The organism is Clavibacter sp. CT19, assembly GCF_027858075.1.
Taxonomy (GTDB): Bacteria; Actinomycetota; Actinomycetes; order Actinomycetales; family Microbacteriaceae; genus Clavibacter; species Clavibacter tessellarius_A.
The window spans coordinates 1-44,880 of the sequence record NZ_JAQHYR010000014.1; the positions used below are offsets into that span (position 1 = coordinate 1).

Annotated in this window: 43 protein-coding genes and 3 tRNA genes; 10 read left to right on the forward strand and 36 right to left on the reverse strand. The window is 71.9% G+C overall.

Features of this window, described 5'->3' with window-relative positions:
- Positions 1-58 precede the first annotated feature (58 nt).
- The 5 genes from PED38_RS15185 to PED38_RS15205 form a co-directional block, all read right to left on the reverse strand.
- Complete coding sequence (locus PED38_RS15185; protein ID WP_081235039.1) at positions 59-1,171, reverse strand: substrate-binding domain-containing protein; 1,113 nt, start codon at positions 1,169-1,171, stop codon at positions 59-61.
- Between the two features lie 76 nt (positions 1,172-1,247).
- The gene (gene araA, locus PED38_RS15190) at positions 1,248-2,765 is read right to left on the reverse strand and encodes an L-arabinose isomerase (protein ID WP_270981864.1); all 1,518 of its coding nucleotides are present in this window, start codon (positions 2,763-2,765) and stop codon (positions 1,248-1,250) included.
- The gene (locus PED38_RS15195) at positions 2,762-3,472 is read right to left on the reverse strand and encodes an L-ribulose-5-phosphate 4-epimerase (RefSeq protein WP_063071979.1); all 711 of its coding nucleotides are present in this window, start codon (positions 3,470-3,472) and stop codon (positions 2,762-2,764) included. The genes araA and PED38_RS15195 overlap by 4 nt, the downstream gene beginning before the upstream one ends.
- A complete protein-coding gene (gene araB, locus PED38_RS15200) occupies positions 3,469-5,175 on the reverse strand; it encodes a ribulokinase (protein ID WP_063071978.1) in 1,707 nt (568 codons plus the stop codon). Before araB ends, PED38_RS15195 begins: the two co-directional genes overlap by 4 nt.
- 168 nt (positions 5,176-5,343) lie before the next feature.
- Positions 5,344-6,363, reverse strand: coding sequence for a LacI family DNA-binding transcriptional regulator (locus tag PED38_RS15205; RefSeq protein ID WP_063071977.1), 1,020 nt, complete (start codon positions 6,361-6,363; stop codon positions 5,344-5,346).
- Positions 6,364-6,540: 177 nt separating this feature from the next.
- On the opposite strand from PED38_RS15205, the gene PED38_RS15210 reads away from it, so the two are divergent.
- A complete protein-coding gene (locus PED38_RS15210) occupies positions 6,541-7,293 on the forward strand; it encodes an RNase H family protein (protein ID WP_270981865.1) in 753 nt (250 codons plus the stop codon).
- Between the two features lie 45 nt (positions 7,294-7,338).
- Here PED38_RS15210 and PED38_RS15215 read toward each other — a convergent pair whose 3' ends face one another.
- Together PED38_RS15215 and PED38_RS15220 are read right to left on the reverse strand one after the other, a co-directional pair.
- Complete coding sequence (locus PED38_RS15215) at positions 7,339-8,511, reverse strand: cystathionine gamma-synthase (RefSeq protein WP_063071975.1); 1,173 nt, start codon at positions 8,509-8,511, stop codon at positions 7,339-7,341.
- A gap of 46 nt (positions 8,512-8,557) precedes the next feature.
- On the reverse strand, positions 8,558-9,922 hold the full coding sequence (locus tag PED38_RS15220) for a cystathionine beta-synthase (RefSeq protein WP_063071974.1): 1,365 nt from the start codon (positions 9,920-9,922) through the stop codon (positions 8,558-8,560).
- A 169-nt stretch (positions 9,923-10,091) separates the two neighbouring features.
- Here PED38_RS15220 and PED38_RS15225 point away from each other — a divergent pair, with 169 nt between their 5' ends.
- Positions 10,092-10,835 (forward strand): DUF3105 domain-containing protein, encoded by a 744-nt coding sequence (locus PED38_RS15225; protein ID WP_270981866.1) that lies wholly within the window; start codon positions 10,092-10,094, stop codon positions 10,833-10,835.
- Positions 10,836-10,837: 2 nt separating this feature from the next.
- The gene (locus PED38_RS15230; protein WP_063071972.1) at positions 10,838-11,605 is read left to right on the forward strand and encodes a DUF305 domain-containing protein; all 768 of its coding nucleotides are present in this window, start codon (positions 10,838-10,840) and stop codon (positions 11,603-11,605) included.
- Between the two features lie 13 nt (positions 11,606-11,618).
- On the opposite strand, the gene PED38_RS15235 is transcribed toward PED38_RS15230, so the two are convergent.
- The 4 genes from PED38_RS15235 to PED38_RS15250 form a co-directional block, all read right to left on the reverse strand.
- Positions 11,619-13,499, reverse strand: a complete 1,881-nt coding sequence (locus PED38_RS15235; protein WP_270981883.1) for an ABC transporter ATP-binding protein — start codon at positions 13,497-13,499, stop codon at positions 11,619-11,621.
- 123 nt (positions 13,500-13,622) lie between these two features.
- Positions 13,623-14,612, reverse strand: a complete 990-nt coding sequence (locus tag PED38_RS15240) for a carbohydrate ABC transporter permease (RefSeq protein WP_063071970.1) — start codon at positions 14,610-14,612, stop codon at positions 13,623-13,625.
- Positions 14,609-15,580 carry a carbohydrate ABC transporter permease gene (locus tag PED38_RS15245; protein WP_063071969.1) on the reverse strand — a complete coding sequence of 324 codons (972 nt, stop codon included), beginning with the start codon at positions 15,578-15,580 and terminating at the stop codon, positions 14,609-14,611. Before PED38_RS15245 ends, PED38_RS15240 begins: the two co-directional genes overlap by 4 nt.
- Positions 15,581-15,693: 113 nt before the next feature.
- Positions 15,694-17,055: an ABC transporter substrate-binding protein gene (locus PED38_RS15250; protein ID WP_270981867.1), complete on the reverse strand. Its 1,362-nt coding sequence runs from the start codon at positions 17,053-17,055 to the stop codon at positions 15,694-15,696.
- A gap of 310 nt (positions 17,056-17,365) precedes the next feature.
- On the opposite strand from PED38_RS15250, the gene PED38_RS15255 reads away from it, so the two are divergent.
- Positions 17,366-18,385, forward strand: a complete 1,020-nt coding sequence (locus PED38_RS15255; protein WP_063071967.1) for a LacI family DNA-binding transcriptional regulator — start codon at positions 17,366-17,368, stop codon at positions 18,383-18,385.
- Between the two features lie 40 nt (positions 18,386-18,425).
- Here the strand turns inward: PED38_RS15255 and PED38_RS15260 are convergent, their stop codons facing one another.
- Together PED38_RS15260 and PED38_RS15265 are read right to left on the reverse strand one after the other, a co-directional pair.
- A complete protein-coding gene (locus PED38_RS15260; RefSeq protein WP_063071966.1) occupies positions 18,426-19,658 on the reverse strand; it encodes an MFS transporter in 1,233 nt (410 codons plus the stop codon).
- A 93-nt stretch (positions 19,659-19,751) separates the two neighbouring features.
- Positions 19,752-20,201, reverse strand: coding sequence for a MarR family winged helix-turn-helix transcriptional regulator (locus PED38_RS15265; protein WP_270981868.1), 450 nt, complete (start codon positions 20,199-20,201; stop codon positions 19,752-19,754).
- 258 nt (positions 20,202-20,459) lie between these two features.
- On the opposite strand from PED38_RS15265, the gene PED38_RS15270 reads away from it, so the two are divergent.
- Positions 20,460-20,909, forward strand: coding sequence for a hypothetical protein (locus tag PED38_RS15270; protein WP_063071964.1), 450 nt, complete (start codon positions 20,460-20,462; stop codon positions 20,907-20,909).
- A 107-nt stretch (positions 20,910-21,016) separates the two neighbouring features.
- Here PED38_RS15270 and rplL read toward each other — a convergent pair whose 3' ends face one another.
- The 20 genes from rplL to tilS form a co-directional block, all read right to left on the reverse strand.
- Positions 21,017-21,400, reverse strand: a complete 384-nt coding sequence (gene rplL, locus PED38_RS15275) for a 50S ribosomal protein L7/L12 (RefSeq protein ID WP_063071963.1) — start codon at positions 21,398-21,400, stop codon at positions 21,017-21,019.
- 74 nt (positions 21,401-21,474) lie between these two features.
- Positions 21,475-21,990, reverse strand: a complete 516-nt coding sequence (gene rplJ, locus PED38_RS15280; RefSeq protein ID WP_012037545.1) for a 50S ribosomal protein L10 — start codon at positions 21,988-21,990, stop codon at positions 21,475-21,477.
- 302 nt (positions 21,991-22,292) lie between these two features.
- Complete coding sequence (locus tag PED38_RS15285) at positions 22,293-23,270, reverse strand: aldo/keto reductase (RefSeq protein ID WP_270981870.1); 978 nt, start codon at positions 23,268-23,270, stop codon at positions 22,293-22,295.
- Positions 23,267-24,154, reverse strand: a complete 888-nt coding sequence (locus PED38_RS15290) for an NAD-dependent epimerase/dehydratase family protein (protein ID WP_270981871.1) — start codon at positions 24,152-24,154, stop codon at positions 23,267-23,269. Before PED38_RS15290 ends, PED38_RS15285 begins: the two co-directional genes overlap by 4 nt.
- A 148-nt stretch (positions 24,155-24,302) precedes the next feature.
- Positions 24,303-26,813 carry an ATP-dependent Clp protease ATP-binding subunit gene (locus tag PED38_RS15295; RefSeq protein ID WP_063071960.1) on the reverse strand — a complete coding sequence of 837 codons (2,511 nt, stop codon included), beginning with the start codon at positions 26,811-26,813 and terminating at the stop codon, positions 24,303-24,305.
- A gap of 154 nt (positions 26,814-26,967) precedes the next feature.
- Positions 26,968-27,150, reverse strand: coding sequence for a hypothetical protein (locus tag PED38_RS15300; RefSeq protein ID WP_063071959.1), 183 nt, complete (start codon positions 27,148-27,150; stop codon positions 26,968-26,970).
- Positions 27,151-27,171: 21 nt separating this feature from the next.
- Positions 27,172-27,297 carry a hypothetical protein gene (locus PED38_RS15305; protein ID WP_012037540.1) on the reverse strand — a complete coding sequence of 42 codons (126 nt, stop codon included), beginning with the start codon at positions 27,295-27,297 and terminating at the stop codon, positions 27,172-27,174.
- A 6-nt stretch (positions 27,298-27,303) separates the two neighbouring features.
- Positions 27,304-28,851, reverse strand: coding sequence for a lysine--tRNA ligase (gene lysS, locus PED38_RS15310; protein ID WP_270981873.1), 1,548 nt, complete (start codon positions 28,849-28,851; stop codon positions 27,304-27,306).
- Positions 28,852-28,988: 137 nt separating this feature from the next.
- Entirely contained in the window at positions 28,989-29,867 is an 879-nt protein-coding gene (gene panC / locus PED38_RS15315) for a pantoate--beta-alanine ligase (RefSeq protein WP_270981874.1), read from the reverse strand.
- Between the two features lie 42 nt (positions 29,868-29,909).
- Complete coding sequence (locus tag PED38_RS15320) at positions 29,910-30,671, reverse strand: Rossmann-like and DUF2520 domain-containing protein (protein ID WP_270981875.1); 762 nt, start codon at positions 30,669-30,671, stop codon at positions 29,910-29,912.
- A complete protein-coding gene (locus PED38_RS15325; protein ID WP_270981876.1) occupies positions 30,668-32,419 on the reverse strand; it encodes a PH domain-containing protein in 1,752 nt (583 codons plus the stop codon). The genes PED38_RS15320 and PED38_RS15325 overlap by 4 nt, the downstream gene beginning before the upstream one ends.
- Entirely contained in the window at positions 32,416-32,904 is a 489-nt protein-coding gene (locus PED38_RS15330) for a PH domain-containing protein (protein WP_063071124.1), read from the reverse strand. Before PED38_RS15330 ends, PED38_RS15325 begins: the two co-directional genes overlap by 4 nt.
- 33 nt (positions 32,905-32,937) lie before the next feature.
- Entirely contained in the window at positions 32,938-33,420 is a 483-nt protein-coding gene (locus PED38_RS15335) for a DUF3180 domain-containing protein (protein ID WP_063071123.1), read from the reverse strand.
- Positions 33,417-34,322, reverse strand: a complete 906-nt coding sequence (gene folK / locus PED38_RS15340) for a 2-amino-4-hydroxy-6-hydroxymethyldihydropteridine diphosphokinase (RefSeq protein ID WP_270981877.1) — start codon at positions 34,320-34,322, stop codon at positions 33,417-33,419. The genes PED38_RS15335 and folK overlap by 4 nt, the downstream gene beginning before the upstream one ends.
- Complete coding sequence (locus PED38_RS15345) at positions 34,316-35,026, reverse strand: DUF3592 domain-containing protein (protein ID WP_063071121.1); 711 nt, start codon at positions 35,024-35,026, stop codon at positions 34,316-34,318. The genes folK and PED38_RS15345 overlap by 7 nt, the downstream gene beginning before the upstream one ends.
- Positions 35,027-35,030: 4 nt before the next feature.
- Positions 35,031-35,897 (reverse strand): dihydropteroate synthase, encoded by an 867-nt coding sequence (folP, locus tag PED38_RS15350; protein WP_063071120.1) that lies wholly within the window; start codon positions 35,895-35,897, stop codon positions 35,031-35,033.
- A 2-nt stretch (positions 35,898-35,899) separates the two neighbouring features.
- Positions 35,900-36,484 carry a GTP cyclohydrolase I gene (gene folE, locus PED38_RS15355; RefSeq protein WP_063071119.1) on the reverse strand — a complete coding sequence of 195 codons (585 nt, stop codon included), beginning with the start codon at positions 36,482-36,484 and terminating at the stop codon, positions 35,900-35,902.
- A 4-nt stretch (positions 36,485-36,488) separates the two neighbouring features.
- Positions 36,489-38,489 carry an ATP-dependent zinc metalloprotease FtsH gene (gene ftsH, locus PED38_RS15360; protein ID WP_063071118.1) on the reverse strand — a complete coding sequence of 667 codons (2,001 nt, stop codon included), beginning with the start codon at positions 38,487-38,489 and terminating at the stop codon, positions 36,489-36,491.
- Positions 38,490-38,645: 156 nt separating this feature from the next.
- Complete coding sequence (hpt, locus tag PED38_RS15365) at positions 38,646-39,197, reverse strand: hypoxanthine phosphoribosyltransferase (RefSeq protein ID WP_063071117.1); 552 nt, start codon at positions 39,195-39,197, stop codon at positions 38,646-38,648.
- Position 39,198: 1 nt separating this feature from the next.
- Positions 39,199-40,224, reverse strand: a complete 1,026-nt coding sequence (gene tilS / locus PED38_RS15370; RefSeq protein WP_270981878.1) for a tRNA lysidine(34) synthetase TilS — start codon at positions 40,222-40,224, stop codon at positions 39,199-39,201.
- A 54-nt stretch (positions 40,225-40,278) separates the two neighbouring features.
- On the opposite strand from tilS, the gene PED38_RS15375 reads away from it, so the two are divergent.
- Positions 40,279-40,806, forward strand: coding sequence for an inorganic diphosphatase (locus tag PED38_RS15375; RefSeq protein ID WP_063071115.1), 528 nt, complete (start codon positions 40,279-40,281; stop codon positions 40,804-40,806).
- Between the two features lie 103 nt (positions 40,807-40,909).
- On the opposite strand, the gene PED38_RS15380 is transcribed toward PED38_RS15375, so the two are convergent.
- Positions 40,910-42,304, reverse strand: a complete 1,395-nt coding sequence (locus tag PED38_RS15380; protein WP_270981879.1) for a C40 family peptidase — start codon at positions 42,302-42,304, stop codon at positions 40,910-40,912.
- A gap of 1 nt (position 42,305) precedes the next feature.
- The gene (locus PED38_RS15385) at positions 42,306-43,595 is read right to left on the reverse strand and encodes a peptidoglycan DD-metalloendopeptidase family protein (protein WP_063071114.1); all 1,290 of its coding nucleotides are present in this window, start codon (positions 43,593-43,595) and stop codon (positions 42,306-42,308) included.
- A gap of 420 nt (positions 43,596-44,015) precedes the next feature.
- On the opposite strand from PED38_RS15385, the gene PED38_RS15390 reads away from it, so the two are divergent.
- The 3 genes from PED38_RS15390 (at position 44,016) to PED38_RS15400 (ending at position 44,332) form a co-directional block, all read left to right on the forward strand.
- A tRNA-Glu gene (locus PED38_RS15390) sits at positions 44,016-44,091 on the forward strand.
- A gap of 21 nt (positions 44,092-44,112) precedes the next feature.
- A tRNA-Asp gene (locus PED38_RS15395) sits at positions 44,113-44,189 on the forward strand.
- Between the two features lie 70 nt (positions 44,190-44,259).
- Positions 44,260-44,332: transfer RNA gene (locus PED38_RS15400), tRNA-Phe, on the forward strand.
- Between the two features lie 20 nt (positions 44,333-44,352).
- Here the strand turns inward: PED38_RS15400 and PED38_RS15405 are convergent.
- On the reverse strand, positions 44,353-44,502 hold the full coding sequence (locus tag PED38_RS15405; RefSeq protein ID WP_270981881.1) for a hypothetical protein: 150 nt from the start codon (positions 44,500-44,502) through the stop codon (positions 44,353-44,355).
- Between the two features lie 59 nt (positions 44,503-44,561).
- Between PED38_RS15405 and PED38_RS15410 the strand changes: the two genes are divergently transcribed.
- The gene (locus tag PED38_RS15410) at positions 44,562-44,879 is read left to right on the forward strand and encodes a hypothetical protein (protein ID WP_270981882.1); all 318 of its coding nucleotides are present in this window, start codon (positions 44,562-44,564) and stop codon (positions 44,877-44,879) included.
- The last annotated feature ends 1 nt before the right edge of the window (position 44,880 follow it).

Below are 44,880 nucleotides of genomic sequence, written 5' to 3' on the forward strand. Positions count from 1 at the left end.
GTGGCCGGTCGACGCGGGAGTCGACCGGCCCGTGCGCCGCCGGGGCGACGCGGGTGGGCTACTCGCCCTTGTCGATCTCGTCCTGCGTGTAGTACCCGCTGTCGACGATGACCTCGATGAGGTTGTCCTTCGTCACGGTCACGGCCTTGAACTGCTTCGTGGCGACGTCCTTCACCTTGTTGTTGTAGGTGTCGGGCGCATCCGGCTTGTCGCCCTTGAGCAGGTCGTCGACCATCGTGACGGCCTCCTTGCCGAGCAGGCGCGTGTCCTTGAAGATCGTCGAGTACTGGACGCCGTCGAGGATGAGCTTGTCGGACGCCTTCTCGCCGTCCTGGCCGGTGATGATCGGCATGGGGCTCGTGGAGCCGAGGGCCTGGATGATGCCGCGCGACAGGCCGTCGTACGGCGAGAGCACGCCGTTCAGGACCTTGCCGCCGCCGTAGTTGCCCGACAGCAGGTTCTCCATGCGGGCCTGCGCGCCCTCCTGCTTCCACTGCTGGATCGCGACCTGGCTGAAGTCCTTCTGGCCGGAGCCGATGGTGACCTGGCCGGAGTCGAGGAAGGGCTTGAGGACGCTCATCGCGCCGTTGTAGAAGAACTGCGCGTTGTTGTCGTCCGGGCTGCCGGCGAAGATCTCGATGGTCTTCTTCTCGGTGCTGCCGGTGGGCTTGCCGTCGGCGTCGACGAGGCCCATGCCCTGCAGGAGCGAGTTGCCCTGCTGCACGCCGACCTGCTGGTTGTCGAACGTCGTGTAGTAGTCCACGTTCTCGGTGCCGTTGATGAGGCGGTCGTACGCGATGACCTTGACGCCGTCGTCGGCCGCGGTCTTGAGGACCTGGGTCAGCGCGGTGCCGTCGATCGACGCGACGATGAGCGCCTTGGCGCCCTTGTTGAGCATCGTCTCGATCTGCGAGATCTGGTCCTGCACCTTGTCGTTGGCGTACTGCAGGTCGACCTTGTAGCCGAGCTTGGTGAGCTGGTCGCTGACGTTGTTGCCGTCGTCGACCCAGCGCTCGCTCGTCTTGGTGGGCATGGCGACGCCGACGAGGGCGCCCTTGTTGTCCTCGGTGCCGCCGGCGCTGCCGCCGCGGCCGCCGCCGCCGGAGCAGGCGGCGAGCGAGAGGGCGATGCTCGTGGCGGCGATGCCGACGAGGACCTTCTTCATCTTCACGGTCGTGTCCTTTCGTACTGCTGCTGTGAGACGCGCGTCCGGCATCTGCGCCGGACCCGCACCCCTGGTGTGGGTGTTACAGGCCCTGGGCCAGGCGGTGGTACGCCTGGTTCCAGCGGACTTCCTTGGTGAACCCCTTGAGGGTCGTGTCCTCGTCGATGACGAGGAGCTCGGTGCGCGCGATCTCGGCGAAGTCCTCGAAGACCTCGACGCCGACCTGCGTGCTCATGACCGTGTGGTGTGCGGCCCCGGCGGTGAGCCAGGCCGCGGCGCTCGTCGCGAGGTCGGGCGCGGGCTTCCACACGGCGCGGGCGACGGGCAGGTTCGGGAGCGGCTCGTCGAGCGGCACGACCTCCACGACGTTCGCGACGATGCGGAAGCGGTCGCGCATGTCCGACATGGCGACGACGACCGCGGGGCCGGGGTCGGTGTCGAAGACGAGGCGCACGGGGTCCTCGCGGCCGCCGATGCCGAGCGGGTGGATCTCGAGGCTCGGCCGGCCCGTGGTGAGCGTGGGGCAGATCTCGAGCATGTGCGCGCCCAGGATCTTCTCCTCGCCGGGGACGAGGTGGTACGTGTAGTCCTCCATGAGGCTCGCGCCCCCGGGGAGGCCGGCGCCCATGACCTTCGCCGCGCGGATCAGCACGGCCGTCTTCCAGTCGCCCTCGGCGCCGAAGCCGTAGCCCTCGGCCATGAGGCGCTGCACCGCGAGTCCGGGCAGCTGGCGGAGGCCGCCGAGGTCCTCGAAGCTCGTGGTGAAGGCGCCGAAGCCGCCCTCCTCGAGGAAGGAGCGCAAGCCCACCTCGATGGCGGCGCCGTAGCGGAGCGACGCGTGGCGCTCGGCGCCGCGCTGCAGCTCGGGGGCGATGTCGTAGAGACGCTCGTACTCGTCGACCAGCGCGTCGATCTCGGCGTCGGTCGCGGCGTCGACCCGCTCGACGAGGTCGTTGACGCCCCAGGTGTTGACCGAGACGCCGAACTTGAGCTCGGCCTCCGTCTTGTCTCCCTCGGTGACGGCGACGTTCCGCATGTTGTCGCCGAAGCGGGCGACCTTGAGCTCGTGCACGGCGGCCCAGCCGGCGGCGGCGCGCATCCACGTGCCGATGCTCTGGCGGACCGACTCCGTGCTCACGTGGCCGACGACCGTCTTGCGCGTGACGCCGAGGCGCGACTGGATGTAGCCGAACTCCCGGTCGCCGTGCGCGGCCTGGTTGAGGTTCATGAAGTCCATGTCGATGGTGCTCCACGGGAGCGCGACGTTGGCCTGGGTGTGCAGGTGCAGGAACGGCTTCTGCAGGGCGTCGAGGCCCTGGATCCACATCTTCGCGGGGCTGAAAGTGTGCATCCACGCGATGAGGCCGATGGTCTGGTCGCTCGCGTTGGCCTCGAGGGCCATGCGGCGGATGCTGTCGGAGTCCTTGAGCACGGGCTTCCAGACGACGCGCACGGGCACGTCCGACGCCTCCTCGAGCTGTCGGGCGATCTCCTGCGACTGCTCGGCGACCTGCTGCAGCGTCTCCTCGCCGTAGAGGTTCTGGCTGCCCGTGAGGAACCAGACCTCGTAGTGGTCGAGGGACGTGGTGATGCGGGTCACTTCAGGGCTCCTTGGGGTGCTTGTCCGTAGACGTTCTGGTAGCGGTCGAACAGGGAGTCGACGGCCTCGACGGGGAGGGGGGTCGGCTCGCCGAGCTGGCGGGAGATGTGGACGGTTCGGGCCACGTCCTCGACCATGACGGCCGCCTTCACGGCGTCCTTCGCGTCCTTGCCGATGGTGAAGGGGCCGTGGCCGGCCATCAGGACGGCGCGCGAACGGTGCCCCGTGAGCGTCTCGACGATGCCGCGGCCGATCGAGTCGTCGCCGATGATGGCGAACGGGCCGACGGGGATCTCCCCGCCGAACTCGTCGGCCATGGCGGTGATGACGCACGGGATGGGCTCGCGGCGGGCCGCCCAGGCGACCGCGTAGGTGGAGTGCGTGTGGACCACGCCGCCCACCTCGGGCATGTTGCGGTACACGTAGGCGTGCGCCGCGGTGTCGCTCGACGGGGCGTTGCGGGAGCCGGGGGTGTCCGGGATCACGTTGCCGTCGAGGTCGCAGAGGATCATGTTCTCGGGGCTCAGGTCGTCGTAGCTCACGCCCGAGGGCTTGATGACGAACAGGTCGGCGCCGGGGACGCGGCCGGAGACGTTGCCGCCGGTCCAGACCACGAGGCCGTAGCGCACGAGCTCGCCGTGCAGTCGGGATACCTCGGAGCGGACACGGGCGACCGCGACCTCGATCTCGGGTGCGTAGGTGCTCACGCGCGGGCCTCCCTCTTCAGCGACTTGAGCCGCTTCATGACGTCGTTGGCGCCGCGGCCGAAGTGGTCGTGCAGCGTCGAGTACTCCTCGTACAGCCGGTCGTAGGCGAGCGCGCGCTCCTCGTCCGGCTGGTAGCGGCCGCGCTCGACCTTGCCCATGGCCTCGCCCGCGACGCGCACGTCGGGGTAGGCGCCCGCGGCGACGGCGGCGTGGATCGCCGATCCCAGCGCCGGGCCCTGCTCGCTCGTGATGACCGAGATGGGGAGGCGGAGGATGTCGCTGTAGGCCTGCATGAGGAACGCGTTCTTCAGCAGGCCGCCCGCGACGATGAACTCGGTGACCGGGACCCCGGACGCGTTGAAGGTCTCCACGATCTTGCGCGTGCCGAACGCGGTGGCCTCGAGCAGCGCCCGGTAGACCTCCTCGGTACGGGTCGTGAGCGTGGTGCCGATGACGAGGCCCGACAGCTCGTGGTCGACGAGCACCGAGCGGTTGCCGGAGTGCCAGTCGAGCGCGACGAGGCCGTGGCCGCCGACGGGCTGGTCGGCTGCGAGGTCGGTGAGGTGCTGGTGGACGCTCGTGCCGGCGGCCGCGGCCTCCTCGGCGTAGCGCGCGGGCACCTGGTTCTTGACGTACCAGGCGAAGATGTCGCCGACGCCGGACTGGCCGGCCTCGTAGCCGTAGAGCCCCGAGACGATGCCGCCGTCGACGACGCCGCACATGCCGGGGACCTCGGTGAGCACGTCGCTGTTCATGACGTGGCAGGTGCTCGTGCCCATGATCGCGACCATCTGGCCGGGCTCCACGGCGCGGGCGACGGGCGCGGTGACGTGCGCGTCGACGTTGCCGACCGCGACGGCGATGCCCTCCGGCAGGCCCGTCCAGGCGGCGGCCTCGGCCGAGAGCGTGCCGGCGGCGGATCCGAGCTGGCCGATCTCGTGCGCGACCTTGTCCTCGGCGAAGGAGGCGAAGTCGGGGTTGAGGGCGCCGAGGAACTCCCGGGTGGGGTACTCGCCGTCCTGGAGGATGCCCTTGTAGCCGGCGGTGCAGGCGTTCCGGACGTAGCTGCCGGTGAGCTGCCAGACGATCCAGTCGGCCGCTTCGACCCAGTGCTCCATGAGGCCGTAGAGCTCCGGGTCCTCCTCGAGCAGCTGGAGGCCCTTGGCGAACTCCCACTCGCTCGAGATGAGGCCGCCGTAGCGGGCCAGCCACTTCTCGCCGCGCTCCTCGGCCAGCGCGTTGATGCGGTCGGCGTGCGACTGCGCGGCGTGGTGCTTCCAGAGCTTGACGTAGGCGTGGGGGCGGTCGGCGTATCCCTCGACCTCGTTGAGCGGCGTGCCGTCGGCGAGGGTGGGGACCATGGTGCACGCGGTGAAGTCGGTGCCGATGCCGATGACCCGCGCGGGGTCGATGCCGGCCTCGCGGATGGCGGCGGGCACCGCCTGCTTGAGCACGTCGACGTAGTCGCTCGGGACCTGCAGGGCCCACTCGGGCGGGAGCTGCGCGCCGGTGGCGGCGAGCGTGTCGTCCATGACCGCGTGCGGGTAGTCGAGGACGCCGGAGCCGAGCTCGACGCCGTCCGAGACGCGCACCACGACCGCACGGCCGGAGAGGGTGCCGTAGTCGACCCCGATGACGTAGCTCTCGGCATCCGTTCCCGGCTCGCTGGCCTGGGGCTCGGTGCTCACAGGGGCGCTGGGCACGGGATCGACTCCTTCGTCTGATGCACCGCGGCCCGGGGACCGCGTGGGATGTGAACGGTCACATCGGCGGATGTCACTCTACACACGCGTGGGATCGCCCTGTCAAGCGGAGATGCCCCGACCCCTCGAAGTGGGGTGGCGGCGGCTGGGGAGGGCGCGCCGAGCGGTTCAGGACGAGGGCGGGCCCGTGGAGGCGCGCACGACGAGCTCGGGCTCGATCGTGCCCCGGTAGCGCTCCCCCGATCCGCCCATGCCGTCGAGCAGGAGCGCCACCGAGCGCCGGCCGACCTCGGCGAAGTCCTGCCGCACCGTGGTGAGCGGCGGCCAGAAGTGGGCGGCCTCCGGGATGTCGTCGAAGCCGACGATGCTGACGTCGCGCGGCACGTCGAGGCCCGCGTCGCGCACCGCGTGGATGAGGCCGAGCGCCATCTGGTCGTTGCTGGAGAAGATCGCCGTGAAGTCGCGGAGCCGCAGCATCTCGCGGCCGGCGTAGAACCCGAACTCCGCCGTCCAGTCGCCGAGGATGGGCGCCGTGGTGGGGACCTCGGCGGCGGACATGGCGTCGAGGAAGCCGCGCATGCGCGCCTCGGCCTCGATCCAGTCCTGGGGACCCGCGAGGTGGTAGATGTCGCGGTGGCCGAGCTCGAGGAGGTGCCGGGTCGCCAGCCGGGCGCCCGCCATCTGGTCGACCGAGAGGTCGTGCGCGTCGCCGCGGCCGTCGCTCTGCATGGTGACGTACGGCACGTCGAGCGACATGCTGGCGAGCACCTCGCGCACGCGCACCTGCGGCGCGACGACCACCAGGCCCTCGACCGCCTGGTCGACCAGGTGCCCGAGCGCGACCTGGATCGCCGCTCCGTCGGAGGACGCGAGGTTCGTGGTCGTCACGAGGTAGCCGGCCTCGCGCGCCGCCGCCTCGATGGCCGCGATGGACGACGCCGGCCCGTACTGCGAGCTCTGCGACGTGAGCACGCCGATGGTGCGCGAGCGGCTCGTGACGAGCGCTCGGGCGGCGCGGTTCGGCCGGTACTGCACCTGCTCCATCACGTCGAGCACGCGCTGGCGGGTCTCGGCGCGGAGCGAGGGCGAGTCGTTGAGGACGCGGGAGACCGTCTGATGCGAGACGCCCGCGAGGCGCGCGACGTCGCGGATGCTAGGCGCCCGCCCCCGTGGCGTCTCCGTGGTCATCGTCGGCCCCGTCCTGGTACGGGGCACCGCCCCGGTCGCGCCGTGCGGCGCAGGTGTCACATTGTCACATGTGACAGTCACACGGGAGACCGGCGGGGATGCGGCGACCGGGAGGCCGGGCACGCGGGCCGGACGGCTGCGGCAGACTGGTCGTCCACCCGACGAGAGGCACCACCTGTGACGATCACCGCCGCGGCAGACGGATCCGCGCTCGGCAACCCGGGGCCCGCCGGCTGGGCCTGGTACGTCGACGACGAGCGCTGGGCCGCGGGCGGCTGGCCGCACGCCACGAACAACCAGGGCGAGCTGAAGGCCGTGCTCGAGCTGTTCCGCGCGACCGCGCACCTCGACGACGACCTGCTCGTGCTGTGCGACAGCCAGTACGTCATCAACTCGGTCACCAAGTGGATGCCCGGGTGGAAGCGCAAGGGCTGGCGCAAGGGCGACGGCAAGCCGGTGCTCAACGTCGAGCTGCTCAAGGAGATCGACGCCGAGATCCAGGGCCGCCGCTACCGCTTCGAGTGGGTCAAGGGGCACGCGAACCACCCGCTCAACGAGGCCGCGGACGACCGGGCACGCGCCGTCGCGACGGCGTACCAGGGCAAGCGGCCGATCCCCGAGGGGCCGGGCTGGGCCGGACACGCGAGCGCCGGATCCGCGGCGCAGGCGACCGAGGAGGCGGCGGCCGTGGAGGACGACGCCGACCTCGCGGCCGATCCCGTCGTCGCCGAGGCGGAGGCCGTCGAGGCCGAGGCCCCCGCCCAGCCGGGCCTGTTCGACTTCGACGCGTTCGACGAGGAGGTCGCGCCGGAGCCCGCCGACACCACGCTCACGATCGCGCTCGACCACGACGCCATGGCCCGCCTCAGCGCCCACGCGCGCGACCGCGGGGTCAGCGTCGACGAGGCCGTGCGGCTGCTCCTGCCCTGATCCGCGCGGCGGGGCGGCGCCGACGCGCGCCGCACCCGTCCCCCGCTAGTGCTTGCCCTGCTTGAGCGCCTTGCCGAGCGCGCGCTCGAGGTCGACGACGAGGTCCTCGACGGACTCGATGCCGACCGAGAGGCGCACGAGGTCGTCCGGGACCTCGAGCGGCGTGCCCTTCACGGACGCGTGCGTCATCTCGGACGGGTAGCTGATGAGCGACTCGACGCCGCCGAGCGACTCCGCGAGCTGGAAGACGCGCGTGCCCTCGACCACGCGGCGCGCGGCCTTCGCTCCCCCGCGCACCTGGAACGAGATCATGCCGCCGAAGCCCGACATCTGCGCCTTCGCGATCTCGTGGCCCGGGTGCTCGGGGAGCCCCGGGTAGTGCACGGCCGTCACATCGGCGTGCTGCTGGAGGAACGACGCGATCTCCTCGGCGTTCGAGGAGTGGCGCTCGACGCGCACCGCGAGCGTCTTGATGCCGCGGGTGGTGAGCCACGCGTCCATGGGGCCCGAGACGGCGCCGACCGCGAACTGCAGGAAGCCGACCTTCTCGGCGAGGGCGTCGTCGTTCAGGATGACCGCGCCGCCGAGCACGTCGGAGTGGCCGCCGAGGTACTTCGTGGTCGAGTGCACCACCACGTCGGCGCCGAGCGCGAGCGGCTGCTGGAGGTACGGCGAGGCGAAGGTGTTGTCGACGACGACCGTGGCGCCGGCGGCGTGGCCGAGGTCGGCGAGCGCGCGGATGTCGCTGATCTTCATCAGCGGGTTGCTCGGGGTCTCGACCCAGAGGACCTTCGCGGGGCCGGATCCGAGGACCCGCTCGACCGCGGCGAGGTCGCTCATGTCGACCGTCTCCACGACGATCCCCCAGTCGCCGAGCACGCGCGTGAGGAGGCGGTAGGTGCCCCCGTACACGTCGTCGCTCAGGACGATCCGATCGCCCGGGCGCGTGATGGCACGGAGCAGCGTGTCCTCGGCGGCCAACCCCGACGCGAACGAGAAGGCGTGCTTCCCGCGCTCGAGCGAGGCGAGCAGCTCCTGCAGGCCGGTGCGCGTGGGGTTGGCGCTGCGCGCGTACTCGTAGCCGCCGCGGAGCCCGCCGATGCCGTCCTGCACGAACGTGCTCGTGAGGTAGAGGGGCGGGATGACGGCGCCGGTGGTGGGATCCGGGTCCTGGCCGGCGTGGATGGCGCGGGTGTCGAAGTCGTGCTTGTCGCTCACGGTGCTCGTCTCTGTGGTCGGGATGTGCGCGGGCCGGGCCTGCGGATCAGTCGGTGAGGTAGGTGAGGAGGTCGTGCCGGGTGAGGACGCCGACCGGCTTGCCGCCGTCGCTCACCATGAGCGCGTCGGCGGATCCGAGCGCGCTCCACGCCTCGGGCACGGTCTCGTTCACGCCGATGAGCCCGAAGGGCGCTCCCGTGAACGCGCCGACCCGGTCGGTGAGCTGCGCGCGCCCGCTGAAGACGAGCTCCAGGAGGCTGCGCTCGTCCACGGCCCCTGCGACCTCGCCCATGACGACGGGCGGCTCGGCCGAGAGGACCGGGAGCTGCGAGACGTCGTACTCGGTCATGATGCGGATGGCGTCGCGGATGGTGTCGCTCGGGTGCGCGTGCACGAGGTCGGGGAGGCTGCCGGTCTTGGCGCTCATGACGTCGGCGACCGTGCGCTGGCCGTTGACGCGGGCGAAGCCGTAGGACTGCATCCACTTCTCGTTGAAGATCTTGCCGAGGTAGCCGCGGCCGCCGTCGGGCAGCAGGATCACCATCACGTCGTCGGGGCCGAGGTGCTTCGCGGCCTTGAGGGCGGAGACCACGGCCATGCCGCTGGATCCGCCGACGAGCAAGCCCTCCTCGCGGGCGAGCCGCAGCGTCATGTCGAACGACTCCTGGTCGCTCGAGGCGATGACCTCGTCGACCACGTCGGGGTCGTAGGCCGCCGGCCAGAAGTCCTCGCCCACGCCCTCGACGAGGTACGGGCGGCCGGTGCCGCCGGAGTAGACGGATCCCTCGGGATCGGCGCCGATGATGCGCACCCGTCCCTCGGACACCTCCTTGAGGTACCGGCCGACGCCCGAGATGGTGCCGCCGGTGCCGACGCCCGCGACGAAGTGCGTGATCTCGCCCTCCGTGTCGCGCCAGATCTCGGGCCCCGTGGTCTCGTAGTGGCTGAGCGGCCCGTTCGGGTTCGAGTACTGGTCGGGCTTGAAGGCGCCGGGGATCTCGCGCGCGAGCCGGTCGCTCACCGAGTAGTAGGAGTCGGGGTGGTCGGGCGCGACCGAGGTGGGCGTGACGACGATCTCGGCGCCGTACGCCGTGAGCACGTTCCGCTTGTCCTCGCCGACCTTGTCGGGGAGCACGAAGACGCAGCGGTAGCCGCGCTGCTGGGCGACGAGCGCGAGGCCGACGCCCGTGTTGCCGGAGGTGGGCTCGACGATCGTGCCGCCGGGCTGCAGCCTGCCGTCGCGCTCGGCGGCGTCGATGATGCGCGTCGCGATGCGGTCCTTCGCGCTGCCGCCGGGGTTCAGGTACTCGACCTTCACCAGCACGGTCGCCGAGATGCCCTCGACCACCCTGTTGAGCTTCACGAGCGGGGTGTTCCCGATGAGGTCGAGGATCGTGTCGGCGTACTTCACGTGAGGTGGCGCTCCCGGTGTCAGGTGTGCGGTCCGGTGGGCCCCGCCCATCCAGCATAGGCGCGCCCGTCCCGCGTGTTACGGGCGCTCGGCGAGCCGATCGGGCAGGGTGCGCCCAGGCCGACCGGGTACCCTGATCGCACATTCCCCCAGCAGAGAAGGACCCTCCGTGGCGCGACGCGACGACACCACGCCCTCCGGCGACGAGAGCGGACGGCCCGTCCCGCCGACCGCCAAGCAGGCCCAGAAGGACCTCACGGTCAAGCAGCAGCGCGAGGCCCGCCGCGCCGAGAAGGTCGCGGCGCTGAAGAAGCAGCAGGAGCACGCGCGCCGCAACCGGCTCATCGGCATCATCACGGGATCCGTGGCGGCCGTCGCGGTCGTGGCCGTGGTCATCGGCGTGGTCGTCTCCAGCGGCACGCCGAAGCAGGATCCGGCCGACATCTCCATCGAGGGCCTCCGCACCTGGGACTCGCTCCCCAGCACGCACGTGCAGGGCACGGTCGACTACGCGGCGAAGTACGACGGCATGAACCCGCCCGCCGGCGGCGAGCACAACGCCATGTGGCTCAACTGCGGCATCTACGACCAGCCGCAGCCCAACGAGAACGCGGTGCACGACCTCGAGCACGGCGCCGTCTGGATCACCTACGACGCCGCGAAGATCACCGGCGACGACCTCGCGAACCTGCAGAAGTACGCGAAGTCGTTCGGCGGGTACGTCACCATGTCCCCGTACGAGGGCCTCCCGACGCCCATCGCCATGTCGGCGTGGGGCGCGCAGATCACGGTCGATTCGGTCGACGACCCGCGCATCAAGGACTTCATGTCCAAGTACTGGAAGAGCCCCAACGCTCCCGAGGCCGGCGCCGCGTGCACCGGCGCCCTCGAGGGCCAGGGCCGGGTCGACTGACCATGACCGACCGCGACCGCGCCGGGTCCGACCCGCGTCCGGGCGACGACCTCGTCGCCGACCACGTGCCCGACGACGACCTCCGCGAGGAGGAGCTCTCTGGGCTCGTCGCGCACGGCGAGGCGTCACGCGCCCGCGGACGGCGGCTCCGCGTGGGCCTCGCCGCCGGCGTCGTCGCGGTGGCCCTCGTGGTCGCCGGGCTCCTCGTCGGCCGCGTCACCGCGCCCGTCTCGGCGCTCACGCCCAGCACGAACAGCGCGGAGGCGGGCTTCTCGCGCGACATGCAGGTGCACCACGAGCAGGCCGTGCAGATGTCGCTCATGATCATCGACCGCACGGACGACCCCGAGGTCAAGCTCATCGCGCAGGACATCGCCCAGGCGCAGTCCCAGCAGGCCGGCCAGATGTACGCGTTCCTCACCTCCTGGGGCCTCGACCAGGCGCCGTCGCAGCCGCGCATGACGTGGATGACGCTCCCGACGCTCGACGGGAAGACCGACCACTCCGCCATGGACATGACGCCCGGCGGGACGATGCCGGGCCTCGCGTCGCAGGCCGACCTCGAGGAGCTGCAGGGCCTCACGGGCGTCGCGGCGGAGCGGAAGTTCCTGACGCTGATGATCGCCCACCACCGCGGTGGCGTCGAGATGGCCCAGGCCCTCCTCGACCGATCGCGGAACCCGCTCATCGCGAACCTCGCGAACGGCATGGTGATGATCCAGGACAAGGAGATCCTCTACATGCAGCAGCTGCTCGACGCCCGGTCCTGAGCCACAGCGCGGATCAGGCCGCCGCGCTGCGCTGGTCGCTGTAGAGGCGCGCGTACTCGCCGCCACGAGCGAGCAACTCGACGTGCGTGCCCTGCTCGACGATGCGGCCGGCGACGACCACGAAGATCACGTCGGCGTCCACCACGGTCGAGAGCCGGTGCGCGATCGCGATGGTGGTGCGCCCGCGCGACGCCGTGTCGAGCGCCTGCTGCACGACGCGCTCCGAGATGGCGTCGAGCGCGCTGGTGGCCTCGTCGAGGATCAGCACGGCGGGGTCCTTCAGCAGCACGCGCGCGATCGCGATGCGCTGCTTCTCGCCGCCGGAGAGCCGGTAGCCGCGCTCCCCCACGAGCGTCTCGTAGCCGTCGGGGAAGGACTCGATGGTCTCGTGGATGTTCGCCGCCCGGGCCGCCCGCTCGATCTGCTCCTGCGTGGCATCGGGCCGCGCGTAGCGGAGGTTCTCGCCGATGGACGCGTGGAAGAGGTACGTCTCCTGGCTCACGATGCCGATGTTCTCCAGCAGCGACTCCTGCTCGAGCTCGCGCACGTCGGCGTCCGCGAAGAGCACGCGCCCGCCGGTCACGTCGTGGAAGCGCGGGATGAGGTACGACACCGTGGTCTTGCCGGCGCCCGACGGGCCCACGAACGCGGCGAACTGCCCCGGCTCGATCGCGAACGACATTCCGTCGAGCGTCGGCCGCTCGCCCGGTCGCGTGTCGGGGTAGGAGAACCGCACGTCGTCGAACGCGACGCGGCCGATCGCCGGCCCGTCGGCCACGGGACGCGCATCGTGCCGGTCGCGGATCGCGGGCTCGAGGTCGAGGTACTCGAAGATGCGGGCGAACAGCGCGCCGGAGGTCTGCAGGTCGAGCGCCACGCGCATCAGCCCGATGAGCGGCCACATGAGCCGGGCCTGCACGGTCGTGAACGCCACGATCGTGCCGGCGGTGACGCTGACGCCGCCCGTGATGAGGAAGCCCGCGACCACGTAGACGATGGCGGGGATGATCGACAGGAAGATCTGCACGAGCGCGAAGAACCACTGCCCGCTCATCTGCTGGCTCACCTGCAGCCGGATCTGCGTGCGGTTCTCGGCCTCGTAGCGCGCGGTCTCCGCGGCCTGCCGGTTGAAGCTCTTGGAGAGCATGATGCCGGACACCGAGAGCGTCTCCTGCGTGATGGCCGTCATGTCGGAGAGCGACTCCTGCGTCTTCGACGCGATCCGCGCCCGCACCTGGCCGACGCGGCGCTGCGCCACCACGAGCACCGGCATGAGCACGACGGCCACGAGGGTCAGCTGCCAGTTGAGCACGAGCATGGCGACGAGGGCCGCGATCACGGTCACGGTGTTGCCGAGCACGCTGGAGACGGTGTTGGTGAGGACCGCCGCGACGCCGCCCACGTCGTTCTGCAGGCGCGACTGGATCACGCCCGTCTTCGTGCGCGTGAAGAAGCCGAGCTCCATGCTCTGCAGGTGGCGGAACAGGTCGACGCGCATGGATCCCATGACCCGGTTGCCGACCGTGGCCGTGAGGTACGTCTGCCACACGCCGAGGCCCGCGCCCGCGACCCAGATGGCGATCATGATCGCGACGAGCTCGACCAGCACGGGGATGTCGGGTCCGCCGGTGGGCGGGAACAGCCCGCGGTCGAACGCCTGCTGCGTGAGGAGCGGCGGCACCACCGTGAGGCCGGCGCCGACGAGCACGAGGGCGATGGTGAGGACCAGCGCGCGCCGGTGCGGGCGGAACAGCTCCGCGATCCGGCCCAGCAGGTTCTCGACGCGCGGCGCCTCGGCGTTGGCCTTCCGCTGGGCCTCGGCGTCGGCCGCGCTGACCCGCCCGCGGCGTCCGCCGCCTCCGCGCATCCCGCCGCCCGCGGCGATGTCGCCCATCCTCGTCATTCCGGCGATTTTACGCCGGTGGGGGATCTCCCCCGACCACCGTGCGCCCGGGGGATGACGACGGCCCGGGCGCCCGCGCGTGCGGACGACCGGGCCGTGATCGGCGGACGCGGATCAGCCCTTCGTGGACCCCGCCAGGAGGCCGCGCACGAAGTAGCGCTGCAGGCTGAAGAACACGATGAGCGGCACGATGAGCGACACGAACGCCGCGGCCGTGAGCCGCTGCCAGTCCTGCCCGCGCGTGCCCGTGAGCTCCGCGAGGCGCTGCGTGAGCGGCGCCACGTCGGGGGTGCCGCCGGAGAAGATCAGCGCCACCAGCAGGTCGTTCCAGACCCAGAGGAACTGGAAGATCGCGAACGACGCGATGGCCGGGAGCGCCAGCGGCAGCACGATGCGGAAGAAGACCTGGCCGTGGCTCGCGCCGTCGACCCGGGCCGCCTCGATGACCTCGCCCGGGATCTCCGAGATGAAGTTGTGCAGCAGGAAGATCGCGAGCGGCAGCGCGAAGATCGTGTGCGCCACCCACACCGGCAGGTAGCCCTGCTCCGGGATCAACGGGATCACGCCGTGGACCGCCTCCTGGAGCGGGCGGAGCGTGCGCGTGAACATCTGGAGCAGCGGGATGAGCGCCATCTGCAGCGGCACGATCTGCAGCGCGAAGATCACGACGAAGAGCACGTTGGAGCCCTTGAACTTGATCCACGCGAACGCGTACGCGGCCATGGACGCGATCACGAGCGGGAACAGCGTCGCCGGGATCGCGATGGCGAGCGAGTTCACGAAGTAGGAGCCCAGCTGCGGCGACGACTGCGACGTCGAGAGCAGCACGTCCTGGTAGTTGTCGAGCGTGAATCCGGGGTTCTGGAAGATGGTCCACCAGCCGGTGGTCTGGATGAGCCCGGCCGGCCGGAACGACGAGATGAACAGGCCGAAGGTGGGCAGCGTCCAGAGCACCGCGATGATCAGCGCGGCGACCGTGGCTCGCCGTGAGGTGAGGCGGTTCTTGACGCGCCGGCTCTTCGCGCCGACGGAGGCCGCCTGCTCGATGGCGCCGCGGCGGGTCCCCCGGTCGGCGACGGGCAGGTCGGCGGGTGCGACGCTCATCGGATCTCCCTCTGCTTGCTCATGACGCGGACGTTGTAGATGACGATCGGCAGCACCATGAGGAACAGCACGATCGCGAGCGCGGAGCCGCGGCCCTGCTCGCCGGCGCGGAACGCCTGCGTGTACATCTCGTTGGCGATGACGCTCGTCTCGAAGTTGCCCGCCGTCATGGTGCGGACGATGTCGAAGACCTTGAGCGTCGCGATGGAGATGGTGGTGACGACCACGACGAGCGACCCGCGGATGCCCGGCAGCGTCACGTTGAGGAACCGCTCCCACGCGTTGGTGCCGTCGAGCTGCGCTGCCTCGATCTGCTCGGTCGGCACGCCCTTGATGCTCGCGGAGAGCACGACCATGGCGAAGCCCGTCTGGATCCAGATCATGACGACGATGAGCAGGGCCGTGTTGATGGGCGAGGTCTGCAGCCACTGCACGGGCTGCTGCCCGAGCCAGACGAGGATCTGGTTGAGGAGGCCGATCTGCTCGCTGTCGCCCGACTTGTAGTCGTAGACGAAGCGCCAGATGATGCCGGCGCCGACGAACGAGATGGCCATCGGCATGAACACCAGGGCCTTGAAGTACTTCTCGCCGCGGGACTTGTCGATGAAGACCGCGTACGCGAGGCCGATGGCCGTCGACAGCAGCGGGACGAAGACCACCCAGATGACGGTGTTGAGGAGCGTCCGGAGCGCGGACGGCTGGGTGAACATCCAGACGAAGTTGTCCAGGCCGGCCCAGTCGCCGTCGTTGTCGCGGAACGCGAGGAGCGTGGTGCGGAAGGCGGGGTAGATGAGGCCGACGGCCAGGAGGATCAGCGCGGGCAGCACGAACGCGCCGAGCTGGATCCAGTCGCGACCGCGCTTCGGCGCCTTGTCGATGAGGAAGAGGATCAGCCCGATCACCAGCGCGAAGACGGCCAGCGCCGCCACCACCTGGAGGATCTTGCCGATCAGGTCAGCGGTCGTCATGGACGTCTCGCCCTTCGGGTCGGGGTGGATGCGGGGCGGGGCCGCCGCGTGCGCGGCGGCCCCGGGTGTCCGGCGCGGAGGCCGGGTGCCGGTCGGTCAGGACCGGCGGTCGATCAGGACGCGGGCCAGCTCGACTCGATGGCGTCGACCGTCTTCTGGGTCGAGTCGCCGCTCAGCCAGCCGACGATGCCCTTCCAGAAGGAGTCGGTGCCGACCGCGCCGGGCATGAGGTCCGAGCCGTCGAAGCGGAACGTCGCGTTCGGGTCCTGGAGGATCTCGATGCTCTGCTTCAGGATGTCGCTCGACGCGTTCGCCGGGTCGAGCCCCTTGTTCGCGCTGATGACGCCACCCAGCTTCACGCGGTTGTTCGCCCAGGTGTCGCTCGAGAGGTAGGAGAGCACCGCGGTGATCTCGTCGCTCGTCCGGAAGGCGCCGACGAGCTCGCCGCCGCCGGTGACGGTCGTCGCGTCGCCCTCGTTCGTGGGCGGCAGGAGGAAGGCGTAGACGTCGCCGTCGGGCGAGACCTTCGCGTCGGTGCCGTCGGCCTTCTTCCAGAAGCCCTCGTAGAACGAGGCCTGGTGGTGCAGCGAGCACTCGCCCTTCAGGATCGGGAGGCCGGCGTCGCCGAACTCCGTGGAGATGATGGACGAGACGTCGCCCAGTCCGCCGTTGACGTAGTCGGGGTTCTTGATGATGTCGCCGACGCCGTCGAAGGCCTTCACGATCGCGGGGTCGTTGAACGGGATCTGGTGCGTGACCCACTTGTCGTAGGTCTCCGCGCCGGCCTGGCGGATCACGAAGCTCTCGACCCAGTCGGTGCCCGGCCAGCCCGTGGCGTCGCCGGATCCGATGCCGACGCACCAGGGCTTGTGGTCGCCCTCGTCGGCGATCTTCTTGGTGAGGTCCATGAGCTGCGCGGTGGACTTCGGGATCTCGTAGCCCTTCTCCTTGAACTCGCTCGGCGAGTACCAGACGTAGCCCTTGACGCTCGCCATGAGCGGCGCGCCGTAGAAGGTGCCGTCGACGGTGCCGTAGCCCTTCCAGTCGGCGGACCAGTTCTCGTCGACGTTCTCCTCGACCGCCTCGGGGGCCGCCTGGAGGTAGCCCTTCGACGCGAGCACGTTGAACAGGCCGACCTGCGGGATGATCCCGATGTCCGGCGCCGAATCGCCCTCCGCGAGGACCGCGATCTGCGCCTCGAACTCCTTGGTGCCCTGGTAGTTCACGGTGATGCCCGTGCAGGTCTCGAAGTCCTTCCAGGACTCGACGAGGCGGTCGGCCTCGTCGTCCTGGATCGTGCCGCCGATGCTCACGTTGGCTCCGTCGAACGTGCCGTACGACGAGTACGGCGTGCAGTCGGTGTCCGCCTTGTCCTCGGCGGCGATGTCGCCCGTGCAGCCCGTGAGCGCGAGGCCGGCGATGCCGACCGCTGCGAGGGGTGCCGCGAAGCGACGTCGGAATAGGGCGTGGCCCATGTGCGTCTCCTCTTCATCGAGGGATGCGGGCTGACCCGCCGTCCCGTGGTGCAGGCGCCGGCAGGTGGGGCGCCGTCGCCGGAACTCCTTTCCCCCGTATGGGGAACCGGTTCCACAGGTCAACGTAGGGGAGCTCGCAGGTGGCGGCAAGGTGCATCCGATAACGAAACGGTCTACTTCTCGTCCGGCGCGCTGGGCGGAGGACGCCCCGATGGTCCATCATCGGAAGGCGACCCCCCTCCGTCCTGGAACCGCTTCCCGCTCACGCGCGAGGCGGCGGGTCCCTGCGGGACCCGATGGAGGGAGGGCGATGAGCGCCATCATCGACGTCGCCCGGCTGGCCGGGGTCTCCAAGGCCACGGCGTCCCGCGCGCTCAGCGGCCGCGGCTACGTCTCCCCCGCGACGCGCGCCCGCGTCGCGCAGGCCGCCTCCGACATCGGGTACGTCGTCTCCTCGAACGCCTCGAGCCTCGTCACGGGCCAGTCGAAGAACGTCGGCGTCGTGCTGCCCTTCATCAACCGGTGGTTCTTCGCCGAGCTCCTCGAGGGCATCGAGGAGGCGCTGATCGAGGCCGACTACGACCTCACGCTCTACCGCCTCACCGACGACCCGGAGCAGCGCCGCAAGGTGTTCGAGTACTTCCTCGTGCGCAAGCGCGTCGATGCCGTCATCGCGGTGAGCGTCGCCCTCACCGCCGCCGAGGTCGTGCGGCTCCGGTGCCTCGACAAGCCGCTCGTGGGGATCGGCGGACCGGTCGAGGGCATGAGCACGCTGAGCATCGACGACGAGGCAGCGGCCCGGCTCGCGACCGAGCACCTGCTGAGCCTCGGGCATGCGCGGGTCGTGCACCTCGGCGGCGACCTGCACGCGCAGATGGCGTTCTTCGTGCACGCCAAGCGGCTGGCGGGGTACCGGGCGGCGATGGACGCGGATCCGCGCGGCCTGGAGGCCCGCTTCGCGACCGCCGACTTCACCATCGAGGGCGGCTACGTCTCCGCCATGCGGCTGCTCGCCGACCCGCGCACCCGGCCGACCGCGGTGTTCGCGGCCTCGGACGAGATCGCCATCGGCACGATCCTCGCAGCGCGGCAGCTCGGGATCGCCGTGCCGGCCGGGCTCTCGGTCGTGGGCATCGACGGGCACGCGCTCGCCCCGCTGTTCGGGCTCACGACCGTCGAGCAGCACCCGCGGCAGCAGGGGCGGACCGCGGTGGGCATGGTCCTCGAGGGCCTCGCGCCGGCCGGGGCGCCCGAGCGGACCTGCACGATGCCGGTCGACTTCGCCGCGCGCGGCAGCACGACGGCGCCCCCGAGCCCGGCGGCGTCGTAGGCCGGCGGGGTCGGGGGCGCGGACGATCCGCGGAGCGGCGTCAGGCGTCGCCGACCGTGACGGCCTGGGCCTCCTCGAGCGCGTCGACCGGCTGCGCGTCGACGCGGCGGAGCCAGCGGTGGCCGGCCACGACGATCACGAGGGCGACGAGCACGGATCCCGCCGCCGCGTAGTACGGCGCCGCGTCGGAGAAGAGGCGGGCGAGCTCGGTGGCGGCGGGCGGCGCGATGGCACCGCCGAGGAATCGGACCGACGAGTACGCGGACGAGGCGACGCTCCGCGGGTGGTCGGTCGCCTCCATCACGCACTCCGTGAGGACGGTGTTGAGGATCCCCAGCAGGAGCCCGCCGACGACGATGCAGACCACGAGGCCCGCCGCCGAGCGCACGACGAGGCCGGCCGCCGCGAGGTCCACGGCGAGGAGCGGCAGCACGAGCCGGAGGACGGAGGTGCGGGCCATCCGGCGCGTGAGCAGCGGCGCGACGAGCACCGACGTGACGGCGAGGCCCACGCCCCAGCCGAAGAACGTGAGGCCGAGGCCGATGGCGTCGAAGCCGAGCGGGAACGGCGAGTAGGCCAGCAGCACGAAGAAGCCGATGTTGTAGAAGAGCGCGGCGGCGGCGAGCACCGCGAGCGCGGGCGTGCCGAGCGCGCGGAGCGGGGCCGACAAGCGCATGGGCGACCGGGGCGCGGTGTCCTTCCCGAGGAGGGCGGCGATCGCGAGGAAGCCGACGGCCATCAGGGTCGCGGTGCCGAAGAACGGGCCGCGCCAGCTCCAGCTGCCGAGGAGCCCGCCGAGCAGCGGGCCGACCGCGATGCCGAGGCCGAGCGCCGCCTCGTAGAGCACGATGGCGGACGCCGTGCCCCCGGACGCGGATCCGACGATGGTGGCGAGAGCGGTGGAGATGAAGAGCGCGTTGCCGAGGCCCCAGCCGGCCCGGAAGCCGATGACCGACTCCACGTCCTGCGAGAGGCCCGCCGCGGCGGCGAACACCACGATGATCGCGAGGCCGATGAGGAGGGTGCGCTTGGCGCCGATGCGGCTGGAGATCCAGCTGGTGATGAGCATCGCGAGCCCGGTCACGAGCAGGTAGCTCGTGAAGAGCAGCTCGGTCTCGGTCGCGGTGGCGTCGAGGCTCTCGGCGATGGCGGGGAGGATCGGGTCGACGAGGCCGATGCCCATGAACGCGATGACGCACGCGAACGCGACGGCGAAGACGGAACGGGGCTGGCGGAAGATGTCGCGGAACGACGCGTGCTGCTGGGTGGACACGGGTGCGGTGTCGCCTCCTGGATTCGATGCGGATGGATGGGTGACGGCGCGCGGGCGCGCCGCCGATGCCCGGCCTGCGGTGCGGGCGGGCGGTCAGCCGTCGGCCGGCGCGCGGTCCACGCGAGCCAGCACGAGCTCGACGGCCCGCGCGATCACGGCCACGTCGTCGGCCGGGAGGTCGGCGAAGCGGGGCACGAGGGCCGTGGCGAGGCGGTCGCGCCAGTCGTCCAGCGCGGCCTCCCCCGCCGGTGTGATCTCGAGGAGCGTCGCGCGGGCGTCGGAGGGGTCCGTCACCTGCGCGATCCACCCCTTGTCGACGAGCGACCGCACGATCCTGGTCGTGGTCGGCTGCGCCACCCGGCTGCGCTCGGCGAGCACGCCGAGGCGCATCCCGCCCGGCCAGCTGACGAGCACGGAGAGCGTGCGCCAGACGGCGGGCGAGCTCGTCCCGCCGACCTCGTGCGCCGCGAGTCGCGTGAGCCGGTGGCCGGCCGTGACGAGGTCGCCGAGGAGGGCGCGCAGGTCGGGCTCGTTCGTGGGCATGCGTCAACTATATAGCTGCGCTATGCGAATGTCGACCCGGGCGCGACGGACGGGGGTGGACCGCTCGCGAGACCGACGGATCGTGCAGGATGGGGCGCCATCACCCCGTCGAGACGCACGCGGAAGGCTGCCATGGGACTGTTCGGACTGTTGACCGGATCACGAGAGGACCGGCCGGGCCGGTCGAGGAGGAGCCAGCGCCCCTCGCCCTGGCCCACGTCCCCCACCCGCAGCGGCACGGCACCGGACGGCGCGGGCGTGCCCCTCCCCGGGGAGGCTGACGGACCGGCCGCCGCCGCGCCCGGGAGCAACGAGGCGGCCATCGCGCAGAACGCGCGCATCGCGGCGCAGATCTACCGCGACGACTACGAGGTGCCGCTCGACTTCTCCCGTGCCTCGCTCGCGCGCGTGGACGAGATCCTCGGCCGCTTCCACGACTCCCGCACGAAGCTCCCGACGCCGTTCGGCCGCCTCACCGGGTACTACGTCTCCGAGGTCGCGCGCAAGGAGTTCGGCGGCGGGTACTTCGTCATCGACGAGGAGCCCGGCTCCATCCTGGTCATCGGCCCGCCGGAGCACGGCGTGATCTACCACGCCTACGACAAGGTCTTCGGACGTGTGCAGAACGGCCCCGAGGACGACCTCACGTTCTTCCACGACGGCATCCCGGACACGCTGCGCCGCCCCGGAGGCGGGCACCTGGTCTGACACCGCCCGCCGCTCACGGACGCCGGCCGTCACGTGGCCCGGGAACGACGCAGGGCGCCGACCCCCTGAGGGGATCGGCGCCCTGAGCGCTCAAGCGGTGGTACGAGCTACTTGACGGAGACCGTCGCGCCCGCGGCCTCGAGCTGGGCCTTCGCCTTGTCGGCGGCCTCCTTGTTGGCACCCTCCAGGACGGGCTTGGGGGCTCCGTCGACGAGGGCCTTCGCCTCACCGAGGCCGAGGCTGGTGAGGGCGCGCACCTCCTTGATGACCTGGATCTTCTTGTCGCCGGCGGCCTCGAGGATGACGTCGAAGGACGTCTTCTCCTCGACCTCCTCCGCGGGGGCAGCGGCGCCGGGGGCGGCGGCAGCGGCGACGGGCGCCGCGGCGGTGACCTCGAAGACCTCCTCGAACTTCTTGACGAAGTCGCTGAGCTCGATGAGCGTGAGCTCCTTGAAGGCCTCGATGAGCTCGTCGTTAGAGAGCTTTGCCATGGTGATTCTCCTTGGGTTGGTGTGGTGTCTGGTGGATCAGTGCATCGCGCCCCGGGGATGGGACCCGAGGGGTGCTACTGAGCCGATTCCTGCTTCTCGCGCAGCGCCTCGACGGTGCGTACGGCCTGCGAGAGCGGTGCGTTGAACAGGTACGCCGCGCCGAAGAGCGAGGCCTTGAAGGCGCCGGCGAGCTTGCCCAGCAGCACCTCCCGCGACTCGAGGTCGGCGAGCTTGTTCACCTCGTCCGCCGTCAGGGGGTTGCCGTCGAAGTAACCGCCCTTCACGACGAGAAGAGGGTTGGCCTTGGTGAAGGTGCGCAGCGCCTTCGCGACGGCGACGGTGTCGCCGTGCACGAACGCGATCGCGGACGGGCCGACGAGCTCGTCGTCGAAGGACGAGATCCCCGCCTGGTTCGCCGCGATCTTGGTCAGCGTGTTCTTCACCACGGCGTAGGTCGCGTCTGCACTGATGCTCTTCCGCAGCTGCTTGAGCTGGGCAACGGTGAGACCGCGGTACTCGGTGAGCAGTACGGCGTTCGAGCTGCGGAACTTCTCCGCGAGCTCGGCGACCGAGGCTTCCTTGTTCGCCATGGCACTCCTTATCACGTGGTTCCCCGACACCGCGGAAGCGGGGCGGGGTGCTGGCAGCCCCCGGCTGCACACATGAAAAAGGCTCCGGCACAGGAGGCCGGAGCGGGAGTGACGCGCAGCCCCGAGGGACATGCGCTGCATCGTGCTTCGATCACCTGCGCGGGCCTTCACCTGAGTGAACCTTCGTTCAGCGCATCCCCTCGCGGAGGCACGCCGACGACCAGCGGTCTGTGGCTCCGCTCAGAGTAGGTGACGGAGGACCGCCCGCGCAAGTCGGCGGGCGCGGGCGGTCCTGGATGCGGCTAGTAGCCGACCACCGCGTGCGGCACGTAGTGCTCCTCGAGGAGGGCCACCTCGTCGTCCGTCAGCTCGAGGTCCAGCGACGCGACCGCGTCCTCGATGTGCGAGACCCGGGTGCCGCCCACGATGGGCGCGGTCACCACGGGGTTCCGGGACACCCACGCGAGCGCGACCTGCGCGCGCGGCACCCCGCGCGCCTCGGCGACCTCCGCCACGGCGGCGGCGACCCGGCGGTCCGAGTCCTCCTGCGCGGCGTAGAGCGTCTTCCCGAACTCGTCGGTCGCGCTCCGGTCGGTCGTCGCGTCCCAGTCGCGGGTGAGGCGGCCGCGGGCGAGCGGGCTCCACGGCAGGGATCCGACGCCCTCGTCGGCGCAGAGGGGCAGCATCTCGCGCTCCTCCTCGCGGTTCACGAGGTTGTAGTGGTCCTGCATCGTGACGAACCGCGCCCAGCCGTGCTGCCGCTGCAGGTGCAGCGCCTTCGAGAAGCGCCAGGCGTCCATCGACGAGGCGCCGAGGTAGCGCACCTTGCCGGCGCGCACGAGGTCGTCGAGCGCCTCGAGCGTCTCCTCGAGCGGCGTGGCGGGGTCGAAGCGGTGGATCTGGTACAGGTCCACGTAGTCGGTGCCGAGCCGGCGGAGGCTCTCGTCGATCTGCCACATGATGTGCTTCCGCGACAGCCCGCGGGAGTTCGGCCCCTCCCCCATGGCGCCGTGCACCTTGGTGGCGATGACCACCTCCTCGCGCCGCGTGAGCTCCGTGAGGGCGCGGCCCGTGATCTCCTCGCTGGACCCGTCGGAGTACACGTTCGCGGTGTCGAAGAAGGTGATCCCGAGCTCGACGGCGCGGCGGATGAGCGGCCGCGAGTCCTCCTCCGAGAGCGTCCACGCGTGGCCGCCGCGCGTCGGCTCGCCGTAGCTCATGCAGCCCAGCGTGATGGCCGAGACCTCGGTGCCGGTGCTCCCGAGCTTTACGTACCTCACGACGGGTGCCCCGCGACCGGGTCGTCGCCCGTGGTGGCGGGGGCGTGGTCGCGCCAGGTGTGCTCGGGCTCGTAGCCGAGGATCCGGCGGGCCTTGTCGATGGAGAGCAGCGTCTCGTGCTCACCCAGCTCCTTGCGCACCTCGACGCCCGGGAAGACCTCGGCGGCGAGCTCCGCGGAGGAGCGGCTCATCACGGTGTCGGCGTTCGCGATGACGAAGCGGTCGAAGCCGGTGCCGTCGTGGTCGAGCGCTCGGCGCACCGCCTGCGCGCCGTCGCGGCCGTCGATGTAGCCCCACAGGTTCCACTTGCGGGCGAGCGCGTCGTCGTCGTAGCCCGGGAACGCGTCGTAGTCGTCGACGTCCATGACGTTCGAGAAGCGGAGCGCGGTGACCTGCAGCTCCGGATCCCAGCGGCACAGCTCGATGGCCATCTGCTCCTCGAGGTGCTTCACGAGCGAGTAGGTGCTGTTCGGCTGCGCCGGGTACTCCTCGTCGACGGGGATGTAGGGCGGCGGCACGTCGAACGGCAGGCCGAGCACGGTCTCGCTGGACGCGTAGACGATCTTCCGGATGCCCGCCCGGCGCGCGGCCTGGAAGACGTTGAAGCTCGTGAGCATGTTGTTGTGGAACGTGGCCACGTCGCTCAGGATCGCGGGGGCCGGGATCGCGGCGAGGTGCACGATCGCGTCGAACCCGTCGTGCAGGTCCTGGACGCCGAAGAGCGCGTCCACCACCTGCCCGTAGTCGGTGGTGTCGACGCGGACGTAGCCGGACCCGCGCTCCCCCACCTGGTCGATGTTGGTGACTTCGTGTCCGTGGGCGCGCAGGTCGGCCACGACGTGGCGGCCGAGCTTCCCCGAGCCTCCGGTGACGGCAATTCTCATCGGCGAGCATCTCCTTCGTGGGGCGGTTCCGCCCCCGTCCATCCTGGACCCGGGCGCGCGGTGGCGACAGCGGCTCCGGTGACCCGCGGACACGGCGACGGCCCGCCGTCCCCTCGCGGGGACGACGGGCCGTCGTGGTCGTGCGGTGCTAGTCGCTCGTGATGGCGAGGTCCGGGGTGCCGGGTCCGGTGCCGATGCCGGCCGCGACCGGGAGCCCCTCGCGCTGCGTGGTGAGGAACGTGAACACGCCGTCCACGTAGTCCACGTGCACGTGGTCGCCCGCGTTGAGCTCGCCCTGCAGGATGCGCTCCGACAGGCGGTCCTCGATCTCGTGCTGCACGGCGCGGCGCAGGGGCCGGGCGCCGAGCGACGGGTCGAAGCCGACCTCGATGAGGCGCTCCTTCGCGGCGGCCTCGAGCGTGATCGTGAGGTCGCGGTCCATCATGCGGTCCGACAGGCGCTTCACGAACAGGTCGACGATCTGGAGCAGCTCGGGCTTCGACAGCTGCGGGAACACGATGGTGTCGTCCACGCGGTTGAGGAACTCGGGCTTGAAGTTCTTCTTCAGCTCCTCGCTGACCTTGCCCTTCATGCGCTCGTAGGAGTTCGCGGCGTTGTTCTCGACCTGGAACCCGACCGGGGCGCCCGTGATGTCCTTGGTGCCGAGGTTGGTGGTCATGATGATGACCGTGTTCTTGAAGTCGACCACGCGCCCCTGGCCATCCGTCAGGCGTCCCTCCTCCAGGATCTGGAGCAGCGAGTTGAAGATGTCCGGGTGGGCCTTCTCGATCTCGTCGAAGAGCACCACGGAGAACGGCTTGCGGCGCACCTTCTCGGTGAGCTGGCCGCCCTCCTCGAAGCCGACGAATCCGGGAGGGGCGCCGAAGAGGCGGCTCACGGTGTGCTTCTCGCCGTACTCGCTCATGTCGAGCGAGATGAGGGCGTCCTCGTCGTCGAACAGGAACTCGGCCAGGGCCTTCGCGAGCTCCGTCTTGCCGACGCCCGTGGGGCCGGCGAAGATGAACGATCCCGAGGGACGACGCGGGTCCTTGAGGCCGGCGCGGGTGCGGCGGATGGTCTTGGACAGGGCCGAGATGGCCTCCTCCTGCCCGATGACCCGCTGGTGCAGGGCCTTCTCCATGAAGACGAGCCGCGAGGACTCCTCCTCCGTGAGCTTGAACACCGGGATGCCGGTGGCCTGCGCCAGCACCTCGGCGATCAGGCCCTCGTCGACCTCAGCGGTGGTGCGGACGTCTCCCGAGCGCCACTGCTTCTCGAGGCGGAGGCGCTCGCCGAGGAGGTTCTTCTCCTCGTCGCGCAGGCTCGCGGCCTTCTCGAAGTCCTGGTCCTCGATGGCGGTCTCCTTGGCCACGCGGACCACGGAGATCTTCTCGTCGAACTCGCGGAGCTCCGGCGGGGCCGAGAGGATCGAGAGGCGCAGGCGCGCGCCGGCCTCGTCGATCAGGTCGATGGCCTTGTCCGGCAGGAAGCGGTCGGCGATGTAGCGGTCGGCGAGGTTCGCCGCCGAGACGATGGCGCCGTCGGTGATGGACACCTTGTGGAACGCCTCGTACTTGTCGCGCAGGCCCTTGAGGATGTTGATCGTGTGCGGCAGCGAGGGCTCCTGCACCTGGATCGGCTGGAAGCGGCGCTCGAGGGCCGCGTCCTTCTCGAAGTGCTTGCGGTACTCGTCGAGCGTGGTGGCGCCGATGGTCTGCAGCTCGCCGCGCGCGAGGAGCGGCTTGAGGATGCTGGCCGCGTCGATCGCGCCCTCGGCGGCACCCGCGCCGACGAGGGTGTGGATCTCGTCGATGAAGGTGATGATGTCGCCGCGCGTGCGGATCTCCTTGGTGACCTTCTTGAGGCGCTCCTCGAAGTCGCCGCGGTAGCGGGACCCGGCGATGAGCGAGCCGAGGTCGAGCGTGTAGAGCTGCTTGTCCTTCAGCGTCTCCGGGACGTCGCCCTTGACGATGGCCTGCGCCAGGCCCTCGACGACGGCGGTCTTGCCGACGCCGGGCTCGCCGATGAGGACGGGGTTGTTCTTGGAGCGGCGCGACAGGATCTGCATCACGCGCTCGATCTCCTTCTCGCGCCCGATGACGGGGTCGAGCTTGCCGTCGCGCGCTGCCTGGGTGAGGTTGCGGCCGAACTGGTCGAGGACCGTGGAGCCCGCCTGCTGGCTCTGCTGGGCCTCGCCGCCGACGGCGACCGCCTCCTTGCCCTGGTATCCGGACAGGAGCTGGATGACCTGCTGGCGCACGCGGTTGAGGTCGGCGCCGAGCTTGACGAGGACCTGGGCGGCGACGCCCTCGCCCTCGCGGATGAGCCCGAGCAGGATGTGCTCGGTGCCGATGTAGTTGTGGCCGAGCTGGAGGGCCTCGCGGAGCGACAGCTCCAGGACCTTCTTGGCGCGCGGCGTGAACGGGATGTGACCCGTGGGCTGCTGCTGGCCCTGGCCGATGATGTCCTGGACCTGTTCGCGGACGGCATCGAGGGAGATGCCGAGCGACTCCAGGGCCTTGGCGGCCACGCCTTCGCCCTCGTGGATGAGGCCGAGCAGGATGTGCTCGGTCCCGATGTAGTTGTGGTTGAGCATCTTGGCCTCTTCTTGGGCCAGGACGACGACGCGACGAGCGCGGTCGGTGAATCTCTCGAACATCTGTATCTCCCTGGGCACCGGGGCAGGGGGCCGGCGCCGATATGTAGAGAGTAACGACGGGTCCGGCGGGTGCATGCCCCTGTTCGCCGTGGGCGTGACGCGATGCGCGAGGCGGCGGATCGGGTGCGGGCAGCGAGGCCCGGAGCGGGATCCGCTAGCGGTCGGCCTCGGGCGCGGGAACGCCCATGCGGGCGCGCTCCTTCGCCTCGATGGCGGCGTAGGCCTTGCGCTCCTGCTTGTCCGCCTGGATGACGGCCCGCATGATGAACCAGAAGATCAGGCCCACGCCGAGGGTGGGGAGGATCGACCAGATCGCGCTCGCCCAGAAATCATCCATGCGAGAAGGATACGCCGCGCTCTAGGTGAGGATGCCGTAGACGCCCTGGCCGATCATGACGACGGCGATGCCGCCGACGATGATCCAGAGCGCATAGCGCGCGGTGGTGGGCTTCTTCGGGTTCGAGCCGTCGGGTCCTAAGGGCATGGTCGCCTACTTCACTAGGGGGAACAGGATGGTCTCGCGGATGCCGAGGCCGGTGATGGCCATGAGGAGCCGGTCGACCCCCATGCCCATGCCGCCCGACGGCGGCATGCCGTGCTCGAGCGCGCGGAGGAACTCCTCGTCGAGCGGCATGGCCTCGTCGTCGCCGCGCGCCGACTGGCGGGCCTGGTCGACGAAGCGCTCGCGCTGCACGACGGGATCCACGAGCTCGGAGTAGCCGGTGGCCAGCTCGAAGCCGCGGATGTAGAGGTCCCACTTCTCCACGACGCCCTCGATGGAGCGGTGCGCGCGCGTGAGCGGCGACGTCTCCACGGGGAAGTCGAGCACGAAGGTGGGGCGCTCGAGGCCGCCCTTCACGAAGTGCTCCCAGAGCTCCTCGACGAGCTTGCCGTGCGTGCTGAGCGGCACGACGACGCCCTCGCGGTCGGCGATGGCCTGCAGCTCGTCGACGGTGGTGGCGGGCGTGACCTCGACGCCGGCGGCCTCGCTCAGCGAGCCGTACATGGAGATGCGGTCCCACTCGCCGCCGAGGTCGTACTCGGTGCCGTCGGCCCACGTGACGACGTGGCTGCCGGCGACGGCCATGGCCGCGTCCTGCACGAGGGTCTGCGTGAGCTCGGCGATGGAGGTGTAGTCGCCGTACGCCTCATACGCCTCGAGCATCGCGAACTCGGGGCTGTGCGTGGAGTCGGCGCCCTCGTTGCGGAAGTTGCGGTTGATCTCGAACACGCGGTCGATGCCGCCGACGACCGCGCGCTTGAGGTACAGCTCGGGCGCGATGCGGAGGTACATCTCGGTGTCGAAGGCGTTGGAGTGCGTGACGAACGGGCGGGCGGAGGCGCCGCCGTGCATCACCTGCAGCATGGGCGTCTCGACCTCGACGTAGCCGCGCTGGCGGAAGGTCTCCCGCATGGAGGCGTTGACCTTCGCGCGGTCGAGGACGTTCTTGCGCGCCTGGTCGCGCACGATGAGGTCGAGGTAGCGGCTGCGCACGCGGGTCTCGTCGGAGAGCTCGGAGTGGAGGTTGGGCAGGGGCAGCAGGGCCTTGGCGGCGATGCGCCACTCCGTCGCCATGATCGACAGCTCGCCCTTGCGGCTCGCGATGACGCGGCCGCCCACGAAGACGTGGTCGCCGAGGTCGACGAGCTCCTTCCACGCGGCGAGCGCCTCCTCGCCGACCTCGGCCAGCGAGATCATGGCCTGGATGCGCGTGCCGTCGCCGGCCTGCAGCGTGGCGAAGCAGAGCTTGCCGGTGTTGCGGAAGTGGACGACGCGGCCGGCGATGCCGACCACGTGGTCGGTCTCGACGCCGGGCTCGAGGTGGCCGAACTCCGCGCGGACCGCCGGGATGGTGGTGGTGACGGGGACCTGCACGGGGTACGCGCCGCCGCCGGGGCCGCCCTCGGCCTCGAGGCGCGCGCGCTTCGCGAGGCGCACGGCCTTCTGCTCGGCGATGTCCTCGGCGATGTCCTCGGCGGACTCCTCCACGGCGGCGGGCGTGGCGGTGGTCGCGGGTGTTCCGGGGCTGTCGGTCATGTGCGGGCGGATCCTCGCGGGTCGAAGGGGCGTGCGGCCGAACGGCCTCCCGTCGATTCTCGCAGGTGCGGACGCGGGCCGGGCACGGTCGCGCCGACGGACGGGAGGCGGTCGCGCCGGGAGGCCGGCGTCGCCGCTCAGGCGATGACGACGGTCTCGTTGTCGATGAGGCGCGTGGTGCCGACGCGGGCGGCGATGACGGCGAGCGCGGCACCGGAGAAGCCGTCGTCGACCGTCTCGAAGGTCGTCGGATCCACCACCTGGAAGTAGTCGAGCGTGACGGCGGGCTCCCCCATGACCACGGACTGGGCGGCGGCGATGACGGCGTCGATGCCGCGGGACCCCGCGCTCTGCGCCGCCTCGAGGGCGGCGGGGATGACGCGGGCGGCGCGGCGTTCGCGCTCGTCGAGGTAGCGGTTGCGGCTGGAGAGGGCGAGGCCGTCGGGCTCGCGCACGGTCTCCAGCTCCTCGATGCGCACCGGCATGTCGAGGTCGCGCACCATGCGCCGCACGAGGTGGAGCTGCTGCGCGTCCTTGCGGCCGAAGGTGGCGACGTCCGGCGCGACGATGTGCAGGAGCTTCGCGACGACGGTGAGCATGCCGTCGAAGTGGCCCGGCCGGGAGCGGCCCTCGAGCGAGAGCGCGACGGATCCGCCCGAGACGCGGATGCGCGCGGGGCCGTCCGGGTACATCTCGGCGGCCGACGGGGCGAACACCAGGTCGACGCCGGTGGCGGCGAGCGCCTCGACGTCGGCGTCGAGGGTGCGCGGGTAGGCGTCGAGGTCCTCCCCCGCGCCGAACTGCAGGGGGTTGACGAAGACGGAGACGACCACGAGGGATCCGGCCGCGCGCGCGTGGCGGGCGTGCGCCAGGTGGCCCTCGTGCAGCGCGCCCATGGTGGGGACGAGCACGACGACGGCCTCCTCGCCGACGGCGGCGCGCTCGGCGCGGTGCGCGCGGACCAGGGCGCGCAGCTCGGCGATGCCGGTGACGACGGTGGGCGCGGGGATCGTCATGCCGTGGTGCTCCTCGGGTGCTCGGGACGCGGACACGACAGGTTAGTCCGCGCCGGGGCCCTCGTCCGTCGGCGGAGGCACGTCGCCCGTGGTGAGGCGCGCGCCGCCGGCTGGGGAGGAGCGGCGGAGGGCGTCGTCGACGGCGGAGCGGATCAGCGGGCCGAGCACGCGGCCGGGCTCCTCGACGCCGATGCCCGCGAGGAGGCCCGTCGCCTGCTCGACGATGGCGGTCGAGAACGTGGTGGCCGTGGCGATGGCCTCGGCGTAGGCCGCGCGGTCCCGCTCCTCCACGACGACCGGCTCGCCGCCCATCTCCACCACGAGCACCTGCGCGATGGGGAGCACGGGCGCGGGCGCGGTGACGGCGAACCAGCTGTCGAGCATCCGGCTGAGGTCCATGCTCGTGCCGGTGAACGACATGGCCGGGTGGATGGCGAGCGGGATGATTCCGGCGGCGAAGGCCGGGGCGAGCACCTGGATCCCGTGCCCGGCGGAGGTGTGCATGACGAGCTGGCCCGCCTGCCACGCGCCCGTCGCGGCGAGGCCGGAGACGAGGCCCGGGAGCTCGGCGTCGGGGACGGCGAGGATCACGAGCTCGCTGCGCTCGACGATCTCGGGGATCTCCAGCACGGGCACGTCCGGGAGCATCGCCTCGGCGCGTTCGCGGCTCGCCTCGGAGACCGCGGAGATGCCCGTGATCGCGTGGCCGGCGCCCGCGAGCGCGAGGCCGAGCACGGGGCCGACGCGGCCGGCGCCGATGATGCCGACGCCGAGGCGGCCGGAGCGCTGGGAGGGGGCGGTCATGCGGGGTCCTCGGGGGTGGATCGGTGGCGCGGGGTGACGGGGGCGTCCTCCGGGGCGGGCGGCTCCGGGGCCGGCGGCCCCGCGGCGGGCGTCCCCGTGGCGGGCGTCCCCGCGGCGGGCGTCCCCGCGGCGGCCACCGCGGACCCGGGCGCCGGCCAGCTCGCGGCCTCGGCGCCCCAGCGGTCGGACGTGTCCGCACCCGCCGAGGCGACGGCCGCCGCGACGAGCCGGGTCGACAGCTCCATCCCCGTGACGCGGTCGATGGCGCCGAGGCGCGTGTCGACCGGCCCGGCGACGGTCGCCGCGCGCACCGAGACCAGGTCGAGCCGGCGGTCGATCGGCCCCTGGGTGAGGTCGACGCCCTGCGTGCGGGCGTGCGGCACCACGATCAGGCGGCGCCAGATCACGCCGCGGCGCACGAGGAACGCCGAGTCGTCCACGGCGAAGCCCGTGCGGCGCCAGGAGAACGGCTTGAGGATCCAGGCCCGGCGCGGCGAGGTCGTGAACCCGTCGTCCGTGCCACCGCGCCCGGTCATGCCCGTGCCGATCAGCGCGAGCGCGTCCTCCCCCACGAGGTGCGGGAGCACGAGGCCGAGCACGCGGTCGACGTCGCGGCGGTCGCCGACCGGGAGGATCGACGTGTTCTGCTGTCCGGCGGCGCCCGGCGCGGAGGAGTGCGAGGCGCGCGTGATGCGGATCTCCCACCAGCCGGCCGCGCGCCAGAGCAGCGGCTGCACGACCTCGACCGCGTGGATGCGGCCGGGCGGGATCGTGTCGTTGCTCGTGGACAGCAGGCCGAAGCCGACGCGCACGCCGTCGGGCGTGCCGGCGACGCTGTAGCGGAGCGAGCGGGTGATGCGGCGGACGAAGAAGCCCGCGGATCCGATCAGGGTCGGCAGCAGCGGCACGAGCAGGTACCAGGCCTCGAAGCGGACGATCAGCGGGATGCCGACGACCACGAAGAGCACGAGCACGACCGTGGGGCCGGAGAGCAGGACCGCGCCGATCAGCCGCGGGATCGGGATGCGCACGACCGACTGCGGCGGCGCGACGTCGGGATCCAGCTCGGGCGCGAGGAGGTCGTCGACGCGCGAGCCGACGAACCCGCGGGCGGGAGCGGCGGCGCGGGCGGGCGATCCGGCCGCCTCGGCGCGTGCGCCCGACGCGAGCCGCAGGACGCGCAGCCGGAACGCGTCGGCGTCGCGCGAGCGGAGGTACTGCAGCGGCAGGTTGGCGTCGTTGCCCGCGACCTGGATCTCGAGCTTGGCCGCGCCGATGAGCCGCGGCAGGAGCGGCCTCACGATGTTGACGCCCTGGATCCGGTCGAGCCGCGCCCGCCGGTTCGTGCGCGACAGGATGCCGCTGCGGACCTCGACGGTCTCCTCCGTCACGCGGAACGTGTGCAGGCGCCACGACAGGTACGAGATGCCGACCGCGAGCAGGGTGAAGGCGAGGAGGCCGAGGATCACCCAGATCAGGGCGCCCGACTCGACGAGCCACGGGAGGAGGTCGCCCTCGCCGCCGCCGTCGTCCTGGCCGGGCACGAAGCGCTCCACGAGCTGCTCGCGGAGGGACGAGACGAGGAAGCCGATCGCGACGAGGAACACGACGCCGCCGCGGAGGACCGGCGTGGCGGGGTGGAGGCGGTGCCAGCCGCCGTCGGTGAGCTCCTCGGCGATGCGGGCCTCGACGGCGGGGACGGGGTCGGCGCCGGGGCGCGCGGGATCCGCGGACCCGGCGTCGGTCACAGCCCCGCCCGGCGGGTCTCGGCGAGCGACACGAGGCGGTCGCGGAGCTCCTCCGCGTCGTCGTTCCGGAGGCCGGGGATCTGGATGCTCGCCGACGCCGCCGCGGTCACGAGCTTGAGGTCGGCGAGACCCAGGACGCGACCGACCGGGCCCCGCGTGATGTCGACGAGCTGCATCCGGCCGTACGGCACCGCGACGATGCGGGTCCACATGATGCCGCGGCGGAAGACCAGGTCGTCGTCGCGCAGCTGGTAGCCCATGGCGCGCACGCGGCGCGGCACGATGACCAGGGTCACCACCAGCTCGACCGCCGCGGCGGCGCCGAGCACGATGCGGAGCCAGCCCGGCGCTCCGACGACGGTCAGGAACACGGCCACCCCGCCGAGGACGAGCGCGGTGATCACGCCGCCCACCAGCTCGACGCCGACCAGACGCGGGGAGACGCGGCGCCACTCGACGCCGTGCGGATCGACGTTCGCGGTCACGGTGCTCCTATCGGTGGGGCGGGGCGGCGCGTCTCAGGAGAGCTCGCGCGCCGGGTCGCCCGGACGGGCGTCGTCGCCGTCGTCGGGCGGGACCGTGCACCACTGCTCGGCGACCAGCCCGGCGACGAGGAGGACGACGGCTCCCACCGTACCGGCCACCGCCAGCCCGACGGAGGACGCGCCGGGCAGCACCGGTCGCGCCAGCACGAAGGCCAGCGCTCCCCCGGTGATCCCGGCGAGCAGCGCCCCCGCGAGCGCGGACGCCTTGGCGAGCAGCACCACGCGCGTGGCGCGGAACGGGTCGACGCGGCCGGGGCGTCGTCCGCGGGTCGTCTGTCGGATGGGCCAGGCGAGCGCGAGCAGCACGATCCCGACGATGAGGAGCGTCGCGCCGAGCGTCAGCGGCGGGACGAGGAGCGGCCGCCCGCTCATGACGAGGGCGTTCTCGACGAACCAGCCGACGGCGGCGCCCGCGATGAGCAGGGCGATGAGCGTCGTGGAGCGGGTGCGCGTCATCGGGTCGCCTCCGCGGGCGCGGGATCGGGCGCGGGATCGGGCGCCTCGAGCGCGGCGAGCAGGGCGTCGACCCGGCCGTGACCCGGCAGCTCGGCCTCGGGATCCGCCTGGAGCCACGGCCCGAGGACGAAGGCGCGCTCGGCGGCGCGCGGGTGCGGGACCGTGAGGCGGTCGTCGTGGATCCGCGCGTCGCCGAACGCGACGATGTCGAGGTCGATCGTGCGGTCGCCCCAGCGCTCGGCGCGCACGCGGCCGAGATCCCGCTCGATGCCCGCGAGCGCGTCGAGGAGGGCATGCGGGCCGAGCGCGGAGTCGACGAGGACGACGCCGTTGAGGTATCCGGGCTTGGTCGCGTCCTCCCCCGCGGGCGTGACGGCCACGGACTCCACGAGGTCGGAGGAGCGGACGACGCGGAGCCCGGGCACCTCGTCGATGCGGGCGACGGCGGCCTCGATGGTGGCGCGCCGGTCGCCGAGGTTGGATCCCACCGCCACGACCGCGCGCACGGGCACGCCCGGCGCGGGCAGGGTCGAGCCGCGCTCGATCACGACGGCCACGTCGCCGAACGGCACGGTGATCGGGGCGTCCGGCTTGTGCACGGTCACGCGCACCCACCGGGCCACGGCGTGCGCGAGGACCACCGTCGCGATCCGCTCGGCCAGCGTCTCGATGAGGTCGACGGGATCGCGCCCGGCCGCCTCCGCGACCTCCTCCGCGAGCTCGCCGTAGTGGAGGGTGCGGTCGAGCTCGTCGCTGCCGCCGGCGGGGGCGAGGTCGAGCGCGACCTCGAGGTCGATCACGAACGGCTGGCCGTCGCGCCTCTCGTGCGCGAACACGCCGTGGTGGGCGTGCACGCGCAGGCCCGTGAGCAGGATGCGGTCGGTCGGGAGCCCGGTCACCATGAGCGGCCCACGACGATGGACGGCAGGTCGCCCGGGTCCGTCGGGTCGTACCAGAGCGGGAGCTTGCCGCCGACGGTGGGCAGGAGCCGGTCGGCGGTCATGACGGTGCGCGTGACGTGGTGGTCGCGGCCGTCTTCGTCGGTGAAGGCGACCGTGAGGCGGGCGCGGACGGCGTCGCCGGATCCGTCGAGGCGCTGCACGGCCGTGACGATCGCGGCGGTGCGGCGACCCGTCTCGGTGACGCGACGGGCGGTCTGGGCGAGGCGCGCGACGCGGCGCTGCACGACGGCCCAGGCGACGGCGGCGGCGATGCCGAGCACCGCGAGCACGGCGGCCACGAGCCCGAGGGCGCCTCGGGATCCGTCGCCGTCGCGCGCACCGGGCGCGAAGGCCAGCGCCCCGACGAGCCCGAGGGCCGTGCCGAGCATGGCCACCGCGACAGGCCAGAGCACGGCGCCGACGGTGGTGAGCACGGGCGACAGGAGCACGACGGACGCGTACGCGCTGCCGAGCGCGCCGAGGAGCCCGAGGACGACGGCGACGACCTTGATCACGACGACGACCGCGCCGGCGTCGGCGCCCAGGTCGGCGGGGAACGTGAGGCCGACGCCGAGCACGACCGAGGAGACGAGCGCGGCGACCGCGACGCGGACGAGGCCCGCCTGCGGGGAGACGACGACTCGGTCCTGGCTCACGGCGCTCATGCTCCTACTCTGACAGACCGGCGACGGCGGATGCCCCGGCCGATGCGGCGGCGTCCGCCCGCCCGCGCGCCCAGGCGTCCTCGACCGCGAGCGCGGCGCGGGTGGAGGCGACGTCGTGCACGCGCACCGCCCAGGCGCCGGCCCGAGCGGACAGCGCGCTGACCACCGCGGTCGGCACGTCGCGGTCCTCGACGGCCGCGTCGGCGGGCAGCAGCCGGCCGAGGAACCGCTTGCGGGAGGCGCCCACGAGCACGCGGTGGCCGAGGTCGGCGAGCCGGTGGAGGGATCCGAGGAGCTGCCAGTCGTGCGCGGCCTCCTTCGCGAAGCCGAGGCCGGGGTCGAGCACGATGCGCGCGGGATCCACTCCCGCCGTCACGAGGGCGTCGACGCGTGCCCGCAGCTCGTCGCGCACCTCGCCCACGACGTCGGCGTAGGTGGCGCGCGTCGCCATCGTGTCGCTGTGGCCGCGCCAGTGCATGGCCACGTAGTCGACGCCGGCGTCGGCGACCACGGCGGCCATGCGCGGATCCGCGAGGCCGCCGGACACGTCGTTGACGATCCGGGCACCGGCGGCGACCGAGGCCTCCGCGGTGGCCGCGCGCATGGTGTCGACGCTCACGACGACGCCCTCGGCGACGAGCGCGCGGACGACCGGCAGCACGCGGGCCCGCTCCTCGTCGGCGTCGACGCGGGCGGCGCCGGGCCGCGTGGACTCGCCGCCCACGTCGACGACGTCCGCGCCTGCGGCGACCATGCGCCGGGCGTGCGCGAGCGCGTCGTCGAGGCCGAGGTGGCGGCCGCCGTCGCTGAAGGAGTCGGGGGTGGCGTTGAGGATCCCGAGCACGAGGGGACGGACGCGCTGCGGATCCACGCTCAGCCCCGTCCGCCCGGGCCGGGCAGGAGGGCCAGCACCTCGGCGCGCGCCGACGGCTCCGCGAGCGACCCGCGGGCCGCGATCGTGATGGTGGTGCTGCCCGCCTGCCGGGTGCCGCGCGCGGTGACGCACCCGTGCGTGGCGTCGAGGATCACGGCGACGCCGCGGGCGCCGAGGCCCCGCTCGAGCGCCTCCGCGATCTGCTCGCCCAGCCGCTCCTGCATCTGCGGACGGGAGGCGAGGTCGTCGACCACGCGCGGCAGGCGGCCCAGCCCGACGATCCGCTCCCCCGGCACGTAGGCCAGGTGCGCGACGCCCGTGAACGGCAGCAGGTGGTGCTCGCAGATGGAGCGGAACGCGAGCCCCGTGACGATGACGGGCTGCGGCGCCGCGTCCGTCTCCGGCAGCGGGAACGTCTCCCGCAGGTGCCGGAGCGGATCCGTCCCGACCCCCGCGAAGAACTCCGCGTACGCCTCCGCTACCCGCGCCGGCGTGGTCGCGAGACCCTCCCGGCCCGGGTCCTCGCCGATCGCGTGGATCAGCTCGGTGACGGCCGCCTCGATGCGCGCCCGATCGACGCCCACCGGATCAGGCCGTCGCGGGGCGCGGGAAGGGCGAGCGCTTCGGCTTGCCGGCCGGCGGCTCCGAGTCCACGGCGCCATCGACGACGCCCTGGTCGATGGGCGCCTTCTGCGGCATGGGCACGGGAGGCAGGTCCGACAGCGGGCGCTTGTCGCTCGAGAGCCACTGCGGGCGCGGCGCGAGCTTCTTCACGTCGGCGAAGATCTCGGCCAGCCGCGTGTGGTCGAGCGTCTCCTTCTCGAGGAGCTCGGTCGCGAGGCGGTCGAGCACGTCGCGGTTGTCGTTGATGACCTGCCACGCCTCGTCGTGGGCGCCGTCGAGGAGCGCGCGCACCTCGGCGTCGACCGTCAGGGCCATGTCCTCCGAGTAGTCGCGGCTGCCGCCGAGGTCGCGCCCGAGGAACGGCTCGCCGGAGCTGGAGCCGAGCTTCACGGATCCGACCTTGGCGCTCATGCCGTACTCGGTGACCATGCGGCGGGCCGTGGACGTGGCCTTCTCGATGTCGTTCGAGGCGCCCGTGGTGGGGTCGTGGAACACGATCTCCTCCGCGACGCGGCCGCCCATGGCGTAGGTGAGCTGGTCGAGCAGCTCGTTGCGGGTGACCGAGTACTTGTCCTCGAGCGGCAGCACCATCGTGTAGCCGAGGGCGCGGCCGCGGGGGAGGATCGTGACCTTGGTGACGGGATCCGTGTTGTTCATGGCCGCCGCCGCGAGCGCGTGACCGCCCTCGTGGTACGCGGTGATGAGCTTCTCGTGGTCGCGCATGATGCGGCTGCGGCGCTGCGGGCCGGCCATGACGCGGTCGACGGCCTCGTCGAGCGCGCGGTCGTCGATGAGCTGCGCGTTCGAGCGGGCCGTGAGGAGCGCGGCCTCGTTGAGGACGTTCGCGAGGTCGGCGCCCGTGAAGCCCGGCGTCTTGCGCGCGAGGACCTCGAGGTCGACGCCCGAGGCGAGCGGCTTGCCGCGCCCGTGCACCTCGAGGATCTGCTTGCGGCCCTGCAGGTCGGGGGCGTCGACGCCGATCTGCCGGTCGAAGCGGCCGGGGCGCAGGAGCGCGGGGTCGAGCACGTCGGGCCGGTTGGTGGCCGCGATGAGGATGACGTTGGTCTTGACGTCGAAGCCGTCCATCTCCACCAGGAGCTGGTTGAGGGTCTGCTCGCGCTCGTCGTTGCCGCCGCCCACGCCGGCACCGCGGTGGCGGCCGACCGCGTCGATCTCGTCGACGAAGATGATCGCCGGCGCGTTCTGCTTGGCCTGCTCGAAGAGGTCGCGCACGCGGCTCGCGCCGACGCCCACGAACATCTCGACGAAGTCGGATCCGGAGATGGAGTAGAAGGGCACGCCGGCCTCGCCCGCGACGGCGCGCGCGAGCAGGGTCTTGCCGGTGCCGGGAGGGCCGTACAGGAGCACGCCCTTGGGGATGCGGGCGCCCACGGCCTGGAACTTCGCGGGCTCCTTGAGGAAGTCCTTGATCTCCTCCAGCTCCTCGATGGCCTCATCCGACCCGGCGACGTCGGCGAACGTCACCTTCGGGGAGTCCTTGGAGGCGAGCTTCGCCTTCGACTTGCCGAACTGCATGACGCGGTTCCCGCCGCCCTGCATGCCGGAGAACATGATCCAGATGAAGAACCCGATGAGCAGGAGCGGCAGCAGGATGCTGAACGCCGACAGGAGCCAGCTCGGCTGCGGCACCTGGTCGTCGAAGCCCTCGGACGGGTTCGCGGACGTGATGGCGGAGACGATCTCGCCGCCGCGCTGCGCGACGTAGTTGAACTGCACCATGGTGCCGTTCTCGCCGTCCGGGTTCGCGAGCGTGAGGTCGACCCGCTGCTCGCCGTCGATGATCTTGGCGGAGGCGACCTTGCCGTCCTGGATCAGCTCGAGGCCGTGCTGCGTGGTGATGGTCTTGTAGCCGGACCCGGTGATGAGGGTGAAGCCGACCGTGACCACGACGATGGCGAGGACCACGATGAGGATCGGGCTGCGGAGGATTTTCTTGAAGTTCATGAGTCTCGGGCGCGGGCCCGGCACCTTTCTGCCCGTGCCGCGCCGTACGGCGACGAGATGTTCCGAGGATACAAGCGGCTGTCTGAGCGCGGCCGCGGTGTTCGCCGCCAGCCGAACGGGCGGCAGCATGGAGCGGGATAAGAGGAGCGGGGCGCCTCAGCTGTAGACGTGCGGCGCGAGGATGGCCACGTCGCGGAGGTTGCGGTAGCGCTCCGCGTAGTCGAGGCCGTAGCCGATGACGAAGTCGTCGGGGATCTCGAAGCCCACGTAGCGCACGTCGACGGCGATCTTCGCGGCCTCGGGCTTGCGGAGGAGCGCGCAGACCTCGACGCTCGCCGCGCCGCGCGAGCGGAGGTTCGCGAGGAGCCAGGAGAGGGTGAGGCCGGAGTCGATGATGTCCTCGACGATGAGCACGTGCCGGCCCGAGAGGTCGGCGTCGAGGTCCTTGAGGATGCGGACGACGCCGCTCGACTTCGTGCCGGAGCCGTAGGAGCTCACGGCCATCCAGTCCATGTGGACGGGCAGCTCGAGCTCGCGCGCGAGGTCGGCCATGACCATGACCGCGCCCTTCAGGACGCCGACGAGGAGCAGCTCCTCCCCCGCGTGGTCCCGCTCGATCTCACGGCACATCTCGGCGATGCGGCCGTGGATCTCCTCCTCGGTGTGCAGGACCCGGGTCAGGTCGTCGGCGATGTCGGTGGATCTCATGTCACTCTTCCGTCGTCCTGGCGCTGAGGACGATGAGCCCGTCCCTGCGTAGAACCCTAACGCCCGGGAGGTCCACCGGCCCCTGCCCGCGCCAGTCGGTGACGAGCCGCGCGACCTCCAGCACGTGCGTCCGGGAGAGGTGCGCCGCGAACTCCTCGCGTGCGGCGAGGCGGATCAGCCGGTGCCGGAGCGCCGGCGGGGCGGCGAGGAGCGAGGCGACCTCCAGCGAGATGCCGGCCTCGGCGTGGTCGGCGATCTCCTCGATCATCTCCGCGGCGAAGTGCTCGAGGGCGTCGTCGTCCTCGCGCAGCTGGTCGGCCGTGCGGGCGAGCGCCTCCGCGATCCCTGGGCCGAGCTCCCGCTCGAGCACGGGCAGCACGTCGTGGCGGACGCGCACGCGGGCGTAGGCGGGATCGGCGTTGTGCGGGTCCCGCCACGGCTCGAGGCCCTGGTCGGCGCAGGCGGCGCGCGTGACGGACGCGCGGATCCCGAGCAGCGGCCTCAGGAGGACGGCGTCGGCCGAGCGCGCGGGGACGGACGCGGCCATGCCGTGCAGGCTCGCGGCCCCGGATCCCCGCGCGAGCCCGAGCAGCACCGTCTCGGCCTGGTCGTCGAGCGTGTGCGCGAGCAGCAGCGCGCGGGCCCCGGTCTGCCCCAGCGCGTCGTCGAACGCGGCGTACCTGGCCGCGCGCGCGGCGGCCTCGGGGCCGTCGGCGCCCGGCTCCACGCGCACGCGCGTGACGAGGACGGGGTCGAGGCCGAGGTCGCGCGCGGCGTCGGCGGCACGCGCCGCGACCCGGTCGGAGCCGTCCTGCAGGCCGTGGTCGACGACGATCGCGCCGACCGCCACGCCGGCGCGCGGCCCCTCGAACGCGGCCGCGGCGGCGAGGGCCAGCGAGTCGGCGCCCCCGGAGAGCGCCACGAGGACGGGACCGGACGCGGAGGGGTCGAGCGCGGAGACGGCCCCGCGGACCGCTCGCCGGAGGTCCGCGACGGCGGGTGTGAGACGGGGGCGCTCGGAGGGCATCCACTAACGTTATGGCAGCATCCCGCCCACGTCAGAACCACGAGGAGCACGCGCATGGCCAGCTACGACGTCGTCGTCGAAATCCCCAAGGGGTCCCGCAACAAGTACGAGGTCGACCACGAGACGGGCCGCGTGTACCTCGACCGCGTGCTCTTCACGTCGTTCGTGTACCCCACCGACTACGGCTACTTCGAGAACACGCTCGGCCTCGACGGCGACCCCGTCGACGTGCTCGTGCTGCTCGAGTACCCGGTCTTCCCCGGCGTCGGCGTCTCCATCCGCCCCGTCGGCGTGTTCAACATGAGCGACGAGGCCGGCATCGACTCCAAGGTCATCGGCGTCCCCGCGAAGGACCCGCGCTGGGCGCACATCCAGGACATCACGGACGTGCCCGAGCAGACCCGCAAGGAGATCGAGCACTTCTTCGAGCACTACAAGGACCTCGAGCCCGGCAAATGGGTCAAGACGGAGGGGTGGGGCGACGCGGCCGAGGCCGAGGCCATCGTGCAGGCCGGTTTCGACAAGCTCCAGGCCGAGGGCCACGGCGACGGCCACGGCGGCGAGCCGGAGGAGGACGCCTGATCCGCGTCCCCGCCTGAGCCCGCGCGGCTGACACGACGACGCCCGCCTCCCCGCAGCAGATGCGGAGGGGCGGGCGTCGTCGTGCGCGGGGCGGGCGGCCGGATCAGCCGGGTCGGCCCACGTAGGGCATGATGTCGCTGCCACCCCAGAGGGACTGGATCTTCACCACGTCGCCGGGCTTCGGCGCCGCGATGATCGTGTTCCCGCCGAGCGAGATGGCGTCGTGGTAGAAGTCGCCGCCGCTGTTCCAGAAGACGATGTCGCCGGCCTGGCGCTGCGAGAACGGGACGAGCTTCCCCTGCGCCTGCATCGTGTTGTACTGCGAGCTCACCGAGTGTCCGCCGACGTTGATGCCCGCCGCGCGGTACGACATCATCACGAGGCCCGAGCAGTCCCAGCCGTCGCCCTCGCCGCCGAAGGAGTAGGCCTCGCCGAGCTGCGACTTCGCGAAGGAGATGGCGACCTGGGCCGCGTTGCCCGAGGGCGCGGGGGCCGGGGCGGGGCGCGCCGGCTGCGGAGCGGGGCGCACCGGCTGCGGGGCGGGCTGGGCCGGCGCGGGCGCCGGCTGCGCGGGGGCCGGGGCGCTGGATCCGCCGCCGGTCGAGGGGCCGGCCCCGCCGCCCGACGAGCCGCCGGAGGGGGCGCCTCCGCCGGACGAGCCCGACGCCGCCCCGCCGCCGGAGGACCCGGCTCCGGAACCCGATGCCGCCGCGGCCGGTGCGGCGGGAGCCGCCGGCTGCGTGAGGCTCTGCACGTACTGCGCCTCGATCTCCGACGTGGAGTCCTTGAGGAGCGCCAGCTGCGCGATGAGCTGGTCGCTGTTGCGGGTCTGCTCCGCCACCGCGGAGGCGGCGGTCGCCGCGGCCGACTTCGCGGCGTCGAGCGACTTCTGCGCCTCGTCCGCGAGGCGGCCGAGCTCGTCCTTGGCCACCTGCGCCTGGTCGCTGAGGGACGCCGCGCTGTTGCGGTCCGCGAGCGCCTGCTGGTACACGCTCTGGGTGCTCTCGGAGAGCTTCGACATGGTGCCGAGCGAGCGGAGCAGCTGGTCCGCGTCGTCGCCGTCCGAGGTGAACAGGCTCGCCGTGAGGTCCTGGCCGCCGGCGCGGGCGAGGTGGCTCGCGAGGAGGCCCGCGCGCATGCGGCTCGTGAGGGCCGCGGCCTGCGCCTCGTCCGCCTTCTTCTGGAGGCGCTTCAGCTTGTCGGCCTGCGCGTCCTTCGCGGCCTGCGCCTGGGAGTACCGCTCCCCCGCGAGCATGGCGGCGGTGTTCGCCTGGTCCGCGGACTCCTGCAGGCCGGTGGCCAGCTGCGTCACGCGGTCGATGGCCGCCTGCGTGTCCGCCTCGTTCGCCTTCGCCGCCTGGACGTCGGCCCACGACGGGTAGTCGGTGGCGGCGAAGGCCGTCTGGGCGGCGACGCCGCTGGAGACGGCGATGACGCCCACGGCGATCGTGGAGATGACGACCGTGGTCGGGCGGAGGTGGTTCATGTCGTTCCTCATGTCAATGCGTGCTCGTGATGGAGACGCCCTGGCCGTGCATGAACGCCACCGGGTCGACGGCGTCCCCGTTGATGCGGATCTCGAAGTGGAGGTGGCAGCCGGTGGAGCCGCCCGTGGTGCCCGTGCGGGCGATGGGCTGGCCCGCGACGACCTGCTGGCCCTGCCGCACGAGGGTGCCGCCGTCCATGATGTGGCCGTACGCCGAGGAGACCCCGCCGCCGTGGTCGATGCGGATGTAGTTGCCGTACCCGCCGTTCCAGCTGGCGAAGGAGACGGTGCCCGCGTGCGCCGCGTACTGGGTCGCGCCGCAGGTGGCGCCGCGGACCAGGTCCTCGCCGGCGTGGAAGATCAGCCGCTTGTAGATGGGGTGGAACCGCTCCCCGAAGAACCCGCTGGTGTTCGCTCCCGGGAGGGGCGCCGTCCAGCCGGTGCTGCTGACCGCGCCGGGCGAGACGTCACCGCCCGCGCTGCCCTGGCTGGCCGCGAGCGCGTCGGCGTCGGCCTGGCGCTTGCGGACGCCCGCCTGGTAGTCGTCCTCGGTGGCCTCGCGGTTCTCGGAGATGACGGAGAGCTTCGCGTCGGCGTCGGCCTTCTGCGCGCTCTGGTCCTCGAGCGCCTGCTGGAGGTCGGACTGCGCCTGCGCGGCCTCCTGGAGGAGCTGCTCGGCCTTGGCGTTCAGAGCGTCGAGCTCCTTCAGCGCGACCTGCGCCTGGTCGCTGAGGGACTTGGCGGCGTTGCGGTCCTGGATCGCGATGGCGTAGATCTGGTCGGACTTCTCGGCGACCTTGCTCATGGTGCCGAGCTTGTCGAGGAGGTCGTCGCTGCCGTCCCCCTCGCTGAGGAGCAGGGTGCCGGAGAGGTTCTGGCCGCCGGAGCGCATCAGCTGCTTGGCGAGGCCCGCGGCCTGCTCCTGCGACTTCGTGGCCTTCGCGTCGGCCGCGTCGACCTTGCCCTGGAGCTGCACGGTGTCGGCGTGCTTGTCGTCCGCCGCCTGTTGCGCCTGGTCGTGCTCCTCGCCACGCTGCACCACGAGGGCCTGCGCGTCGGCGACCCGCTGCTGGAGGGACGCGATCTCGTCGTTGATGCTCTGCACCAGCTGCTTCTGCGCCTGCTCGTCCCCGCGCGCCTTCTGCACGTCGTCCCAGGAGGCGAACGTCTCGGCGTGCGCGGGAGCCGCGATGGATCCGGTGAGGAGGACCGCCAGTACGGCGACGACGGCCTGGATCCCGTGCCGCGTGCGGGAGCGCGGGGCGCGCGAGCGGCGCGCGCTCCGGTGGAGGTCCTGGTTCATGTGCTCCCGATCATCGTGTCGCCCGGCTGGCCGGCTGCGCCTCCCGCGGGCGGTCGGGCGTCCCGGATCACATCCGTCACACCCGCACCTGCTCTCACAGTACTGAGGGGGACGCACGGCGCACAGCGGCCGGACGCGGGGATCCGCACGGGGAACCCCTCCCCGGGAGGGTCGACCGAAGGCTAACCCCGCGGCAGGGTCGCGCCGCGGCAGCGCGCTGGCCGTGTCGCGAACCTGGCAGGACGTCGGGGGCGCGGCGCTCGGTCTCTTCGCGCGCCCGGGGACGAGCCGCGACACGCCGTCGGATCCGCATACCCGCGGGCCCGGACCCCGCGCGCGCCCGGCCGATTTGAGTCCTCGCCCGGAGTGCGGTTATGCTGACGTGTCGGTTGCTGCGAGACCTGGGAGACCAGGGCGAGCGGCCCCATCGTTTAGTGGCCTAGGACGGCGCCCTTTCACGGCGTTAACACGGGTTCGAATCCCGTTGGGGTCACCAGGCAATGCGATCGACATGCAAGGCCCTGTAGCGCAGCTGGTTAGCGTGCCGCCCTGTCACGGCGGAGGTCGCGGGTTCAAGTCCCGTCAGGGTCGCCACGGATGGCGAGCCCTCTCCTCGGAGAGGGCTTCTCTCCGATGTGGGCGTCTTCTCGCAAGCCGCCCGCTCGCCTGGGTAGCTCAGTTGGTAGAGCGTTCGACTGAAAATCGAAAGGTCCGCGGATCGACGCCGCGTCCAGGCACCCCCGCCGATCCCAGTGATTCACTGAGGATCGGCGTTCTTCGTTAAGGGCACCGCATCGCGCTCTGCCCACGTTCTGCTCACAACCGCTCGAGAAGCGTGGTCATTCAAGGCCACCGCGACGGCGTCGAGGTCGTCGTCGAACAGGTCCGTGTAGACGTCGAGGGTCATCGCGGCCGAGCAGCCGAGCTCGCCGGACGCACGGGCGTGCGGTGATGCAGGATGGCGGCATGGACGACGAGACCGGCACCGAGAGCTTCACCTACAGCCGCACCGCCGACGGAGACGTCGTCCTGCTGCCGGCGGGGCACGAGGAGCGTATGCGGGACCTCACGGCACACCTGATCCGCATCGGCCCGGACGAGGACGCGCTCACGGCGCTGCTGACGGTCAAGCGGGATCCGGATCTCGAGCGGGGGTACGCGTTGGCTGTCGTCGTCGAGGCAGTGGAGCTCGCGGCGAGCTACGCCATCCGGGAGATGGAAGCTGCCATCGTGCCGCTGTTCACGAGGCGTCTGCACAGACTGATCCTCGCGACCCGGACCTAGC

What these genes read in the sequence shown, in the direction of transcription:
- lysS (WP_270981873.1), bottom strand. Translation starts at nt 28,851, where the DNA reads ATGACCGACAGCCCCGGAACACCCGCGACCACCGCCACGCCCGCCGCC.
- PED38_RS15385 (WP_063071114.1), bottom strand. Translation starts at nt 43,595, where the DNA reads ATGAACCAGGACCTCCACCGGAGCGCGCGCCGCTCGCGCGCCCCGCGC.
- PED38_RS15235 (WP_270981883.1), bottom strand. Translation starts at nt 13,499, where the DNA reads ATGGGCGACATCGCCGCGGGCGGCGGGATGCGCGGAGGCGGCGGACGC.
- folK (WP_270981877.1), bottom strand. Translation starts at nt 34,322, where the DNA reads ATGGTGACCGGGCTCCCGACCGACCGCATCCTGCTCACGGGCCTGCGC.
- PED38_RS15345 (WP_063071121.1), bottom strand. Translation starts at nt 35,026, where the DNA reads ATGAGCGCCGTGAGCCAGGACCGAGTCGTCGTCTCCCCGCAGGCGGGC.
- ftsH (WP_063071118.1), bottom strand. Translation starts at nt 38,489, where the DNA reads ATGAACTTCAAGAAAATCCTCCGCAGCCCGATCCTCATCGTGGTCCTC.
- PED38_RS15265 (WP_270981868.1), bottom strand. Translation starts at nt 20,201, where the DNA reads ATGCCCACGAACGAGCCCGACCTGCGCGCCCTCCTCGGCGACCTCGTC.
- PED38_RS15335 (WP_063071123.1), bottom strand. Translation starts at nt 33,420, where the DNA reads ATGACGCGCACCCGCTCCACGACGCTCATCGCCCTGCTCATCGCGGGC.
- PED38_RS15245 (WP_063071969.1), bottom strand. Translation starts at nt 15,580, where the DNA reads ATGACGACCGCTGACCTGATCGGCAAGATCCTCCAGGTGGTGGCGGCG.
- PED38_RS15205 (WP_063071977.1), bottom strand. Translation starts at nt 6,363, where the DNA reads ATGACCACGGAGACGCCACGGGGGCGGGCGCCTAGCATCCGCGACGTC.
- PED38_RS15410 (WP_270981882.1), top strand. Translation starts at nt 44,562, where the DNA reads ATGGACGACGAGACCGGCACCGAGAGCTTCACCTACAGCCGCACCGCC.
- PED38_RS15405 (WP_270981881.1), bottom strand. Translation starts at nt 44,502, where the DNA reads ATGACCCTCGACGTCTACACGGACCTGTTCGACGACGACCTCGACGCC.
- PED38_RS15295 (WP_063071960.1), bottom strand. Translation starts at nt 26,813, where the DNA reads ATGTTCGAGAGATTCACCGACCGCGCTCGTCGCGTCGTCGTCCTGGCC.
- PED38_RS15320 (WP_270981875.1), bottom strand. Translation starts at nt 30,671, where the DNA reads ATGACCGCCCCCTCCCAGCGCTCCGGCCGCCTCGGCGTCGGCATCATC.
- panC (WP_270981874.1), bottom strand. Translation starts at nt 29,867, where the DNA reads ATGACGATCCCCGCGCCCACCGTCGTCACCGGCATCGCCGAGCTGCGC.
- PED38_RS15240 (WP_063071970.1), bottom strand. Translation starts at nt 14,612, where the DNA reads ATGAGCGTCGCACCCGCCGACCTGCCCGTCGCCGACCGGGGGACCCGC.
- rplL (WP_063071963.1), bottom strand. Translation starts at nt 21,400, where the DNA reads ATGGCAAAGCTCTCTAACGACGAGCTCATCGAGGCCTTCAAGGAGCTC.
- tilS (WP_270981878.1), bottom strand. Translation starts at nt 40,224, where the DNA reads ATGCCCTCCGAGCGCCCCCGTCTCACACCCGCCGTCGCGGACCTCCGG.
- PED38_RS15290 (WP_270981871.1), bottom strand. Translation starts at nt 24,154, where the DNA reads ATGAGAATTGCCGTCACCGGAGGCTCGGGGAAGCTCGGCCGCCACGTC.
- PED38_RS15300 (WP_063071959.1), bottom strand. Translation starts at nt 27,150, where the DNA reads ATGGATGATTTCTGGGCGAGCGCGATCTGGTCGATCCTCCCCACCCTC.
- PED38_RS15250 (WP_270981867.1), bottom strand. Translation starts at nt 17,055, where the DNA reads ATGGGCCACGCCCTATTCCGACGTCGCTTCGCGGCACCCCTCGCAGCG.
- PED38_RS15305 (WP_012037540.1), bottom strand. Translation starts at nt 27,297, where the DNA reads ATGCCCTTAGGACCCGACGGCTCGAACCCGAAGAAGCCCACCACCGCG.
- PED38_RS15230 (WP_063071972.1), top strand. Translation starts at nt 10,838, where the DNA reads ATGACCGACCGCGACCGCGCCGGGTCCGACCCGCGTCCGGGCGACGAC.
- PED38_RS15255 (WP_063071967.1), top strand. Translation starts at nt 17,366, where the DNA reads ATGAGCGCCATCATCGACGTCGCCCGGCTGGCCGGGGTCTCCAAGGCC.
- hpt (WP_063071117.1), bottom strand. Translation starts at nt 39,197, where the DNA reads ATGAGATCCACCGACATCGCCGACGACCTGACCCGGGTCCTGCACACC.
- PED38_RS15380 (WP_270981879.1), bottom strand. Translation starts at nt 42,304, where the DNA reads ATGAGGAACGACATGAACCACCTCCGCCCGACCACGGTCGTCATCTCC.
- PED38_RS15375 (WP_063071115.1), top strand. Translation starts at nt 40,279, where the DNA reads ATGGCCAGCTACGACGTCGTCGTCGAAATCCCCAAGGGGTCCCGCAAC.
- rplJ (WP_012037545.1), bottom strand. Translation starts at nt 21,990, where the DNA reads ATGGCGAACAAGGAAGCCTCGGTCGCCGAGCTCGCGGAGAAGTTCCGC.